Below are 57,671 nucleotides of genomic sequence, written 5' to 3'. Positions count from 1 at the left end.
ACGGCCTTCTCAAAGGCTGTGCACAGCGTCAGTCGCGAGGGGAGGGCGGCAGCATCGCGCCCTGGGAAATCGGATCGGTAGTGCGAGCCGCGGCTCTCCTCGCGCCGAAGTGCTGCGATCGCAATCAACAGCGCCACCAGCGCCGGGTCGGCCGCCGCCCTCTCGCTGACTGCGATCGGCAGCAGGGTCGCGACCGCGTCGCGTAGCCCCTTGCCATTGCGGACAATGCCGAGCGCATTGGAGACCACTTGGCGTACTGGCGAAGGGTCCGCGCGCGCGGACATCATTGCGGGAAGCCTGGGCCACTGCCAGCCCGCGCACGTGCCGGTGACGCTTTGCGCCACCCAGGCGGCTGTTGCGACCGCTTCGGCCAGCGAGTTGCTGGCGAGCCGGTTGGCGCCGTGCAGTCCGGTGCATGCAACCTCGCCGCAGGCCCACAGGCCGGAGACGGAACTGCGTCCCTCGGCGTCGACGGCGACGCCGCCCATGTGATAGTGAGCCGCGGGACGCACGGGGATCGGTTCCGCGGCCGGATCGATGCCGGCCTGCTTGCAAGCCGCATCGATCGCCGGGAACCGTTTTGCGAATCTCGGGCCGAGGCATTGCCGCGCATCGAGATAGACACGATGCCCGGCGGCGAACTGATCGGAGATCGCCCGCGCCACCACATCGCGTGATGCAAGCTCGGCACCAGGCGTGTCGGCGAGGAAGCGCTGACCATGTTCATCGACCAGCACCGCGCCTTCGCCACGCACCGCTTCGCTGACCAGCGGCATCGGCCGGTGCGGCCTATCGAGCGCCGTCGGATGGAATTGAACGAATTCCAGGTCGGCGAGCTCCGCGCCGGCACAGGCGGCCAGCGCCAGCCCGTGTCCGAACGAGGCAAGCGGGTTGGTTGTGTCGCAAAACAGACCGCCGATACCGCCGGTCGCCAGAACCACGCGGCGCGTCGGCAATGCGAAGACGCTGTTGTGCAGGACAACCAGCACGCCGACAATGCTGCCCTCGGCAACGACGAGGCGATGCGCTGTCATGCCTTCCATCAGGGTGATCGAATGTGTCCGCCGCGCCACGGCGAGCAACGCCCCGAACAGCTCGCGGCCGGTGGTGTCGCCGCAGGCGTGCACGATGCGGCGTCGTGAATGCGCCGCCTCCAGGCCAAGCCGCAGCTTCCCGTCCAAGTCACGGTCGAAGGGAGCACCCAGACGGACAAGGTGGTCGACGGCTGAGGGTAGGGCCTCGACCACTCGCCTTGCTATTGCTTCATTGCAAAGCCCATCGCCGGCGGCAAGCGTATCGGCAAGGTGCAGTGCCGTGCTGTCATCCTCGCCGAGGCTGGCTGCAAGCCCGCCCTGGGCCAGCGTGCTCGAAGAATCCGTTCCAAGCGGCGTCCTGGAGAGAAGGATGACCGGCTGCGGCGCCATATGCAGCGCCGTCATCAGGCCCGCAATGCCCGCGCCGATAATGACCGGCGCCCCGCGAATGTCGTGGATATCAGGCGTCATATGAAGAGCATGCGCTCGACAGCCCAGCGGGCCCGCTCGGCGACACGCGGATCGATCGTGACGATGTGACGGTTCTCCTCGAGCGCGGTCCGGATGTTGGCGAGCGTGATGCGCTTCATGTGGGGACAGAGATTGCAGGGGCGCAAGAACTCCACCTCAGGATGCTCCACCGCGACGTTGTCGCTCATCGAGCATTCCGTCATCAGCACAACTCGCGCCGGCTTCTGCCGCCCGATGTAGTCGGACATAGCCGCGGTCGAGCCGGCGAAGTCGGCTACGGCGACCACTTCCGGTGGACATTCGGGATGGGCAAGCACGGTGACGCCGGGATGCGCCTCGCGCAATTCGCGAATGTCGGCCGCCGTGAAGCGTTCATGCACTTCGCAGCGTCCCGTCCAGGCGATGATCTCGACCTTGGTTTGCGCTGAGATGTTCATTGCCAGATATTCGTCGGGCAGCATGATGACGCGCGGCACGCTGAGCGACTTCACCACTGCCAGTGCATTGCCGGAGGTGCAGCAGATGTCGGACTCTGCCTTTACGGACGCGGAGGTGTTGACGTAGGTGATGACCGGCACCCCGGGATAACGCTGGCGCAGGAGCCGCACGTCGGCGGGTGTGATCGAATCGGCCAGCGAACAGCCGGCGGCAAGATCCGGAATGAGCACCGTCTTGTCTGGGTTGAGAAGCTTGGCGGTCTCCGCCATGAAATGCACGCCGGCCAGCACGATCACATCAGCCTCGACCCTCATTGCCTTGCGGGCGAGCGCCAGGCTGTCGCCGACGATGTCGGCGACGCAGAGGAAGATTTCGGGGGTCTGGTAGTTGTGGGCCAGGATGACGGCGTTGCGCTCGCGCTTGAGCGCCAGGATGGCGTCGATGTCGTCGACAAAGGCCGGCCATTGTATCGGCGGGATCACGCGCCGCACGCGCTCATAGAGGGACGCGGCCGTGGGTATCGCGCCAGTCATCCGCGCCTCCGCTTGTACTCAGGCTGAAAATAAGCGGCATATATCTACGCCGACTATAACCCTGTCAAGCCCGCGCCAGCGGCAATTTTGTCCCGGCCATTGGGGTTTCATCGAGGACGGCATGACGGAAGCGATACAGTTTTGCCGGCCGACCGCCTGTATCGACTGACGTTTCGCCAGTCTCTTCCACCAGTTCTTGCTGCTCGATCAGCCGGCGGAAGTTCGGCTTGTTGATGAGCCTGCCTGCGAGGGCCTCCACCGTCCGTTGCAGTTGCAGCAGCGTGAAAACCGGCGGGATGAGCTCGAACACGACTGGCCGGTATTTGATCTTGGAGCGCAAGCGCGCAATGCCTGTCGCCAGGATGCGGCGATGATCAGCGACCATTGGGCGACCTGGAACCGAAGCGAGCGCGGTCGAATGGCCATCGCGCGTGGCCTCTTCCACGATGCGCGCTTCGAAGAGCAACTCATAGCGCTGCAGCGCCAGCTCTTCGTTCCATGCCCGGTCGTCGAAACCAAAGGCAACCGCTGCCCGTCGTCGGCGCTCGAGACGCCTCGCGCTGTCGGCCGCACCGTCGGCCCACTCGATCAGGCGCGGGCGCAAGACATCCCCTATGACCGGTGGAGTTCCGGAACGGTGGTCCTCCCACGGGAAATAGTCGTACCAGCTTCCCCAGCGACGCCTGCTCGAGCTGGTCGCAACCTCTTCCCGGGTGAGTGCCAGGTAGGTGATCGAGATCACGCGTTCGGTGCCGATTCGATCGCGATCAGCGAACGTATAGAGCTGCTCGACATACCCCAGCGGCTGACCGGTCTGTTGTTCCACCCACACGCGAAGGCCCGACTGCAGCGAACGATGAGCGAGTTCGAACGGTCCCGACGGTAGCGCGTCTTCCTGCCCAATGGTGAGAACGCAAGGGTCGCGATTGTTCACTGCAACGACGACCGCTGTCAGATCAGCCTTGACGTCGCTGGCCTTGCGTTCGGCTCTGCCTTTCCTGATCCCTTTTGGCTGCTCGCCCATATTCCCGGATTCTTTGGAGCCGCGCTAATTAAGCGGCTTATAATCGATTTAATAACAGCTTCTACCAGAGGCGTCGGTGCGTCAACACCGCAACTATTCGCCCTTTTTAGCTCTTCGCACCTGAACAAAAATATGCCATGCGCGACACGCGCGATGGGTAACGCAAGGGAAGCGTGGCCATGAGACGGACAAGGACCGCAACGGTGTGGTCTCCTCGATCTGGAGAACCTCCCGTGAAGCTCGATACGGTGGGCCCGCGCGCTGAAGCTGAATCCCGATCCGATGCCGCGACGCCCCAGGCCGACGCGCCTCTGCTTTCGACGATCAGGGCAGCCGGCATGGCTGCGCTCGTCGGCGTCAACGAAGTTTGGAACTACATAAGGTTTAATCTCAACGCGCACGGCTACGGTTCTCGCCGTGTGATCGCGGAAATCTTAAGCCGCGCTACCGGTTTTGGTACCGCATGACGGGACCCCTGCGAGATCAAAGAGGGTTTTGGCGACGGTCGAACCGTCAGGATGTCCTGCGTCGAAGGCAAGCGCGTCAGGCATGGGAAGCGCGGCCGAGAAGAGAAATCCCTGGCCGATCATGCAATCAAGTGACTGGAGGATGCGACGATCCGCATCCGTTTCGACCCCCTCTGCCATGACCTCTATTCCCAGCGTTTGCCCGAGATCAATGACAGCCTTGACGAGAGCCTGATCTTCCACGGACTTGGCTAGATCGCGAACGAAGTCCTTGTCGATCTTGATCTTGCGGATTCGACGGTCTTTCAGCGAAACCAGGGTCGAAAAGCCGGTGCCGAAATCATCGAGCACAATCGAAATGCCTGCATCCACCAAGCGTTCCAACTTTTCGTCAACCCGGTCGCGATCCACTGGCGCTTCTTCCGTGATCTCTATCTCAAGCATCGCGGCGGGGACATTCTTTCTCCTCAAGCTGTCCAGGATCATGTCGTCGACGTTGCCTGCTTCGATTTCGCGGGGAGAGAGGTTCATCGCGACCCGAACATCCTGGCGCCCGTCTTTTACCAGCTCTTCAATCATGGAGCAGCAGTTGAGGAATACCCTCTCGCTCAGCAAGGAAAGCAGACCGGTTTCACGCGCCGCGGTGACGATCTCAGGTGGGGGAACAGCCCCATGGATCGGGTGTTGCCACCGCAGGAGCGCTTCGAAGCCGACGGTTGCATGGGTGTCCAGTCGCACGATGGGCTGGAACCAAGAGCAAAGAGTGCCTGCTTCTATAGCTCCGCGCAGATCGCGTTCGATGCAGTGCCTCCTCTCGAGTCCGTGGTTGAGTTCGGCGTCGAAGAGATAGTATTCGTTCCTACCTCTGCGCTTGGCAGCATAAAGCGCGAAATCCGCCCGCAGCAGCATTTCCGTCAATTGCGGTTTCTCGGACACGTAGATGCCGATCGAGGCGCCGACGCGCACCGAATTCAACTCCGGATCCGGATCCGCGATGGCCGCGATGATGGAGGATGCAAGTTCATCCGTCGCATGCAGGGATCTGCTGGCCGCAAAGAGCAGCACGAACTCGTCTCCGCCGATGCGCGCAATTGTTGCTTCTGGCGGCGCACGCTTCTCTATCCTGCGTGCAACTCTGACCAGCAGGTCGTCTCCAACATTATGACCATAGGTGTCGTTGACCGATTTGAATCCATCCAGGTCGATCAGCATGGCCACGAACGGACCGTCGGCGAGTGCTAGCTGACAGATGTCATGCTCGAGCCCCGACCTGTTGAGCAAATTCGTCAGTGGATCCCGTCTGGAGTTTCGTTCCATCTCGACGGCGAACTCCCTCGCCTCGTATTTGAGGCGGCTCGTCTCTCGGAAGCGAGCTTGGCCGAGAAGCGAGCTTCTGATCATTCCACCGAGAAAGAGCAAGACCGTAAAGGCCAGGACGTGATTCTCGATATCGCCTTTCGCCAACACGCATCCGGCGGCGACCAAAAGCGGCAGCGTCATGAAGTTGATCGAAGCTGGCGCGTATGATGCTCCATAGGTGACCGAACCGGCTGACAGGCCTGCAAGAACGATCAGATACAGCGGCGCTTGGGGAGTGCTGTATCCGTCCGACAGCACGGCAAGAAAAGACCACGCCATGCCGGACGCCAAGGCCAACATCCCGTAAAGAGAAAGTCGGGCACCAACCGGCTTCGGCCCCCTATCGGGAATATCTGACTGGGCCAGGGCAAGTCCTATGCGTATGCCGTTTATCATGAGGACCGCCGCAAACCACGACACCACCAGAAGGCCACCGCCTGAAAGCATCTGCACAGCCAGGATCAGAGCCGAGAGGACGGTGCCGATGGGCATCGAAATGAAAAGCCCGGTCCGTAGATCACGGAACTGATCTCGGAGGATCCCAGCTTCCACGGATTCGCTTTGGCCCTGAAGGGCAGGTCCTGGAACAGGCTGCTTGTACTGCCTCATAATGACTTAGTTGTTAGGCGAGGGGGATAAAAATCACGTTAAGGATCTCAGCAGCGTACGGTATAATCCCTCGACTAAACAGCCACCGGCTGCTGGAGCGATACTGCTAATACGTTGCTGATGGGGAAAGCACCAAGACTCCAGCCAAGCCGTCCCGTTTGTCGGTCCTGAGTCCGGCGCCAGTTCAACGGCGGGCAACCTTCCTGATCACAGGCCCCGATACCCCATCTTCTCCGGCGCGACGATGTTTCTGGCGAACCGGCAACCCCGTGGGATATCCGGCGCGCAAGGCTGGTGGCGCAGAATTTGAGTTCAACACCGCCAAAACTGGAAATGACCATGAATGTCGCTGGCAACGTTGTGCGCTGCAAATTCCCTCTTCGCAGCTGCACAAAAATGTGGCAAACGCTTCCTTTTGTACCTGACGCCGGGGAAGGAGCAATTTGGTGAGCGCAGCCGGAGGACAAAGGGCATTGACCCCGCCGGACATTGCGGCGCGGAAGGGCAAGACGCCACTTGTTTGCCTAACGGCGTACACGACACCCGTCGCCAAGCTTGTCGATGAGCATTGCGATGTGGTGCTGGTCGGCGACAGTGTCGGCATGGTGTTGCACGGCATGCCCTCCACTGTTGGCGTTACGCTCGAAATGATGATCCTTCATGGCAAGGCGGTCCGGCGTGGGCTTCAAAGCGCCGTGATGGTGGTGGACATGCCTTTCGGATCCTACGAGGAAAGCCCCGCGCAGGCGTTCCGCAGTGCAGCCCTGGTTATGACCGAAACCGGGGCGGCGGCGGTCAAGCTCGAAGGCGGCGAAAGCGTCGCGGAGACGATCCGGTTTCTGACCGCGCGCGGCATACCCGTGATGGGCCACGTCGGACTGACGCCGCAGGCGGTCAATGCTTTTGGCGGTTATCACATTCAGGGACGAGGCGAGGATGCCGAACGGATCCTGCGCGATGCGATGACGGTGGCCGAGGCTGGCGCATTCGCCGTCGTACTCGAGAAGATACCCGAAGCTCTTGCTCGGCTGATTACACAGGAAATTGCGATCCCCACAATCGGTATCGGCGCATCGCCGGCCTGCGACGGTCAGGTCCTGGTTGTCGATGATATGCTGGGCCTGTTCGGCACCTTCCGGCCGAAGTTTGTCAAGCGCTATGCGGAGCTTGCGGATGCCGCCGACGCGGCGATTATGGCATATGCAAATGATGTACGCGAGCGCCGCTTCCCGACCGCCGATCACGTCTTTGGCGATGAGTCGGGCACAGTAAGTGGAGGAGAAGGCACATGAGCACCGCGATCGTCCGGATCGTCTCCGAACTGCGCAGCATCGTTGCCGCTTGGCGCCGCGAGGGCCTCAGGATCGCCGTCGTGCCAACCATGGGCGCCCTGCATGAGGGTCATCTTAGCCTCGTGCAAGCCGCGCAGGCCAAGGCTGATCGGGTGATCGTGACGCTGTTCGTCAACCCGAAACAATTCAACAATGCCGATGATCTGGCCGCCTATCCGCGCACGGAACACGATGACGCCGCCAAGCTCGCCTCAGTCGGCGCCCATATCCTTTATGCTCCCGATGCAGCCGACATGTATCCGCAAGGCTTCGCGACCACAGTTTCGGTCAGCGTTGTGAGCGAGGGGCTTTGCGGCACGTTTCGGCCCGGCCACTTCGATGGCGTGGCCACGGTGGTCACGAAACTTCTTCTGCAGACGGGGGCCGATCTGGCGTTTTTCGGCGAGAAGGACTTTCAGCAGCTGCAGGTCGTGCGCCGGCTCGTCCGTGACCTCGATATCGCGGTCGAGATTGTCGCTGGGCCGACGGTGCGCGAAGCAGACGGCTTGGCAATGTCGTCGCGCAATGCGCGACTGTCCTTGACCGAGCGCGACATTGCGCCTCGACTTGCAGAAATCCTGGGCCAAACCGCCAAGCAGCTGAATTCCGGACAATCCGTAGATCGTGCGCTGACCGACGGTCGAGAGGCGATCATCGAAGCCGGCTTCTCGAAGGTCGAGTACCTCGATCTGCGCGCGGATAGTGACCTTGCCTCGATCATCAGATTGGATCGGCCAGCGCGGCTACTCGTCGCTGCCTGGCTCGGCCAAACACGACTAATCGACAATCTCCAGGTGGCGTTGCCACCTTCTGAAGCGGTGCACCAAGCTGCTGCCTGAGGCTGATGCGATCGTGCTCGCCGGCGTCCATTTCATCGTAGACCCGCCAAGCTTCTGAACCGGATAAGACGGTGCTCATCCCGGACCTCGACGCGGGCTGTGCGCTCCTGCGTCGTACAGGGATCCGCTCGATGGCAACGCCGTAGTCATCGACATCTCCGATTATAACGAGATGAATATAAGGTGCATATTCTTGAATGGAGTATAAGGGGATTGTCATGCCCGCGTTAGCGGCAATTTTGTCCCGGCAATAGCTCTCTCGTCGAGAACCCCATGGCGGAAGCGATAAAGCTTGGCCGGTCGGCCGCCCGTATCGGCGGTGGTTTCGCCGGTTTGCTCGACCAACTCCTGCTGCTCGATCAGCCGACGGAAGTTCGGCTTGTGGAGGAGCCTGCCCGCCAAGGCTTCCACGGTTCGCTGCAACTGTAGAAGACTGAAGACCGGTGGCATAAGTTCGAAGACCACGGGCCGGTATTTGATTTTGGAGCGCAGCCGCGCGATTCCCGTGGCCAGAATCCGACGATGATCGGCGATCATCGATTCCCCTGCCGCCGAGGACAGTGCGGCCGAAGGCTGCCCGCCGGCCGCCTCTCCCACCATGTCTGCTTCGTAAAGGAGCTCATAACGCTGGAGCGTCAGTTCCTCATTCCATTGCCGCTCATCGAAGCCGAAGGCAACCGCCGCCCGCTGTCGGCGTTCTCGGCGCGCCTCGTTGTCGCCAGCACTGTCGGCCCACTTGAGCAGGCGCGGGCGCAAAACCCTCGCCAGCATCGATGGAGCCCCGGAGCGGTGGTCCTCCCAGGGGAAATAATCATACCATCTTTGCCAACGGCGCCTGGCCGACTGCATTGCCTCTTCTTCTCGAGTGAGCGCGAGATAGCTGATGGAGATCGCACGCTGCCCTGTGCCGACCCGGTCGCGATCAGCGAAGGTGTAGAGCTGCTCGATATAGCCCAGGGGCTGCCCGGTCTGTTCTTCCACCCATGACCTTAGGCCCGACTGAAGCGAACGATGGCCGAGTTCGAACGGACCTGAGGGCAGCGCGTTTGCCCGGCCAATCGTGAGAACGCGAGGCTCATGGCCGTTGACAGCGACAACAACAGCGATCAGGTCCGCTGTGATGTCGTTCGCGTTGCCCACCGGTCTGCCTTTCCTGATTTCCTTTGCGTGGTCGTTCATGATCCCTGTTTTGGCGGAGACAGCTGCGATGAACGAAGCCGTCTATAATCGATTTAATAGAGCCTGTACCACGCCGGTCGGCGCGTCAACAGCGCAGCCCGTGCCACCAGTTCTCCAATCAGCTCGGTCCAGCAAACCGGGACTGCCAGACACCGATTCCACCGCTCTCGCGCCCGCTCGCTCCTGCGCTGCTGAGGCGCCCTCGCGAGCGGCTTCGCCACCGCGAGGCTGCCCGAAGAAACTCCTCCATACGCCGAGCTCGGAAGACTCTGCCTATTTTCCGCGATGCACTTGTCTCGGCGGCTTGTCCGAGGGCCATGCGTGTTTGTCGCTGTCGCCAAAGATGTGGCTTGTCTCAAAATGATTTTCGGCGAAATCCTCAGCTGCCGCAGATCTCCTCGATCGACTCCCATGACCAGTGTGTCGTGGGAGTTCGCAATCGTCTGCACGACCGACATTCCAAAATAAAATGCGCCCTATCAGGGGAGGCCGGCCGCGGGGCGCCTTCAAACGCCGGTCAGGGCCCGACGCGGCCGTTTCCAATGCCAGGTCCCAACTGTTGTATGTGACGGTCTGGCTGAAAAGCTGCTACCCGAATTGCCTGGCGCCGGACAGCCATGACCCTGCGATCAGGCACCGTTGTCTTCGGCAGAAGACCCTCCGTCACGGTGGCTGCAGCCGACGAACTAATTCCAAGCCAAGAAAGGCCTGTCGACGCGGCGCAATTGGCAGCCGCAGCGGGTTCAAAACTCGCCACCGATAGATTTGGGCTGAATCGCCGCGCGGCACTCCGCAGCGTTGCAACCAACAGGGCGCTGGTGCATGGATAAACAGGCGGCAAACTGAGATCGTGGCTATGCCCTGCCTTCCGCACCGCGGACCAACTCTGGAGGGCACGGGCGAGCATGGTCGATGACAGCATAGCCGGCGACGCTATCGTGGGGCCGCTAGCGGTGCCCGTTGCGAGGCAACTTGCAAACGAGGCCTTTTTTGCCGAATGGCCCGGCAGAGGAGGGTGAGATGACCGGGTCGAGATTTGAGAGGCCAATTGTCATTCAGCTTGGCCGGCATGGCGCAGAGCGAATCGTGTTCGATGTCAATGAAGTCGCCGCAATCTTGCTGCGGGATTTCAGCCGCAAGACCGAGAAACGAAAGGCTGCGATGGATGCCTGTCTGCAGGTCTTGCGAGGCGAGGCTCATGCAGCTGTCGCGCGGCGTGCTTTCGTGGCCGCCGCGCTCGAAGCACAAATTCTGCGTTGCGATTGAGGGCTACCAGGGCTCAGTCACACCATCTGCCTGCCTGCACCGTAGGCCGAATCAACAAGCCACATTCAGCGAATGCCGGCGGCGCCACAACCAAGGCACTGCAGTTCGACGTCGCTGCCGTCGCCCGATAGAGAGCCGGGTTTATCCCGACCCTTTCTGCCGAGCCGTCATCACCCGGACAGAATAGCCTGCGATGATCTCGGGCGTCGAGGTGCCGGCCCCTCCACAAAATAATCGTACAGCAGTTGGGAGGAAAGAATGAACGCTGAATGTTTCAGCAGCTCCATTTTCGTGAAGCGTGCCACATACATTGTGCAAGAGATTGCCAGCCTTGCGGACGCAATCGAATTTCTCGATGAGTGGCCGGGAGATCGCAGAGACCTGATCCACGAAACCGCTCTTCGCGCATGCTATGATGCACATGACGCGCGCAAACCTGTAAGCGCCGCTCGCAATGCCTTTCTCGGCTTTTCGAAGCGTGCAGGCATACTAGTAGATCCAACGTCCGCGACGAAGTGGATCGCCGCCTGCAAATCGGGCGGCGGAAAGGTACAGGTCTAGGCTCATTCGGCTGCGTTCGAGCGCCATGTGACCCGCTCCTGGCTGCCCACCTTAAATGGCCTTGTTGCGTCACATGAACCGCTCAGGGGCGGGAGAAAAAGGGGGCGGTTGATGGCGTCTGCGAGCCGGGCCCGTAGGTCGCTCGATTGAAAGCTTGGTTTGAGGGGCAAGCCCGCTGGAATTCAATTCGACCAGACGCGCGTCCAGTTCCCTATCCGCGGTGGTGAGTCGATGATTCAGACGCAGGTAGTCCGTCCAGGTGGGAGTGCGATACGTTTCCGTCCACCGGCAAGGTTCTTGAAGGTCACGCTGCAGGGTCCAGTTCCGAGCACCGACCCGACTTTGCACCCGCCGCCGTTCGCGCATCTGCTCCAAGAAAGCCTCAATATTTTTCTCCGGTATCAGATAGTCGATCTTGACGACGATCGGGCCGCTTCTCGGCTTCAAATCGAGTGCGACAGCCGGCGCATCGAATCCCCTGGAATCTTGGTCTGATTCTCGCCATTCGCGGATAGGCAACAGGAACCCGATTGCAGCGACCAGCACGAGAGCTCCAGCGGCGCTTTCAAGTGCCCAGCTCAGGGAATAACTCTGAGCAACCGTGCCCCACAGCCAACTGCCGGCTGCGATGCCGCCCGACGAAAAGGCATAATAGATCGACAGGGTCCGGCCTACGACCCACCGCGGGCTCGACAATTGCACGCTGACGTCAAGTCCAGTCCAAGTGACAACCCAACCCGCGCCGCCGAGGGCGAGTGCCACAGTGGCCACTTCAAGCGAAGGGGCCAGAGCAAGAGAGAGTGAGCACGCCGCGCAGGCTATGCAAGCGAGCGTGATCAGCCGCTCCTGAGACAGCGTTCGCCGCAAGACGTTGTTGCAAAGGCCGGCGGCGAAGGCTCCGGTGCCAAAGCCGGCCATAAGGATGCCATACGCGATTGGCCCTGCGCTCAACTGATCGCGAGCAACCACAGGCAGCAACGCCAGCATCGCAATGCTACCCAGGCCAAAAAGGGCACCGCGTGCGATTGCCGCTTTGATTTCTGAAGACATCGCCGTAAAGCGCACCCCGTCATGGATGGCCGTCGACATCGACTCACGCGGGAGAGGTGAGGAGGGGACCTTCCAGGTGCAGCGCTGTATTGTCCACAGCAGGGCTAGATAGCTCAGCGTCGCCAGGGCGAAGGCGGTTAGAGGTCCAAACGACGCGACGACGAAACCGCCGAGCGCCGGGCCGATACTACGTACAGCGTTATATCCGACCGATATGAGCGTCACGGCAGCCGGGACATCCCGTTTGCGAAGAACATCGCCGACCGAGGCATGCCAAGCCGGGTCGGTGAACGCCACGCCGCATCCCGCTAAAAAGCTCAATGCCAGGACGATCCAAGGGTCGACAAGTCCCAGTGCCATGAGACTAGCCAGCATCGCTGATGCCAGCGCTATCACACACCAGCCAGCGAACATGACTTTGCGGCGGCTGAAATTGTCGGCGATGGCGCCGGCAAAGGCAGACAGAAAAAACGCGGGCAGCGTCGTTGACGCTTGCACCAGCGCCACCGTCAGATCGGACTTTGAGATCGTTGCCATCAGCCAACTGATGGCAACAGTCTGCATCAGCCAGCCGAGGCTGGAAACCTGCGTCACCAGCCAAATCGATCTAAATGTCTGATTTTTGAGCGGCGCAAACGTTGTTGGCGGTACTAGATCGGCATCTGCGCACGCCGGCTTGTTCATCTTGTCCGAACCTTCGACCGTTACTGGTCCTGTCGACCCGCGATTCCGCCACGCAATTGCCGTCGCCCATGAGCCGGATGAGGTACATTTCCTCCCCCAGTGCGCAAGAGGTTTTCGCTCGAACCGCTCTCGTGGTCGAAACGAATATTTCTTGTGGAGGAATGGTCCGATCAAGTCCTGCAAAAGTGGCGGCGATCTGCTGGCTTAGTAAGCGCTCGACGCTGATGGTCTTGTATAGCCGATTTTGCCCGGCTCCGCGCGGCTGTGGCTAAAATCCGTCGTATCAGCACGATAGGGACCGGAGCTTCGTTTGCCGCCACGTGCGCCGCGGTCGCGGCGAAATTGCCCCGAGAGCGCAACATTCGGCCCACGCGGGTTTCAACAAAGCGGTGCGGCGCCTTCGCCCGGTACCAAGGTCCCGGAATTGGCCTGCCCAGCGCATCGACATCGGTTCCAGTAACCGCCCCAGCGAACCGGCCAGGCGCTTGTCGGAGGGCTGCCACAGAACGTTCTTCCTCCTGGCAAGCGGCTTCGCTGCTGACGCTCTTGTCTCGCATCCGTCACCCCTCCGAGATTCGGCGTCACAGAACCACGGATCACACCAACAGGCTCGCCGACGACGTGGGTAATCGGAAGCGTCACCCGAGAGGATGATGCCGCTCGCGGCGAAAGGAGTCGCGTCAAGATGTTACGACTGCCTGCCGCGCAAAAGCGCTGTTCGGATTTTTGTACCTATGCCGCGCCTTGTGACCGGCGTCGGTGATCACATGACATTTTTGTTAAGAGATTTATCACTTCAGCAAATTTCATCCCGTCGTTGATCTAGATCAACCGAGCGTCTCGTCAGGGCTGACATGGCTCCCGCGCACCCGAATTTCGAATTTCAAGGAGAGCATGATGAGAAACTGGATACGGCCGGGACGTGGAATAACACTTGGAATTGCACTTGCCGTGCTGGGACTGCAGCAGGCGGTGGCTGCGGATGCACAAGTGGTGCATGCCAGGAAGGGCACGGCACATTTGGTTGAACCTAGCCCTTGGCAACTTCGCCTGCGTACGCTGGCGGTGATCACAGACGATAAGGGCAACGTCAACGAAATTCCCGGCTCCGGCCTTTCCTTTTCGGATACGGCAATTCCAGAATTGGACGTTACCTATTACTTCAGCGACAATCTCGCCGCTGAACTGATACTGGGCACCACCCACGCTAATATTTACGGCGAGGGAACGATCGGTGGGCTGGCAAAAATCGGGAAAACTTGGGTGCTGCCGCCTACCCTAACGCTACAATACCACTTCACCGATTCCGGCGCTTTCAAGCCCTACATCGGTGCAGGCGTAAACTACTCGATCTTTTATAATCAGGATACCGGCAGCGCCGACGCTCTCCACGTCAAGAACGCATTCGGCGGCGCTGTGCAGGTCGGATTCGACTACGCGCTGGATCAGCATTGGGGTGTCAATTTCGACGTCAAGAAGCTCTTTCTCGAGCCGAAATTTGATGCAGTGGTCGGGGGTGCGAACGTCACGGGCAAAGCCAAGCTCAATCCTTGGCTGATCGGCACAGGCGTCAGCTACCGCTTCTGACGATACAAATCCCAGGCGGCACCACGTCCAACTGGTGCCGCCAAGCTCGCGTGGTCGCCTGATGAGCGCGGATGAGCGACCAAGAGCAGTCCCTAAACTCTCTCTCGCCGCGATCCTCATTGCAATGGGCGCAAATCTCATCCGAAGAAACGTTGATCGTGGAATTTCAAAAAACGGGGCTCTCGGCGCAGCCGCACGATCGCGGAACAAGCAGGTTCTCGGAAGCGCCATCAATGTAAGCGCAAAAGGATCTTATTAACGTTCATCACCGACCTATGCTCTTCCTGAGAATGTCTGCAGAATCGGAGATCATGGCCAAGCGACCGACGATTGCTGATCTTGCCCGCGAAGCCGGGGTCAGCGTGGCAACCGTTGACCGGGTTCTGAACGCCCGCCAACCAGTGCGGAAGGAGACAGCGCTGCGGGTCTATAAGGCGGCCGAGTCTGTCGGCTATCACGCCGCTGGGCTCGGCAAGTGGCGCCCTGAGCCGGACCTACCGCGCTATCAGCTTGGCTTCATCCTCAGAAAACCGGCCCACCATTTTTACCAAGTTTGCGCGCGAAGTCGAAGCTGCAGTCAATGAGGCACAGGCGTTCCACGGCACCTCGCTCATCGAATTCGCGCCGTCGCATATGCCGGGCGATTTCATCCCACTTCTCCAAGAGCCTGGGCGCCGCTGCAATGCGATCGCCATGGTGGCGCCGGACCATCCGAGGATCACAGCAGCCGTCGAAGAACTCAAGGCGAAAGGCATCCCGGTTTTTTCGCTGCTTTCCGATTTCGCCGCCGGGGTACGCGAGGGCTATGTCGGCCTAAACAACCGCAAAGTCGGGCGGACAGCAGCCTGGATATTTTCCAAAGCCGCAAAACGGCCCGGCAAGGTGGCGGTCTTTGCCGTCAGTGAGCGTTACCAGGCTCACGAGCTTCGGGAAATCGGCTTTCGCTCCTATTTTCGTGAGAGCGCGCCGACGTTCGAGGTGCTTGACATCCCCATGAAACTCGGGACACGGCGCATCATATACGAGGCAACACTGGATGTGATTCAGCGGGAGCCCGAACTCGTCGGCTTTTACGTGACCGGTGGCCGCATGGAGGGCGCAATCTCGGCGCTTAGGAAACAGGGCGAAGACCGGGACATTGTCGCCATCGTAAACGAGATCACACCGGAGTCACGGGCCGCGCTCGCGGAGCCGCCCTGCTTCCGTCCGAGGTTGATCCTCCAGCCGATTTCCGCAGCCCAGAAGGGCATTTGCGAGGCTTCGGGCAAGGTCATCGTCGGCTGATCCCTCACGCGGGCGAGGGGCGACCTTGACGAGGGAATGTGGTCCAAGAGTGGAACCAGCCTTGAGAAGGCGCCCAGCACGGGCCATCGTTGTTGCAGTCGATGCGATCACAGTCCTTCGAAACTTTGCACCGCGACACCCAGGAGCCAGGGTCGGACGAATCGCCTCTCAAAACGAGCAAAATCCACACGCTCATTCCCGCCTGATCAACACCATCTTCGCTGTTAAACGCTCTTCGGCACCCTCCAGCCTCTCAATCGCCCACTGTCATCATCACCAGGAACTCGGCGTCGGCGCCGCTGCCTTCGCAGGTTTGCCCTCGGCAGCACGGTCGCCAGAAACTGCTGCGAAGCTATGGCGGAGGGGAGACGGCGGCCGGCTGTAATCGACGCAGCTTTCCACTAGCGCAATTCTCTTGTATGTCGCTTCTTAAACCGCAACGCATTTTAGGCGACCGGCTCGCGAACGATCGGTCGATTGCCGAGAGGGAGGTGGCTTGGACGAGCAGGATCCGAAGGACGAACTGATCGAAACAACATTCCGCAATGGCACCGTTACCGTCGTCAGCATCTTGCTCGCGTTCTCTTTGGGCTTCGTTACGCATTGGGCGGCGAACCCGGTGCCGTGGCGGCTTTATGACCTTTTCGCCGTCCTACCGATCCTGGGCGGCATCGCGTTGCAAACGTGGGCCTTATCCATATTGCTCGACATGAGCTCGCTCCGGCGCAAGCTTTTCAAACGTGCTAACCGCATCTTCATGTTCGGACTCATCCTCACCGCATGCGGGGTCGGACTGGCAATCCTGCTCGATGTCTTCGAGATGTCCGCAAGAAGCACACTGGCCGCACACTAAGTAAGGAACAGGCGGATCGCCAATCCGCCAGTTATTAAGCATTCCGGCGGAACCGCTGCGCTCTTTTCCCAGAATGGCTCTACCAGAGTCTCAGCTCTTCTTCTCGTCTCTGATACGTTCCGTATCAATCGCCCAGAGCCTTGGCAGATGTCACACCACCGGCGCGCCAGACCATGCGCTCGACGCTGACCTGAGCGCCGCGCTGGCCGCGCTGGCCGCGCCGTCACGACCTCGTCAAACGGCATAAGGCGAGTCCGCCCAATAGTTCGGCAGGGCGACGCGCGGCTGAAGGGCGGTGATTTCGGCTACCTTTGTTAGGCGTCCAACGTACCGGCTCGCTTAAGGGCGATCTTGGGGATCTGCCCGCCTCGACCTCACATCGGATTTAGGATGGCGGCCGCATGGCCTTGAAGATGCCTATGGCAAAGGGCGGGCCATGGGCCAAATGCTGTCGCGCGTGATCGTCCTTGCAAGCCAGGCCAAATGAATGCTTTGGCCGCCCGTCATGCTCTCCAGGCCCTCGGCCTTCATGATGGGGCGCATCGCTAGGGCGGTCTCGCTCATTTCTTTCCCTTCGATTCCCCTATCGAGGTGCAAGCCCCGTTTTAGTTCCGAATGAAATGCCCGCACGCTACAAATGAAACATGTTTTCCTTAGACAATCGCACCAACAAATGGCACATGTACCAGCGAATACAGAGTAGATACGTAATTTCGAAATATAAGACCAGAAAACAAGTTCGACATTTATCGAAGTGTCGTTGATACTTGTTCGATTTATCGCAATTTGTTGTTATGTCGGATATACGCGTTGGAAGAAAACGATCAAAAAGGGGGCTAGTCCCGTTCGCTATCCATAAGAATATGCGAATATAAGGATAAAAGAGGCAAACATGAAGAAAATAATCGCTAAAATCGACTGTGGTAAACTTTTCTCGATAGCCTGTACCACGGCTTTCCTGGCTCTAATTTTTGCCACTCCAAGCGCCGCTCAGGATTTCAACGGCGTGACATCATTCCTTGATGCGATCGTGGCAGCGATCACCGGCCCGATCGGGGTTGCAGTCTCCGCCTTGGCTGTCATCGCCGTAGGCTTCTCATTCATGACCGGCCGGATGGACTGGACCTTCGCGGTGTCCGTCATCGTTGGCATCGCGATCGTGTTTGGTGGCGCCAGCTTCGTCCATGGCTTGGCCGCAAAATGATCTCGATGCATCGCAGTCCCTGTTCATTTTAGGCTGCGGGCTGCCTCGCCGTTTCAAGGGAGTATTGGCCATCCAACGTACAACTCTTTTTGTAGGCTTGACGCGAGAGGTCGCCTTTGCCGGGTTGCCGATCACATATCTGGTCGTTCTCATATGTGCCGTGATGCTGGGCTTCCTGATCACCCAATCGTTCCTCTATCTTGCGGTCGTGGGAGGTAGTGGCTACTGCGCGTTGCGTGCACTAGCCGCGTATGATCCAAAAATCATCGATGTCTTCATCGCGACCGCGCAAAGCACGCGGATGAGCGCGGCACTGTTGAAAGGCGAAGGACAGGTGTACCGTGCCTGAGTCACCTCCCAATCGCGGGACGCGAGGAGGCGCTCCCAAAAGCGAGCAGCTTGCCAGCCAAATTCCATATCTCAGCAGCGTGGACGACGTCACCCTGATCTCGCGCGACGGCGATCTAATCGGCGCTTTTGTCGTCGAGGGCATCAATGCCGACACAATAGACAGCCGACAGACAGCGGAGCTGAGTAACGCGTTTTCTCGCTTCATTGCGCAGCAGCGCGGTAATGTCGGGTACTACGTTCACCGCATATCGGTTGCGGCTCCGCCCAACATGCTGCGGGCCCTCAAAGGAGACGCGTTCAACGAGGAGATTGACCGACGCTGGCAACATTATCTCGAAACCATTGGCCTGCGCGACCGTGTCACGATGATCACCATGGTGATCCGACCACCGAAAAAACTGACCAAGCTCATCAACATGTTTGGCAAAAAGGATACCCACAGTCGCGATGAGGTCGCCGCGCGCGCGATCCGCCTCGATCAGATGATCGCAACCTGCATGGTCAGTCTAAGTGAGGCAAAGCCTCGTCGTCTCACGGTCTCGGACGGCCAATGGCTCGGTATGTTGCGCACGCTGATCGACGGATCAAGTGGACGACTTATCGCGGGCAAAAAGTTTGTCCCGCTCGCTGATCTCCTGGCAAGCTCGATGATCAGGTTCCGCGGCAGGGTCTTCGAATGCGACAATCCGAATCCCGGTCTCAAACGCTACGGCACCGTCATATCCGTAAAGGACTATCCGACCGAGACCTATCCCGGAATCCTCGACAGGCTCAACCTACCATACGATACCGTGGTCTCGCAGAGCTTTACACCAATCGACAACCTCACCGCCCAAGGTAAAATCGCTCGCGTGCGTAAGCAGATGAGTGCGGCAGAGGACGCGGCCGTCTCCCTCATGGCACAACTCGAAGTGGCTGAGGACGATGTTGCATCCGGTCGCGTCGTCTTTGGCGACCATCATTGCAGCATCGCTGTATTCTGCGAAACCAGGGAAGAGCTTGAGGAGGCCATGGCGTATATCACGCGCGCCATGCAGGACGCTGGTGCTGCAATCGTGCGCGAGAGCTTCTCTGCCCGCGCGGTCTATTTCGCCCAGCATCCTGGCAACTTCAGCTACCGCACACGAGCCGCAATGATCTCCTCTCAGAATTTCGCAGAGCTTTGCGCCATGCACGGCTTGCCCAAGGGTCACCCACCGGAGCGATGTCCGTGGGGCGACTGCGTGACCATCTTTCCAACAGCGACCGGCGAAACGTTCCGTTTTAACTTCCACTTACCAGGCAAGCCCGGTCAGCGCACGGTGGCGCACACTCTGGTGCTTGGCCAAACCGGATCTGGTAAGACCCTCGGTGTTGCCTTTCTGCTTAGCCAGGCCCAACGGCTCGGCGCTCGCACCATAATCTTCGACAAGGACAATGGCTTCGAGATGGCCGTCCGCGCCATGGAGGGAACCTATTCCTCTGTGCGTATGGGGCAGGAAACCGGCTTCAATCCAATGCGGGCGGAAGCGGATAAGCGCGGCGCAGCCTGGCTATCGGATTGGCTAATGGCATTGGCCAGCAATGAGGGCAGCCCCCTAAATCCGGTGCAGGTTCAGGCCATCAATGATGCTGTTCAGGCCAATGCGATGGCCGACCCACGCCTCCAGAATTTCGAACAGTTCCGCAGTCAGCTGCGCGCGACGGACGATGATGGCGACCTCCATAACCGACTTGGCCGGTGGGACGATACTGGCCAATTCGGATGGCTTTTCGGCGGCAAGGAGGTCGATCCCCTCGCTTTCGACAGTCGGATCACCGCATTTGACCTCACAGAAATTTTCGACAACAACGCCGTCCGCACAGCGTGGCTGAGCTATGTCTTCCGGCGCGTGGAACGGCTCGTAGAAGACGAGGTTCCAACTCTGCTCGTCCTTGATGAAGCGTGGAAACTGCTCGACGATTCGTACTTCGAATTGCGTCTCAAGGACTGGATGCTGACGATGCGCAAGAAGAACGTTGCGGTCGTCCTCTTGACCCAGCGCGTGTCGCACATCCTCAACAGCGCCGCCGGCGACGCCATCTTGGAGAGCGCCGTCACGCGTCTGATCTACCCCAGCTCCTACAACACCGAAACCGAACTTGCACCGCTCAATCTGACGCCGACGGAGAGCGCATTCCTTCAGTCAAGTAACGTCGACAATCATCTCGTTCTGTTGAAATCGGGCGGGGACAGCGTGGTTCTTGATTTCGCCTTGGGGGCGATTGGCAAGGGGATCGACGTTCTGGGGGGCGGGCGCGGGCAAAGGCCTGCAGAATGGCATAATGCGCCGAACTTTGAAATGGAGATGCTGCAATGACGAGGGCTCTGGTTTTTCTCACATTCATCCTGGTCTCCCTTACTGCCTGCCAATCCGTCCCTGCGACGCGGGAGAACAATTGTGTCTGCAACTGGGAAACCCTTGACCATCAAGCTGAAGGAGCCGTCACATGAAAGTCTTTTTCCAGGCTGTCGCTGGCCTATTGCTTGGGACCGGTCTGCTGCTTCCGGAGGCTTACGCCCAACAAACCAGCATCGCGCCTGTACCCCTGCCTGCTATTGCAGCACTGCCCGCAGCGCCGGATGGCGCGCAGGCAAGCTACGACCGGAATGCCGTCGAGTTGCTGACGTATATGGTTGAATTGTCCCGGCTGATGGCCGGCGGCACCACACAACTGCTTGCGTCGGCGCACGTAGCTGAAAATCTGCTGAACCGGATCCAGGAGGCGGCTCAAGCGCAGCTTGCTGCCATATCTGGCCCAAAGCCGTTCCCGCAGAACAACGCCGAGGCAGACGTCGCGGCGCGCAAAGGCGGCCCAGGTCTGTGGGAGATGGCCAATAACGCCTTGACCGGGCAGATGGTTGGGTCCGATCGCGTTCAGGCAGCGCTTGACAAAATTCGCAAGCTCTACCGCTTGGACGATGCATTTGCGTTGCGCAGCGACAAGCTCCCCGGCAACGTCATGATCGCTCATGAAGCGGCTCAAGGCGCCATCACTGCGTCTACCGCAGAGGACTCCTATAGGCGCGCCAATGACAGCATGGGCAGGATAAATGGTTATATCGCAGCACTTGCGACCAGTGGTGACTTGAAGACCAGCGTCGACATCAACACACGCGTGATGATCGAAGTCGCGCAGCAGCTAAACGAAACGCTTCGCACCCAAGCGGCCATCGCATCGGTGGCAGGAACCTACCTCATGTCGTTAGGCGCTGAAACCGCCGAGCCGGATAATGTCCGAGATCTTTTCGATAATTTTGACAAGTAATCACCATGGGCCTGATTTCAACACTTGCCGCAACCATCGACGGTGCCCTCGTCGATTACGTGCAGGCAGTTTTTGGAGAAGTCGCTCACCCGATCAGAATACTTCTTAACTCGACTGCTCTGATTGCACTGTTGTTCATCGCAGTGAATCACATAATGGAATTTCGACCCATAAATTATTCAATATACCTGCTGTGGGGGGTGCGATATATACTCATATATTCGTTCGCCACTCTGTGGGTGAATTTCCATGGCATTTATACAATTCTCGTAGACGTCCCCGGCGAATACACCGCGCTTATGATGCGCGCTGCGGCATCGCCGTCGGATGTTGGTGGCGGCCCCAATTCTTCGAAGCTGATAAATACATATTCTGCTATGGATCAGTTCTCTAAAGCGATTTTGCAGACCGGCGAAGATCGTATTTCAAACACATCAGTCTGGAATATCGGTAAGTCAGTGCGGAATGTTGCCTTAGGCGCTTTAATAATGGTCGTTGGTGCGGTTTTTACCGCCGCGTCCGCTCTTTGTGTTTTAATATCGAAAGTTGGATTTGCAGTGGCGATCAGCTTGGCGCCTCTCGCCATCACGATGCTGATGATGCCTCAAACCAGACAATACTTCGAAAGTTGGACCCGCTTTACGATCGGCTTTGCGCTTATCCCGTTGCTTACGACCGCACTTATGGCGCTTGTACTGCGCGTTTTCGCCAACATGCCTAAAACAGTGGGAGGTGAATTTGGATTTATCTTTATCATGATCGGTGTGTCGGCTCTCATGACCATGATCCCCACGATGGCAAGCACCTTAGCCTCTGCATCGGTTGCCGCTGTCGGATCTGAGGCACTAGGTAAAATCAAAAGAGAGCCAAATGGAGGAAAGCGACGGTCGACAGATCGGATGGAGGCAAACACCGCTCGTGGCGCGGGCGCTTTGTCGGGTGGGGGAGCATCGTCGGCGGTCAGATCAATGCATCAAAGCGCCCATTTCCGGAAGCAGCGTTTGAATGATCGTCTTGCTCGCGGGAACGATAGTTCTTCCGGTGGGGAATCTCTACCGCTGACACGCAACCCATCATCAGGCGCACCAGAATAGGAGAGACGCGTGGCTGAACAAGCAACGCAGCACGCATTCGAAGACGAGCTTTTTTTCAGCCTTCGCGAGCAGCGCAACAACTGGGCAAGAATTGCTGTTGGTGCCATCGCTGCGAGTTTTTTGTCGCTGGTAGCTTTGGTCATCGTACTGCCGCTCAAGGAAACCAAGCCCTATGTGGTGATGGTCGATAAAACCACCGGCGAGGCTGAAAAGATCGTCCAGGTTCGCCCTGCCACGCTCGAACAGCAGGAGGCAGTGCTTCAGGCGGAGCTCGTTTCCTATGTCACCGACCGCGAGACTTACGATCCAGCCGATAACAGCACCCGAATTCCTGATGTCATGGCGCGCTCATTGGACAACGCAGCGCAAACTCTGACCCAAATCTGGCGCTCGGATTCGGCGCAATATCCACCCACGGTCTACGGCAATGAGGTGCGAGTGCGTGTTGTGGTCAAGTCTATCTCCTTGACCCCTTCGGACCGGCGCAACGCGGCGGATCTCGCTCGTGTACGCATCGTCAAGCATCGTGAAGAAAAGGGGCGCGACACTGTCGAGCGCAGTTATGTCGTCACCGTTGGTTATCAGTTCAGACCGCAAGAAAAAGCGACTTTGGAGTCGGTGTGGAAAAATCCCCTTGGCTTCAATGTTGTGGCCTACCGGATCGATGCGGAAACCGCCAATTAGAGACTTGGCTAAATATCGGGCTATAAATGCTAAAGATTTGTTTGCTATCAGCAATAGTTGCCACAACATCGATAACATCCGTCATGGCCGAGCAGTCACCTGTCGGGTTTGCATCTGACGCACGGATAAAGCGCTATGTATACGATGAACACAACGTCTACAAGCTTGGATTATATCTGAAATCAGTCACGGCGATTCAGTTCGGAGCCGGAGAGAATGTGGAATCAGTTCTCATAGGAGACAGCGCATCCTGGCAAGTGATCAAGCTTAAGATGGGCAATGTGGTCAGCTTGAAACCCATTATCGACCAAGCCCTGACAAATATGACAATCTACACTGACCAGCACGTCTATACATTTGAACTGCGCTCAGTCGGCGAGATCAAGGCGGGCATGAAGGCGGGAGCCGCGCAAGCGTTCCGGGTCGTCTTCACCTATCCGGACCAGTCCAAGCCGTCGGACAAGAGCCTTGCCCGAGGCGGACCCATAGATCGCCAGTATATGGTCTCGGGTCATGCCCAGTTCCGGCCGCTCGCGGTTACAGACAATACACTGCAGACGACATTCGCGCTGCCCAAGGGCGCACCCCGACCAGCAATCTTCAGGGTCGGCCATGACAGCGAGGAAAAGCTCGTCAATTCGCGCACTGACGGCGGGCGTATCATCGTTGACGGGACCAGCGATTATTGGGTGATGAGAATCGGCAATGATACTGTGTGCGTCGGCAAGACAAACGCCGTGCAAGGGCAAGAAAAGTGAGGAAAGGATCGGGGCGTGCCGGACAGGTCGAGCAATATTGACCAGCGACACGATCGCAACGCCGAACAAACGGTGGCGGATGCCTCTGTCGATGCAGATCGCGAAAAGCTTCTGGAAGAACGGCGAGCCCGGCACACTGGCACATCTCGGCGTCGAAGTGTCGGCTGGGCTGGTCTTGCCGGCATGTTGCTGGCCGGCGTCGCCACTGCATTGGCCCTGTTGGTCGGCCCAACTCAGGCGCTGAAGACGCTCGGCTTTGGCGGCGAGGACCAGCAGAAAACGTCACAGGTTGATCTGCAAGTCGATCGCGTGACTACGAACGATCAGCGACTTGATTTTGCGGTTCCCGAGCCGCCTGCAGCTGCTGGGCCGAGTCCCAATCCCAACGCTGAAACGAACAAGCAGCTTGAAGAACTGCGCAAGGAAATCGATGCCATAGCCCAGGCCAACAAAGGTTCTGACGTCTCGCTTGCTGGCGTCCAGAACCTGCTGGACGAATACAACAAAGAAATGACGCAGAAGCTCAAGGAGGAGCGAGACAGGGCAAAGACCGAAGACGCACGTGTGCGTGCCGAGGCGTCGCGTTTGGAAGAAGAACGCGTACGGTCCAGTGAGGTCGCCAAGCTTGACGTAGAGAGGCGTCGTCAACTGGAAGAGGTCGCCACCAAACAACGGGAATCGACAGGCGTAGTCCTGGATGAATCAGAGGCGCCCGCCGCGTCAGCCGCGGGTGCGGGACAGCGGCCGGAAGATCTGAGCGGAAACGATCGTTTCTTGGCCTCTGCAGCGAGTTCAGAGGTAAAAACTTCAATTTCTCGTGCTCTTCCCGATCCATCGCATACGGTCGTGCAAGGCACGATAGTCTCCGCAGTGCTCGAAACGGCTATCAATACTGAGCTGCCCGGAAATATCCGTGCCCAGGTCATCGAACCGGTGTTCTCCTTTGACGGTTCTCGCATTCTGCTGCCGGCGGGAACGAGCCTGATCGGCACCTTCAGCAACAGAGTGGATGTTGAGCAAAAACGCGTGCTGATTGCCTGGAACCGGGCTATCACGCCCGACGGCCAATCAATCGCGCTCGGCTCCACAGGGGCGGACCTGCTTGGTCGAGCGGGCACAGAAGGTAACGTGGATAACCGCTACGTTAACAAGATAGGTGCAGCTGTCCTCATTAGCGCCATCACTGCTCTGCCCTCGAGCATTCCAGGACTGACCGGCGGCAACAAATCCTCCAGCGGAGGGGGCGCGACCATTAATATTGGAGGTGCCGGATCAGGAAACAGCAATGCTGGTGGCCAGACTGCGTCTAAAATCGCTGGGGCACTGAGCGATCAAGGGGAAACTATTCTTGACAAATATCTCTCTCTTCCTCCCATCATTCGTGTCCCGCAGGGCGAGGAAATCCGAGTCTTTGTCAATCAGGATCTTGTGATCCGATGAATGACCTCCAGCCCCGCCGCGACATTTCATATGTGGAGCAGTACCTGGCGCCACTCCGGGACTACCTGGTCGACGACAACGTCAACGAATTGGCGATCAACCCTAACGGCTCCATTTTCGTCGAGGCGGCCGGAGCGCTACATATGCATGAGGTCGAAATGGCCTTGCCGCTTCATGCCATCAAGCGCCTTGGAGCGCAAATGGCCGGAGAGACCCGCAACGCCCTTGGGCCGCTTCGTCCGATCGTCTCAGGCCGCGTTGTGGTTTGGGACAATCCGCTGCGTGTGCAGGTCCTTGTCGAACCCGCGATCGCGGTGGGCGTGTCGCTGACCATCCGCAAATATCTGAAGCGTACTTTGGACAGTGCCAAGATAGACTTCATCGGCGGCGGGCAGATCACGGTAGACGCGAACCGCCGCGAGCGCCATCGGGCACTCATGGATATGGTCCACGTCGGCAATTTGCAGGGTTTGTTTCGACAGGCCGTTGACGAGAGGTTCAACATTCTCGTTTCGGGCGGCACCTCCTCCGGCAAGACCACGGTCGCGCGTGCGTTGCTGGCGATGTCAGATCCTGCCGAGCGGATCATTACCATCGAGGATGCGCAGGAGCTAAACCCACCACACAAGAACCAGGTGGGGCTAATCGCCGACCGCGACGAGACTTCCGCTCGCCGCCCATCAAAACTCTTGGAAAGCTGTTTACGAATGCGCCCCGATCGCATCATCCTCGGCGAAATCCGCGGCATCGAGGCCTATGACTTTCTGGAGGCGATCAACACCGGCCACCCAGGTTCAATATCAACTATCCACGCAGATAGTCCCGAACTTGCTTTCGATAGGCTGGCGCTGATGGTGATGCGCTCTGGAGTGCAGATGTCGCATCGCGAGATTGTCAATTATGCGAAAAAGACGATCGACATGGTGATCCAGGTAGGCCGCCGGGAGGGCAAGCGGGGCGTGCTGGAAATCCACTTGCCCTCCCAGAGCATGGACTAGAGGCTAGGGACAACGCAGCAGCTTCAAGAGAAGGATAGAGGCTCCGTCTTTATCCGTCTGGACACTTGCCTAGTCGGGGCGAGAGGCAATCTGATTTCCGTCGGACCACGGCACCGGGTCCACCTCGCCTGGACGGCAGGAGGCCAGCACCTTGTCGCTCAAGAACGGAATGTGCGAAGCCTTGAAGGGCCGCGGCGGGACGAGCGATTGCACGAGATACTCTCAGTATGACCTCGATCACGCGCGATCAGTGATCGCTAGATGGGTCGCCGGATGCGCGAACGGCGCCAGCATTCGGCGCTCGGATCACACCTGCGGCCCTATGCAGCCACGCTAATAGCAACACATGGCTGCGCAACTCGACCGGCCCGGCGATCGCCTGTTGCTCAATCCCGCGCTCTCGACGCGCAATTCTCAACCGAGAACTCTGGCGTCAGCCGGTGCCTGGTCACAGCATTTTGTCCGCGTCCGATTGAGGACAAGCTGTGTTCAGATCCAGACGTCCTAGGGGTTAGGATCAAGCCGGCCAGGGGCGACTCCTCCGATTTGGAGGCCGCTGCTCACAACGCTTTTGGTGGCATGCCAATTGCATATTCATAGCTATGATACGTGTTCCGACACGGCCCGTCGCCCAGGAGTTCACATGACCTTCGTCCGAACGCAATACAGGCTGCGCATCCCGTGGGACGCCCCAGCTCGGTTGGATCTCGCGGCGATCAGACAGCATCGTCATCCCGCAGACTGCTTTCAGGCTGTCAGCTAGGGCTGCCATAAGACTTCTTGTAAACCAAACCTTCAGGAGAACTTATGACACGACCACATGAATATCGGCTGCTTCGCCGGCCAGATCCTCTTCAAATCCGGGATGATCCAAAAGGAAAACGAAAAATGCCTACCTCAGAAAAAGACGCTGTGGGGCGCTCAAGGCTCCTGAAATTGCGGTTTTACTGGCCACGAACGATAGTTGCTGCCACGGCGTTGGCCCTTGTAATGACCGCTCCAGCTCCAGCCGTCACCCAAGGCGCTGACAAGCACTACTCCGACCAACCCTTATTGGTTGGCTGGGCAAGTTGTATACTTGCGGCATTTTGCATTCGCCTTCCAGACGACTAGCTAGTTTCCGCCCATAGGGCTTGGAGCGTCGTGATGGCTTCGGCAGTGGCAGGGATTTGCATCGGTAGCATGATCCAAAACTACCTGAAACCGCCGGGCCTTGCTCGCGCAAAGCTACATTCGCTGAACAAAATCGACACTTTGCCGTTTATGTACGGAAACTGGACTAAGCGCCAGCGACCGATCGGCAGAACCTGACTGGGAGCCGCGCGCCGCCAACTGAACTGTGGTGTCCAGGTGCCGATCAAAGCAGTTGGCCGGCAGCCCTTGCCGTAGTGGTCCGCGCTTTTCGGCGCGCTCAACACGGCGGGCTGATCGAACATTCGTTTCTGCCTGTCTGTGGGTCTAAGCTCGTCCAAATTGCAAATGCAACGTCAAATTAGTTCGGCATGGCTCCGTCGGGTGGTACCCTTGGAGGGAGTAGAAACTCTTGAGGACACTGCAATGGACCGCGATGGACCTGGAAATAGACCCGAAGGGTCAAACCGCGATGGCCGCGGTACGACAGGATTGAGTCGAATACCGACTGAGCTACTTGGCGAACTGGCTAAACATCTGATTTCCGACGATCCGGCTGCAACGGCGAGAAACCTTACGAACTTCAAGGCAACGAGTCGTTCAGTTCAGCACGAGTTCGAGAATGGTGGGGCAGTGGGGGAGTTTCACACGCGGCTGAACCGGCTCGGCACTTCAGCTCAGGCCTTGTATACCGCTTCAATGCCCGCTCAAGACGACTTGCCGGACCTTGTGAAGTCGCGCTATCTAACGCGCACGGTCGGGCCAATACTTAAGTTTCAAAATGCTACGAGGAAATCTGCCGTAGCTGATAAAATTCTAGCCCTGACTCCCCAAGGGGCCGAAGCTCGCGCGCTGTCCAAAATTGCGGACAATCTAGGTGATTTCAGCCAGGTAGATCGGACTCGCCTTCTTGATCGGTCGGTAGAATTATTTACCGCTACAGCGGCACAAGGTGCTCACGGACAATGGAGTGTTCTTATCAGCACAGCCAGAGCCCTCAAAAAGGGACATGAGCATTTGAATGACGGTCAAAGAGAGCGACTGGACGGATCGTTTGCACAGGATCCGTACGCGGGTGCGTTGTATAGGGCGATCCAGGTGAGGTCCACCGGCCGTGCGGTCCCGCAGCCCAATCCAGATTTGGACAGGAACATCGACGCAATTGGGAATCGAGCCAATGGACTGCCACCAGAGCGGTCGTATGGGCAGGCCAATGAGATTGCGCAGATCGGGACTTCAATCAACGAAAGCTACGACAGCGCGCGAGCGGAACTCATGCATTCCGAAAGAGGCAGGGGCTTGACACGATGAGATTTCATGGCCCCGGCGAAGCTCGTCCCTAACCGCTCGCGCAGCGCCAGCAGGCTTTTCAACCAGGGTAGTCGAGCTGCATTTGTAGACTTCGTCGGAGATGCGCCAGCAAGGCGCGAACGTCAGCTCTTCTATGTTTGGCTCCGTACCGGGTTTGTGCGCCTCGATCAACGTCGAGCAAGTCGGGCTTGGCCGCGGAGGTGAGGCTGCACACGTCTGTGCCGCGACTGTTCTGCAATCGTTCGGCGACCAGGGCCGGGAGTGCCGCCGTCGTGTTCGCCGAGATCGACAGCCCGGCCGCCTTTGTTTTGCAGCCTTGACAGGAATGTCTGCCTCTCTGTTTGGAGGCGAAATACGGCCACAGGCTGCACACGCAGTGGTCGCTTGAAAGCTCAGTTTCCCGGGTCTGCAGGGTTGCAAATGTAACCCGAAATCAGTTCGGCTGGTCGCTGGTGACTGGTAGCCTGGGGCAGTAGAAATGAGCCTAAGGATTCTGAGCAATGGATCGCAATACACGTAGAAATAGGCCGGAAAATTCGGCCCGCGATAGCGGCCGCTCCACACAGTTCACCGACGTGCCTCGTGAACTAATGAACAACGTGGCGAGAGGCGTAGCTTCCGACGATCCGGTTGAAGCGGCAAACAACCTTACCAACCTCAGGCTGGCGAGCCGTTCAGTACAGTCCGACTTGGCGGAAGGCAGTGCAGGACAATTTCACAGCCGGCTCAATCGGCTCGGCGAATCAGCTCAGCGCGTGTATTCCGCAGCAATGCCGCCCCCTGGCAATGCTTTGATAAGCGACCCATTCAACTCGCGCTATTGTCCTGTCGGGCCAGTCCTGAAGTTTCAAACTGCCGCGATGAAATCTGCCGCAGTCGACAGAATCCTCGGAATGACTGACCGGACGTCACAATCTCTCGCCTTGTCCAATATCGCCGACAACATAGGTGATCTCAGCTCGGCCGACAGAACCCGCATTCTTGATCGAACAGTCGATTTGCTTACACAAGGTCCGAACGCCGCCGAACATAATGTCAACTATGTAACAGCCCTCAAAAAAGGGCAGGATTATTTGAGTGAAGGCCAAAGAGAGCGATTAGACGCATTTCCATTGTATGGGATGCTCCACGATGCGCTTGGCGAGCCTGCCGCGCGTGCGGGACAGCCGCAAAATTCCGATTTGGACAGGCGCATCGACGCTATTGAGGCTCGAGCCCAGCAGTTGCCAGGAGAATGGTCGTATTACCAGCAGAATACAGTTGCAGAGACCGGGGAAGACATCCACGACGCCTACAATAGCGCGCGAGCGGAACTCATGGATTCTGACAGAAGCAGGGACTGGACACGATGAAATCGTCTGCGCGCGGTAAGCTAACCGGCTAACCGGGGCACGGACCGAGGTCTTCGCGCTTGACCTCGGTCCTTAAGCCTTGCCGGCAGGCATCTTCGGTGTGAACGGACTACCTTGCTCAGTTAGCAGGTCAAGCCCATCAGCGAAACGGCGAGATGGATGTCCCGCAGCACTTGCCGGTTTGCGGGAATCATGTGCGGAGGTGACAAAAGCGATCAGGTGAATTCCAGGCCCAGGTCAGCGGCCTCGCTGTCTGCTTTCGCCGCCCATTGCCAATTCACATTGATCTCCGAAAATCGGGCGACTGCTACGTCCATCGAGTGGCGACTAGCACAGGAAATGGGGCTCGGCCGGCAAATGCCGGAAACCGACGCAAGCGTAACGAAGAATCAATTCGACTGAGTGTTTCGGAATGCTAGCGTCGAGTTGTAAAAACGGCCTAAGGACATCTTGCAATGGACCGCGACACAAGTAGAGATAGACCTGGAAGTTCAAGCCGCACCGGCGGTGGCGCCACACGATTTACTGATATGCCAAATGAGTTATTGGGCAAAGTGGCGGCAAGTGTAGTCTCCGAGGATCCGGTTGAGACGGCAAACCACCTTACCAATCTTCGGCTGGCAAGCCGCTCAGTCCGGACCGAGTTCGAGCGAAGCAGTGCAGGGCAATTTCACGAGCGGCTCAATCGGCTCGGAGATTCAGCGCACCGCCTTTATACAGCAGAAATGCCGCCTGAGAACGTCGTGCCGCAGGACGACCTTTTCTTTGCGCGCTATCAAACCCGCGCTATCAGGCCAATACTCAAGTTTCAAACTGCCCCAATGAAGACTGCTGTAGTGGACAGAACCCTCGCTATCGATGAACCAAGGCGACAATCTCTCGCCCTGTCCAAACTAGGGCAAAGCATAGGTGATCTCAGCCAACTGGATAGGACGCGCCTGCTGGATCGATCCGTTGAACTTTTTACGCAGGAGGGCGGCGGTCCAGCACACTTCGTCATCCGCAACAACACGGCCAAGGCCCTGAAAATGGGACGCGACTATCTGAATGAAAATCAACGGGAACAGCTAAACACCGCGTTTGCGCAGAATCCGGAACTGGCTTCCTTCTATGCGGCGGTTGAGGTGCAGCCGGCCGGGCATGCGGCGGCGCCGCAAAACCTGGATTTAGACGCGCGCGTCAACGCAATTCAGCATCGTGCCCATCAGCTGCCAGGGGACTTCGCTTCGTATCAGCAGCAGGATGCGATGGCGGACCTCGGGGATTCCATTAGCGAAACCTACAATAGCGCTCGAGCGGAACTCATGCGTTCCAACAGAAGCAGGGACCTGACACGATGAGGTTGTGGCCGCGGGCCAAGATAACCATGTAATCCCTAGCGGACCGAGGTCGTCTTCGCGGTCGACCTCGGTCGCGCCGATATAGGAGGCGCGCAACGAGCCTCCTACATGCAGAACATACTTTGCCGAGCCAGCGCTGCAACCCGTCAGCGCTGTAGGGACACGGTAACAGGATCAGGTCAGATTCTGGCAGCGGTCGGCGCCAAAAACACGTCTCGGCCAGCGCTCCGGCGATGGCTCACCGGACTGCTCCTCCGCTTCGAGCCGTCCGCCTGCCACGCTCCATATCACCTCCCGGTCGGTTACTAGCCATCATGTTCAAGGGCGATCAGGATCTGATTGTCGGCGTCGACTCGACCGTATACGCCATCGCCAATTCGCCAGTGGCGGACCGTTGGGGCTCAAGCCCGACAGGTCGCATTGCCTGATTTTTCATCATCCTTGGAAGACGCGGTTTTTGCCGGCATACTCCCGTATATGCCAGGCAAGAACAGTCAACACCCTTCCATCTTCGACCTCGACGCGCTGCGCGAGGCGTTCATGGAGTCTGTCCGCGAAAACAATGTCTCGCCTGCCGAATGGGGCGAGCACGCCGAACAGTTCATACAAAAGCTAGCGGGTCACAAACTTACCGAAGCGGCAGTTAGCCAGATCACTGGAGCGCCGGACGGTAGCCAGCCAGCTCGAAATCCATAGGTACGGAATCAGACGCAGAATCTCCCTTGATCTGGTGTTTTTGGTGGTCTTATAAACCGACGTTACCCTTGCTTTCCACGGAGGCGCGCAATGGATAACGTGGTTCCATTCCGCAATGCGGCGGCTCGTGTTGAAGTGGCGGAAGCCTGTGGCGAGTGGTTCGTCCGCGTCACCGAAGACGGCCAAGAACTTACCCGATCATTTGAACTTGAATCGTTTGCGCTGTCCTATGCGGAAGGCCAGCGGCTACGGCTAGGATTGCATACGATCACCCGGATATAGGAACGAACAAAGCCCCGACGCTTGGGTCTGCGCCGGGGCTTTTGACATGTACGAGCTACACCAGCATGTCCGCTTATGACCATCTGCTGATATGGTAAAGGAATGGTGAATAGGACGGTAGCCGGGTAGGTCTGGCCACCTTTCACGTCCAAAGCAGGTGTCGCCAGTCAGCATGTGGCCGAAACGAATATTACTTTGGTGGCGCGAAAGGTCCGGTGTGCGGTAGCGTGGATCGCCACTACGCGTTGAAGGGCGTTCGCGCCAAGCCCTCCAAAAGACACATGCTCGAAAGTGAACTCGGGGCGGGGCAGAGCGGACATGGAATTGTCCTATGTCCTTGCCGAACGTAACCAGGTTGGGGTTGTCAATCAGACACCATTCGATCACCGATGTCGAGGACGGCGACTGTGCGGTCGTGCTGAAAGACGGGGCAATGTGGAGCAGTCGAGGCAAGCTATCCGGAGCTCCCTTTCACTGCGCCGACGTTCAGGCACGTGACGCCTGAACAGATCCTTTTGATCGCTCTCAACTCGCTTCAGGGCCGGCCGCCACGCGAGTTCGGGCAAGGGGCTTGAGAGCTCAATCGGATGATCAGTCCGCCCCATCAAATCCCCGAATTGAACGGTCAGATTCAGAGTTCATGCTCTTGTGCTCTGAAATGCCAAGTTCCTGAAGTGAAATTATTTGCGCCAGGAGCTCGCGCTGAGCAGGGGTCCCCCGCGGCTGCTTGGAAGTGTTCTGCATAGTGGACGGACCGGCGGCGATAGGCGCCCCCTTCGACTCTGCAATGGCGGGGTTAGAAGTTAGCTGTGCGGCATCGCTCGGCGCAGTCTCTGCTGCTGGATGCGGTCCTCTGTCGACTGCGGGGAAGGTCGTTATCTCCGCAATGAGCGGGATCGGCGCTGGTTCGGGCAATGCACCTGTCTGCCTGGCAAAAATCGACTTCAGGTGACGATCACAATAGTACTTCACCTTGTCCAGCTGCAGCGGTGGCTGTCCTTTGATCAGCACGATTTGTTTGTTGTCATCGAGCAAACGCACCTGCTCGGGCCGCAAGAGCGGCGCTCCTTGATCCGACGTGTGGATATTAGGACTTAGCCATTCCCGAGGGCTGAAAGACTTTGACTTTTGGTGAAAGGTATATTCGCCAATGGCTTTGGAGATGTATTGGGGCGTTTCGTCGTCGGCTGTCGCCATGAACACCTGCACACCAGTGTTGGAGAGGAAGTTTTCCTTGCCAGGCTGCTCATAGGCGCCGGTCAGGGCCGAGAGGCTCTGGATGATGAACATGAAGCGGCCTTTGTAACCCGCAATCGTGGTGATTGCGGTTTCAATCGCTTCGAGCCTGCCGAGATGCTTGAACTCGTCGAGGAGGAACAGGACCTCAAAAATCTCGTCCTTTCCCGGCAGAGTGCGTTGCAATATCGAGACGGTTTGCTGGAAAAACAGCCGCACGAGAGGTGCAATCACCTCCAAATCATTGGGGCTGACGCAGAGATAAATTGTCGTGGGGTCCCGGCGCAAGTTGCCAATGGAGAAGTCCGATCTCGATGTGGCGTTCTTAATCAGCGGGTCAGCCCAAAGGTTCAGCCCGCCATCGCCCAAAACGGATGTGTATGAGGTGAGAAGTTTGGTGTCGTTGCCGGCCATGTTGTCAAAAATGCGCCTCGCCTCGGGAATTTTGCTTTGTTCTGCAAGTTGCGCAAATAGCTTGTATTTCTCGCCCGGCTGCGAAAACAAATCATAGACGGCGCCAATGGTTGGCGTGCCACGCTCGATGCAGGCCAGAACACCGGCGACAAACAGATCCCGCGCGCCCTCGATGAACCCTTCCGCGCCCTTACCCTTGGCCACGATCAGATTAACCGCCAATCGCCGGGTTTCTGAAAAGCGGCGCTCCTGCGGTGTAGCAACGATGTCGAGCACTGGATTGTAACAATGAGTGCGTCCTTGCCTGTCGAGCGGCGAGAATTTGATGATCCGGTCGCCGCGCTTCAACCTTGCCCTCGACGTCAGTTCAAAGAGTTCGCCCTTGACGTCGAGCGCAAGCACCGAGCCATCGAAGGTCAGAAGCGTCGGAATGACAACGCCGACGCCCTTGCCTGCGCGGGTGGGCGCAACCACCAAACTGTGTGGTTGCTCGCCATTGGTGAGATACTGTCCAAACCCGCGCGGGCCGGACGTTTTGCCGAATATGGGGCCAGTGATGCGGCGGTAGGGCTTGATGAAACCTTTTTGGCGCATTTCGCCAAATCGCGCCCATCGTGCCGTTCCGAAGTGTTTGGCGCGACCCAGGAATACGGTGAGGATGACCATGACGATCACCGATGTCATGCCAACAATGATCAAACAGGTGTAAAACGTCGCACTGACATAGCCGAGATAGAAGGGTGTTTCATACCAGAACGCCAGGAGATCGAAGTCGCGGAGCCCCCGGACGCTGAGCCCACCCCTTAGGCTAACATAGAGGCTGGCGAAGATCAGCCCAAGGGGCAAAGACAGCGCAAGGCCAAACAAGAATGTGGTGAGCTTGAAATTCGTGCGTGCCATTGTCCTGTGCTCTGGCAATGTTCAGCGTTGCTAGCCCCGGGGCAGGGACCTTACCAGCTGGTCCTACGGGCCGCAGTCGGTTCGACCTGCTGCAGCCCTCTTTCAGTTTCAAAATGTATCGCCTTGCAGATTCAGCTGAGCGCAAGCGCGGTTACTCTTGTAACAGCGCAGACGCAGCGCGCCGCCATTCACTTAAAACCTGAACAAGGGAATACATAACGGTGCGTCATCCGGAAGCGAACAAAATAAGGATTACAAAGGTAACCAAGCGCCGCAGAACACATCTATCTCATCGAAGCCGCTGATATGCTCTGAAAACAGTTTGCACAGAGCGCTTTCGCGCGGATGGATTGCGGCATGAAGCTTATCACTTGCTATTCTTTCAAAGGTGGGGCGGGCAAAACCACGGCGTTAATGGGTCTGTGCGCCTCGCTTTCCTCCAAGCAAAAGAAGATTGCGTTGTTCGAATCTGACCAAAACCGCCCGCTCACCAGGTGGAAACAAAAGGCCCTTCGCAACGACGCTTGGGACCGGCAATGCGAGGTATTCGTGGCCGACGAGCTGCCCGCAATGGTGGATGCATATGGACAGGCGGATCTTGGCGGCTTCGACTATGGGTTGGTCGATGCCCACGGCGGTCCCAGCGACTTGAACAACTCTATAATCGGCAGTTCCGATTGCCTGCTGGTACCCGCTATGCTGTCACCTCTTGACATCGATGAAGCGCTTGCAACGTGCCGCTACATCATCGAACTGTTAATGGCAGAGGGACTGGAAGCACATACGGCCATTCTCCGCCAGCGAGTGCCAATCGGCAGACTGACAGCGTCCCAACGAGCCGCGTACGAGATGCTGGACCTTCTGCCGCTGTGCGAAACCCCTATGCATGAGCGGGACGCCTTCGCGGCGATGAAAGAGCGAGGCATGTTACACATGACGGTCGCTAATATGGCCAACGATCCGGCAACGCGACTGATGCTGCATCACAGCCAGAGAGCATTGGATGAACTAGCTATGATCAGTGCATTCATCGAGAAGGCGTTGCAGGGCTGACAGAGGAATGCGCACGCCGATAGCTTCGGCAGCCAGCCAAACATGGCCGCTGGCCAGCATGCAACGACACCCGCCGAGACTTTGCCGCAAAAGGACTTTGATGCTTGCAATGACCTTGATCCATCGCAGGCCTATGCAGTTGCTGGTGACATCGAGCCAGAGAGGTTCATGACTGCTCCCCGTAACGATCTGGACGGAGTCCATCGGCCTGAGGAACTCCTTCTTGCGCGATACCTAATGCTCGCTTGGTTCAGCAATCCACTGCAAGCGCTCAGTGTTGCATTCAATGATTCCGTTATTGCGCCGGATGGCGCCGGCCTCCTCCAGCGCCAATATGGCCCGATTTACTTTCGGCCGGCTTGCGCCCAAAATCCCTGCTATATCGGACTGAGTGAGCTGCAGTTTCAGATCCGCTCTTACCGGCAGCTCATTGCCATGGATCTGCCTCAGGGTTACGAGCAGAAAACGGGCCGCCCGGGAATTCAGGTGATACAGAGCGATGGTTTCCAACTGCTCGGTGATACCCCGCATTCGTGAGCAGAGATAGCGGATTGTGGCTCTGGCCGCCCCCGGCGAAAGTTTGATGAGGTCCATAAATGGCCTCTTAGCAATGACGAAACCTTCGGAGGCGACCTGCGCCGTGGCGTCGGCCGATCGAGGCTGATCATCTAGCATGGCCATCTCGCCGAACAGATCCCCGGCTTCGAGTTGCCGGAGCACCAATTCACGCCCTTGTGGGGTGATCAGCGACACTTTGATCCGTCCAGAGATCACTCCAACCATGTAATTGCCCTCATCGCCTCTCTGGAAGATTACCGTCTCTGGAAGCCATCTGCGAAAGGTTGAAATTCCGGCGAGTGCCGCGATGGTCTTGTCATCGAAGTCCCGAAAAATCGGAAAGGACCGCCAGAAGGCAGCGCTTCTATCAAACTCGGCCATGTAGTTTCCTCGTTGGAAATGATTGGTCCTGTGACGCTCGCTTCTGGGTCATCACGTCGATTGAGCATCGTTGGCGTTCCCTCTCGCCCGGAAAAAGCGACTCTCGCACCGATGCGTTGTCACGCATCATCGATCTTCTGAGGCGGCGACGGCGAAACCGGACGAGAATAACCTTGGCTGCGGCTTGGACCGTTCGGGGCGCGCTCTTGTCTGTGACCTGGTAGATGATTGCGCCTCGGCGCTTCTGTCATAGGCTTCTAACGCCAGGTCCCTAACGACGCCGGCAAGTGTCGCAACCGGCAATGACCTGCAGCACGTCGACGCGCCGCCTCAGTCTATTGTTCGGTCGCTCGAAGGCCGATCCGAGCCGTGGGCTTCGAGCTCGATCCAGGATCTGGCCCGCTCTGCGAACCGGCCTGCCCTGAGAGCGGGCATCCACAGGTCTCGCTCTGCCGCTGCCGTCCGCTCGGGGCAAGATGCGCCATGGCCTTCATTGACTTCAATGGAAACGGGAACTGGTTATCGGGGAGGCTGGCCAACTGGGTCATGCCGGGCGCATGGAAATAAGCCGCGAGAGCGTGGCCGGCTTTGGCGTTGGCTGAGAATAAATGACGTGGTGATCGCGGCAACATGGAGCTGCTGGCAGTTGCGGGTGCCCTTTCTAGCTTCGGTGGGATCGCCAACCCGGCCAAACACCGAGGCCCGGCGGTGTTGTGTCCTTCATTTCCCATCTTAAAGAAAATCGATTGTTTCGATTTATCCCATCCACGTGACGGATGAATATGGGGCGCCCACGCTCCTCCCAGCACCTTCGGCTCTGCTGTAAAAGAGATGGCGCATTCACTGGCTTTGGCCGGTGTCAAATCTCCAGCAGCTTCGCAGTGATACTGAACACGTAACCGACGCCACGTTTGGTTTTTATCAGCTTCGGGGCGCGGATATCGGTCTCGAGCTTTCGACGCAGGCGCAATATCTGGACATCGATGCTGCGGTCTGAGATCTCGCCGTGAATGCGCGTGGCCCGTTGCAGGTATTCTCGCGAGACGGGCCGTTCTGCCACCTCGAGGAAGGCAATCAGGAGCGCATACTCGCCCTGGGTTAGAGGGACCAGTGCACCTGCAGGATCGCGCAGCTGTCGCGTCTTGAGGCGTAGCTCCCATCCGCCGAAAAGCCACTTTCCCGATTGTGACTTTCTCTGTGTTTCTACAGGGCCGGCAAAACGCCCCTTGGCCAGTGAGTTCACGCGCACCAAAAGCTCACGCACCCTGGTCAGACACTCGCCGGCCCCGGAATCAAGCCGGACCATGTCGTTCTCTCCTCGGCGGTTCTCAACGACAATAACGGAGACGTCCCCAAGGTTGCGCAGATCACGCACAAGGCGAGGGTCCAGATCCAAACTGGCAATGACAAGGTCGGGCTTTAGCTTCTGGGAAATCTTCAATGCTTCCCCATGCGCACCCCCCGCCCCAGTGGTCGACAATTCGCAGCGCAGCACGTGTTCCTCAACGGTCAGAAGAAGCGCGAGAACATCGTCGACTAAAAGGACGCTCCCGATTTTGCTGGCCTCGCTCATATATTGCCTCCATCCCCAACCCACCTTGTCGCTTCAAAAACAACCGCTGCTGACTACGCCCATTTGAGTGAGCAGCAGCCTCGGATTGCACGACCGGGGAATTGCTGCTGTAACCGATGGAACTTCACCTTGGTCACGACAGCTCGCCCCGGCGATTGCCGGCGGACGAGGCGCTGCGAGCGCCGGCGGGTATTGGAGCGGAGGACAAGGGGAGGAGCGGTTAACAGTGGAAACTCGGCCAAAACAGCTTGTTTTCGGATCGTTGCCGAAAGACAAAAATCGTGATGCGTTGTCGCGCTCGTAAAGATCTGAGCAGCGCCGTGTAGCTGCGGTACGCTCGCGATCGCAGTCCTGCCGGCTAAGGGCGCCAAGCCAGGAAATGCCGCTCAATGCAGCCGATGAAGCAATTGACCGCCAGGCCCATGAGTGAAAGCATCGTCACCCCGGCAAACAGGTGCTCCAGGTTGTAGAGTGATCCTGCGTCCAGGATGTAGGCGCCCACGCCATGCTCGGCACCGAGCATCTCGGCTGCGACCAGCAGAGTTATGCCGATCGAGATGGAGACGCGCAGGCCTGACAGGATGCCCGGAAACGCTCCGGGCAGAATGATTTTGCGCACAATCGAGAGCCGAGCGAGGCCAAAGCTCTGGCCCATCCGGATCAGGCTGCGGTCGACATTGTCAACCGCCGCATAGGTGGCGACCACCGTGGGGGTGAAGGTACCCAGCGCTATCAGCGCATATTTCGATGTCTCATCGATACCGAACCAAATAATAAAGAGCGGTAGCAATGCAATCTTGGGGACAGGAAGGAGCGCCGCGACCAAGGGCAGGAGACCGGCGCGTGTGAAGCTGCACAAGCCAATCAGAACACCGAGCCCTACGCCAAACACGACGCCGATGGAAACGCCAACAGCGAGGCGCCGCAGCGATGGCAGCAAGTGCTCCCAAAGCAGCCCGGTCTGGTAAAGCTGGACGAAAGACTCGAGGACCGCCGAGGGGCGAGGCAGCGTCAGGCCCGAGATGAAGCCCGTTCGGGTGCCGACCTCTGCCAGCCCGATCAGGAGGATGGCAACCAAGAAACCGACAAGGGGGGCGCGTGTGGGCGCGAAGCCGCCGCCGCGGAACTTTACGAGTTGCGACACTACGATGATATCAGCCATCGAGCAGTTCCTGATCGGCGGCCATTGCTTCGTCTCTCATCAGGGCCCAGAGCTGCAGCTGCATCTTCTCCAGAACCGGAGCGCCGGCGTATCTCTCGGCCAGCGGCTGCTCGATTGTGAGCATATCGCGGATCCTTCCGGGGCGACGGGAAAGCACGACAATGCGATGTCCTAGCCGCACGGCTTCGCTCAAATCATGCGTGACATAGACGGCGGTAAAGGGCTGACGCGTCCACAGCGAGACGAGATCATCCATCAGAAGCTCGCGCGTCTGGCTGTCGAGGGCCGACGTCGGTTCGTCCATGAGCATCACCGCGGGACTGACCGCCAACGCGCGCGCAATTGCAACGCGCTGGCGCATGCCCCCCGACAACTGCTTCGGCAAAGTGGCGCGGAACTCGGAGAGCCCCGTGCGGGCAAGTACATCGGCGACGATCCGCTCGACGTCTTTCGCGGCGAGTTTGTGATCCTCAAGCACCAGCTTCACATTGCCTTCCACGCTCCGCCACGGCAGCAGAGCGAGATGCTGGAAGACGTAGGTAAGAGGATTGAGCGATTCAGCGGGCGGCGCGCCGACCTGCAGCACCATGCCTTCTGTCGGACGCTCCAACCCGCCCAGGAGGCGCAACAGGGCGGATTTACCGCATCCCGACGGGCCGATGATGCACATGATCTCGCCCCTTGGGATCCTAAGCGAGACGTCGCTCAGAACCTCCACGGAGCCATAGCGGTGGCTAACATTCTTTAGCAGCAGTTCCATGTCTTCTGTCCCGCCTCCTGAGCCGGCCGGCGGAGGAGGGTCAGATCGTCTCGACGTAAGAAATATCGAAGAGCATCTGTGCCCTGATCGTCTCGCTCACCATTTTCTCCTCCTTGAGCCAGACAAGCTGATTCATCGCGGACTCGAGTGTAAGCGCACATCCCGTGTTGATGCGCATGGCGCTGCCGACGAAGATTTTCTTCGCGGCCGGGAACGGATGGTCGGAGTCGACATATTTGTGAATGATCTTGGCCACCTCATCCACTTCCTCCGGTGTGGCGGTCTTGTCTACGACGGCAGCGTTGTAGTCGTCGATCGCCCTCGAATGGGCGGTGATAAAGGCTTCGGTCTTCTCCCGCTCGTTGGCGGCGTTATTCGTGGAGGTCAACACCGTCGTCACCTGATAGTCGGGCGCATAGTCGGACACGAGACCGATCTGCTTGGCACTGCCTTCGGCCAGCATCTCATTGGCGATGCTGCCCTGGATCGCCCAGGCGTCGATCTGGCCCGTGCCCAGCGCACCAACGATTGCATCGACCTTGTGGAGTCGGCGCAGGCTGATTTCCGACATCGGGATGCCGTTCGCTTCCGCGATCTTGTGGCACATATAATGAAAGGAGGAGCCGGCCGTCGTGATACCGAAGCTCTTGCCGTTCAGGTCCTTCGCCGTGGTAAGGCCGGCCTGGTACGCTTTTTCCGAGGCCAGGATAATAGCGCCGGCGACACCCTTCTCCTCTGACACCGCGCCGCCGATCACCTTGATTGCGCCCTTTCCGGCGAGGTTCACGAGTCCGCCGCTCATCGCGGTAACCGCATAATCGGCGTCGCCTGAGGCAATCGCCATGGCCATCGGCTGAGCTGCCTCGAAGAACTCGAGTTCGACGTCCAGCCCTTCGTCCTTATAGTAGCCTCGCTCGCAGGCGATGTAGCTGGGCGCATGGCTGGCGAGACGCATCACACCAAGCTTCACCTTACTCGCAGCAAAGGCCGGCCGGCCGAGCAGGGTCAAAGCCCCCGCTGTGCCGAGACCGACAATTGCCTGGCGGCGGTTAATCGCGAGATTGGTCACGTTGCATGTCCTTTCAAGAGCGGTTCTTATGTGTTTGGCTGGTGGGCTGGCATTGTTACGCCTGCCGGTATGCTGCCTCGCTCAAATCGCCGCTTGGTCCGTTGGATCCATGCGGCGTGATGTTCCGCTCGAACCATTGCTTCCAAACGTTCTACATCTCCGTTGGACGCAGGCTCGCAGATCGCAGCAGCTCGCTGCGAACTTCAACTGCTCGCTTTTAGGAGGTCAACCTTACGAGCTGCTGACGAAACTCAAGCAGGGATGTTTGATCTGCAACTTTGTCGTACGAGGCTCGCGACAAGATTTTCCCACGCAGTGCGATACTTCGTCAGCTCGAAGGCGCGAGCAAGGAACGGAAACGTCTGCTAGCATCTGCAGCAATTCCAGCGGCTGGGGAGTCTCTGGTTCACGCCGTCCGGCCAGCGCGAGCCAACCGCCCGCCCATCCGCCTGAAATGCAATCCGAAACTCGATCATCCGTCGGTCACCTGCCTCGCTGCCAACTCCACCGTGAGCCGAACGCGGCGGAGAGATGGTCTTGTCCATCTCTCCCCCGCGGATGCGCCAGGGCAGAGCGGGGCCGCCCACTCGCAAGGGGGTGGTGATTCCTCTAACGGATCCGTCCCGCTCGAAGCGCAGCCCAACTCCGCTCGCCGGCACTCGCCCCCTCGCTGCCGCGCGCTCAGACAACAGGCTGAAGCCAGCGGATGCCCAGGTTAGCCAGTGTGTAATTGTTGTCATGCCATGACCACGGAAATTCAGGGCGAGTTTCGCGGCGCGCTCTCTAGCAATTTATCCTGGTACTCCTCGGGGATTGGGAAACCATGGATTTAACGTCGGCCATTGATCAGCCGCTGGAGAGAGGTGGTTCTTGGGCACGTAATCCCGCACGCTCGGCGGCAGAAGCTGTGCCTCATCAATCTTCCAGGGGCGACATTCCTTGCTCATAAGTCGGCAAGGAATCAGACCCGTCCGAACTTGACCAGTGACTACTCGGACAGGCTCCTAGCTTAATCGCAACGAATTCAACTCCACGCGTAAGCCTATGGTCAGCTAACCGGTCTAGCGTGCTCTTCAGTGCTTGGGAGCAATCAGCCCGGGTGCCATTCAAACCTACCGACAGGAGAGCGAATCTGATGTACGGCCGAATCAATGCCTCGTCCAGCCGGTCCCCAAGTCCTAACCATGCCGAGGGATCAAATCGGGCAGCAGATACTGACCGCTTTGCGGAGAATGTTGCAGGCGTGGCGTCCGATCTTCCAAGTTCATCCTCGGGAGAGCCGCGACCATATTTCCTGACTTCGCAACCTCCGATCGAGGAGATCGACAGGTCCACCTTCAGGAGAGAAGTGAGGGGTTTCTTTGGAGATGATATCAAGCACATTGCCGATAATCCGCAAGAGTACTCGGGTTTCGTATCGCTAAAGGCCTTGAGCGCGGCAAACGTTGCTAGAGGCTACGCCAGCACCGGCAACGATTCGGCCGAGGCACGGTATTTCAGCTATAAGCTAGGCGACAAAAGTGTTGGCCTTCTGAAGACTGAAGGCAGCGTGAGGGTACCCGCGCGTGCTCACGCCCAGTTTCCCGGGCGAACTGATATCACCTCCCAAGTAGCTCTTCGGGTTACTCACCCCCTTGTCGAGAATGCCGGTGATATCCTGCTTGAGCATCAACTTCGGCTTGACGGCGAACGCCCATTGGTCCTGTCACGCCCTGCTGCTAGGGGGGCAGAGGGCCGTCTCAGGCAGATGGGTTTTGCTCCTGTGGGAAGAGATAAATGGATCCTTGATCCTGCACAGCATCCGGACAAATGGAATAATGATGACGGTGAATGGCGGCGGACAGACAAGCCTACGCTATATCTTTCCAAGAGCGGTGACGACGATAGGGAAGCAAGCGTCGAGACAGACTCGTCCGTTGAGACAGACTCGTCCGATGATGATCCGTCCTGGTATTTCGACCGCCTTAATATCGAGCCGGACGGTAATATCGAGCGGGACCGTAATATCGAGTGGGACCGCGCGCCGCGGACGCGAGATGACTATACAAGGTGAGCGCGACGCAGCAGAGCTGAGGACAGAAGTGGATCCGAACCGATTTCCGGCTCTCAGCAAAGAGCGCGGCAGGCGTATTTCGGCCGGCGCAGGACGACCATGCGAAGCTTCGCCGACGCGATGTCGAGCCGCCCTCCCGATGTGACGGACCTGACCGCAGCCGATAGCGGCAGCGTGACCGAAGAGGACGGACCTTTCCACATCGCGGCCAAGTGATACGTGAAACCGGAGCCGCTTCGGCGGCTCAGGTTAGTGAGAGGCAGCAGAATTTTCCGGCTGCGCGCAAGCACGGCCGGGGACCTCGACACCATGAGGTCAAACGAAGCAACGAGAAGGGAGGCCGCAAAACTCGCCGACCTTGACCGTTTACCGACCGAAGAAAACCACAACTCGATGCGGCTCGCCCTCGCAGCGAGGCGCATCGTCGTGACCGGAAATGTCAGCCGTTCAAGGTGTCCTTGAGCGCCTTGGCGGGCTGGAACACCAGCTTCTTCGATGCTGCGATCTTGATGGTGGCGCCTGTCGAGGGGTTGCGACCATTGCGCGCCGGCTTGTTCTGCACCTTGAACTTGCCAAATCCATTCAGAGATATTTCCTCGCCCTTCGCTGCCGCTTCCGCAATGCCTTTTAGCACGTCATCGACTACGGCCTTTGCGTGGGTCCTCGATAGGCCGTGCGCGTCAGCGAGACGCTCTGCCAGATCATTCGTGTTTACAGCCATCGTTTCCCGTCCTTCTTCAGCTGATAATGAACATTCGCTTTATTGCACAGGCACTGCGAGATCAGGAATACCGTTCTCAAGCGTGATCTGTTGGTTTCGTTTTGGGACGCCGCCTGACGGGTCAGGCTTTTGGCTAGGCTGATGTAGTCTTTCGCGACTCCGACCCTCGGGTTTCAATTCGCGACGCGAAGGACGGCGGCGGACTTGCGCGGGCCAAGCGCTTCATACCGCCATAATCCGAAGAGGGGCTCGGCATAGTTTGTCGGCATAAACAATGCTTATGCCGCGCGCGGCATACGATTAGGGAGGCGATGACAGTCCATTGCTCGGCGCCGCCATCGGAACCTGCAAAGAGTGCCTTCTTGCGGTTGAGCGCGATCGGCCTGATCGAACGCTCGACGGTGTTGGAGTCGATCTCGATGCAGCCGTCATCGAGGAATAGCGTGAGCCCTCCCCAACGCGAGAGCGCGTATCGGATCGCCTCGGCGAGCTTGGTCTTCTGGCTGATCAGGCCGAGCTTCTCGCGTAACCAAGCTCGAACTCGGCGATGATCGGCCGGCTTCTCTCCTGGCGCGCGACGCGGCGCCCCTCCGCAGTCTGGCCGCGGATATCCCTCGACGCAATAGAGCTCGCCGATGCGCCTCAGCGCCTCGCTGCGATCGGCGCTGGACTGGCAACTGCCAGTTCATAAAAGCGCCGGCGGACGTGATGGCATGGACGCCCCTTCCGCTTCCGCCCTGTGGCGAGGAGTATGGAGCGTGGTCAAACAGAAGGAGATTGCCATGCGAGATGAAGTTCACGTGGTCGGCCTCGACATTGCCAAATCAGTCTTTCAGGTTCACGGGGCTGACCAGCATGGGAGAGCAATTGTCCGACGGAAGCTCAGGCGTGATGACGTGGAGCAATTCTTTCGCGTCCTTCCGAGCTGCTTGGTTGGGCTGGAAGCTTGCCCGGGTGCACATTTCTGGGGTCGGCTGCTGCGCAGTATGGGACACGAGGTCCGCTTGATCCCTGCGCAATACGTTCGGCCCTACGTAAAGACCAACAAGAATGATGCCGCCGATGCCGAGGCGATCTGCGAAGCAGTCACGCGACCGACGATGCGCTTCGTTCCCATCAAGGAAGAGATGCAGCAGGAGATCCTGGTCATCCACCGAGTTCGGGAGATGTTGATCCGCCAGAGAACCCAGTTGATCAACGCGATCCGCGGTCACTTGGCGGAATTCGGGGTAATTGGTCCGAACCGGGCACACAACATCGGCCTTCTCACCGTTCTGATCGAAGATGAATCGGAAGCGCGTATTCCGCCTGTGGCGCGGCATGCGCTGCGTTATCTCGTCGAACAGCTAAGAGAGGTGAAGACCAAACTCGCCCGGATCGACAGCAACTTGGTTGCCGTCGCGAGAGGTTCCAGCGCCTGCCGGCGATTGATGACCATACCCGGGGTTGGCGTTGTCACCGCGAGTGCCTTGGTTTCGTCCATGCGTGATCCGGCCGACTTCAAATCCGGCCGTCATTTTTCCGCGTGGCTCGGACTGGTGCCCAAGCAGCATTCCACGGGCGGCAAGGAGCAGCTCGGCTCGATCAGCAAACGAGGGAACGGCTATTTGCGCAAGTTGCTGATTCACGGCAGCCGTTCGCTCATGCGCTGGCGAGGGCGCACCTGGATTTGGCTCGCTAAATTGAGAGACCGGCGGCCTGCCAATGTTGCGGTCGTGGCGATCGCGAACAAGACGGCACGAGTTGTGTGGGCATTGCTGCGATACGGTGGAACGTACGGCGCACTGACGCGTGAAGCGGCATGATCTTTGCCGTCATTCTGATCAGCCCGACTTGGGGCCGATGCGCTTGTGAGGATAAGTAAGGCAGGTGATGGCAAGACCGGGCGTACCGGGACCGGGTGAACCCGTTGGGCGCATCGAGCCTCGAGCTCGCGCAACGTGATTGGGTGCCGGTTCGCGGATATTCCATCAAGGCCCGTGGTGCAGGGTGCTCCACATCGTAGAGGCCGAATAGATGACTGCAGCCGCAGGCATTGCCGAAGCCGCGCATAAAGTCCTTGCAAAGTCGGGGGCGTCCATAGATGTGCCCAGCAGAAGGCGAGCGTGACGCCACTTTTCTCGGCCAGGGTGCGATAGCCGCCATAACCCATTGACCTGCAGGGTCCCGCTAAGGCCGGGGAGATGGGCAATCGGCCGCTCGGCTTTGCGGTCCGGCGCATAGACATATGCCACACCCGGCGAGTCGCTGCCCTGCCATGGCCGGTCATCGCGGACATAGGTCCATAACTGCCCGACAAAGAGCTTGGGCGAGGCCTTCAGCTTCTCCAGCGGCCGCTCGTGAATGGGACGCATATGCCAGGTGACGAGAGTCGTTCGGTGACGGTTGCATGACTGTTCATGTACCGCTTCGGCATGATCAAAGCCCAGCTTGGCGCACCTGACGAGTTTCGAAATGCGTTGCAGAAATGATCAGTGTGAAGCAGTTAGAATATTCACTTCGTCCCACCAGCCACCGCCCGCTCCTGTGGGAATTGCCTAAAAACTCGATCGTCGGTCGGTCAGCCATATATCTCCTCTATCTATGAGCCGAAAGGCGAAGGGAGAGATGGTCTTGGCCATCTCTCCCCCGCGATTTCCGCCTGCGCAGAGCGGGGCCGCCCGCTCGCAAGGCGGCGCTGATCCACATCGTCTGAGCTGACACGATCCGCCCCGCTCGACGCGCAGCCCAGCTCCGCTCGCCGGCATTCGCCCCCCACTCTGCCGCGCGCTCACGCGCCCCCGGAAGGCATGCCGAGGGGCATGCCTTCGGCATGTAACGGGAAAGGACCAGAACCATGACCATCCATGCAAAGAACGTTGAAACCGCCAATGTCAGCGCAAGCGGCACTGAGGTTTTCATTCCGCTGAACAAGTTGAAGAAGTCGCCGCGCAATGCGCGCAAGACGCCGCACAGCGAGGCGATCATAGAAGCCTATGCGGCGAGCATCGCCGCCAAGGGCATACTGCAGAACCTTGTGGTCGAGCCGGAGCTTGACGGCGAGGGCGCTGAAACCGGCTTCTATTTCGTCAGCATCGGTGAAGGCCGCAGGCTGGCGCAGCTTTTGCGCGTCAAACGCAAGCAGATCAAGAAAACCGAACCTGTCCGCTGCGTCATCGACACAGTGAACGATGCGCACGAAATCAGCCTGGACGAGAACGTCACGCGCGAGGCGATGCACCCAGCGGACCAGTTCGAGGCGTTCCGACGCCTCAACGAGGAGCGCGGCTGCGGGGCGGAAGAAATCGCCGCCCGCTTCGGTGTCACCGCACACGTGGTGCGGCAGCGTCTGCGACTTGGTTCTGTCAGCCCCAGGCTGATGCAGGTCTACCGCGATGGTGATCTCACCCTCGACCAGTTGATGGCCTTCGCCATCACAGAGGATCATGCAAGGCAGGAGCAGGTTTTTGACAACCTCACCTACAATCGCGATCCCTACATGATCCGCCGCCAGCTTACACAGACCCATGTTGCGGCAGCCGACCGCCGCGCCGTCTTCATCGGCGCGGACGCCTATATCGATGCCGGTGGCACGATCATCCGCGACCTGTTCACGGATGATCGCGGCGGCTTTTACGATGACGCGGCTTTGCTCGACCGAATGGTCATCGAAAAGCTGCAAGGCGTAGCGGAAACCGTCAGGCAGGCCGAAGGCTGGAAATGGGCTGATGTCCATATCGACTATCCGCATGCGCATGGCCTGCGACGCACCTATCCGCAGCCGGTGGTTCTGTCGGAGGAAGACGAAGGCGCCTATGCGACGGCGTCCAACGAGCTCAACCGGCTGACGGAAGAATGGAGCAGCGCCGAGGAACTTCCCGATGATGTCGACAAGCGTTTTGGCAAGCTTGAGGCTGAGATGGAGCGCATCGACGCACTGCGCCACGCCTACGACCCGGATGTCATCACGCACGGTGGTGTGTTCGTCGTGCTTTCCCATGACGGGACGGCGCGCATTGAACGCGGTTTCATCCGCGCCGAAGACGATCAGCCGGAAAGGCAAGTGCAAGAGGATAGCGATGGCTACACCATCAACGGCGATGGTGAGATCATCGAGGACGGTATCGATCCGGACCGCGATGCCGATAGCGACGACGAAACGCAGGACGCTGGCAAGCCGCTTTCCGATCTTCTCGTCCGCGACCTCACCGCGCATCGGACACTCGGCCTTCGCCTTGCACTTGGCGAGCAACCGGACATTGCGCTGATCGCCGTCACGCATACGCTCGCCGCACAGGCTTTCTATCAGGGCGCAGAATCTCACTGCTTGGAAATCCGGCCAACCAGCACCTACCTTGCCGGCCACGCGAATGGTATCGAGGACACGGCAGCGGCCAAGGCTCTGGCGGATCGCCACGCAGGATGGGCAGCGGATATGCCCGGCGATGTGGCGAACCTATGGGGCTTCATCGCTTCGCTCGACCACCCCAGCGTCATGGCGCTGTTTGCGCATTGCGCCTCACTCACGGTCAACGCCGTGAAGCAACCTTGGGAGCGCAAGCCGTGCGCTCATGAAACGGCCGACAGGCTGGCAACGGCGCTTAGCCTCGACATGACCGCCCACTGGGCGCCGACGGTACGTACCTACCTCGGGCGCATAACCAAGGCACATATCCTCGCCGCCATATGCGAGGCAGTGAGCGACGAGTCGGCGGAAAGGCTCGCTGCCTTGAAGAAGCAGCCGATGGCCGAAGCCGCCGAGCAGTTGCTCGCCGGAACCGGTTGGCTGCCGGCGCTGATGCGAACGGTGGAGCCCACTGTGCTTGCCGAGACAGGTAACGATCGCGGCGAGGAGGCGAACGAACCGCCAGCGGGAGACCTTGCGCCTCTGGATGCAACGGATTTGAGCGCAGGCAACAGCGGCAGCATGGCCGAGGAAGGCCAACCCTTACACATTGCAGCCGTCTGATAGGCAAAAGCCGGAGCCGCATCAGTGGCTCCGGTTAGCATCTTTGACAGGTAGGAGAATTTTCCGGCCGCGCGGAAGCGCGGCCGGGGACCTCGACAGCACGACAACATCGGTCGCTGCAACGAAAAGGCCACTCCGACAACGCGCAATGCGCGTCAATCCACGACGGCGACCGACGGTGGCGGACTCTCCCGCCGAAGCGCCTGCGAGGCACGCAGACTTCCCAGGTGGCGGATCACGCGGCAACGCTGCGCGGAATCAGGGGCAAATGCATGGTGCCGCGCTGTGGTCTCGACCGGGCTCGCTTAGATCGGAGCGCAAAAACTCGGATCTTCTGCTGATGGGGCGTTAGTCGCTGCCTCGGCGCGCGTATTCCGTGTCGCATCGAATGCAGTGGGCGCAGGGCAAGGACGGCGACAAGTCTGGACCTTCCATCGTCACCGTCATATTTCCGCGATGAAGTCACCCCTGCCTTGCCGTGAATAGGCTTCTGCACGATCCAACAGCCTGTTGCGGTGTGAATCCAGTCGACCGCCATTGCGGCGGTTCCTCTTCGTCTGCTGGCAAGCCACACCACGGCGTCCTCGGATGGGTTGGTCTGACCGAAGACCGGCTTCGCCTCGATCGTCTTCCCGCAACGCCCGCCGCTGGCTTTTTTCCGCCGCCGGCCCAAGCGGCCGGCTTTGCATCGCGAAACAAAAAAGCCAGCGTCAGCCGCCTTCCACTTCGTTCCAGCCCTGAGGACCACCCCATTGCGTAAGCACAACGGGGACCCCGGTGGGTGCGGAGCCGATCGTCCCCGGTCTCACGACCCCCATCGAGGTCGCGATGGGCGCGGCTCGATCAACAGAAGGAACCACCGCAATGGCTACGATTGGCATCTTCACCAGCACCGGAAAAGGCTTCAAGGGCTCCGTCAAGACCCTCAACCTCAACGTCAAGACCGTGGATTTCGTCCCCGCCGAAGGCGACAACGAGAAGGGCCCGGACTTCCGCATCTTCGCCGGCGCCACCGAGTTCGGCGCGGCATGGAAAAAGACCTCACGGGAGGGCCGCGATTATCACTCGGTCAAGCTCGATGACCCGAGCTTCCCCGCTCCGATCTATGCGAGCCTGGTCGAGACCGAAACACAGGGCGAGTTCTCGCTCATCTGGTCCCGCCGCACCGCCGAGTGAAATCGGCCTAACCAAAAAGAAGCCCCGGCGCGCCGCGCCGGGGCTCACCATGCTCAGTCCGCCAGCGCCGGGACAATAGCCAATTGGCCGCAGCAGGCTAGCCGCTGGCAGCAACTTTGCGCGTTTTCTTGGCAGGCGATTTTGCAGCCGGCGCCGTTACCGTCGCAGGCGCGGCGCGCGGCGTCCGTTTCGGTTTCTCCACCTTGGCTGCTTCTGGTGCCGCCGGCTTGCGTCCGAGCCCGGCTGCCTTCGCCAGCGCCGAGCGGGCGGCAGCGTAGTTCGGCGCCACCATCGGATAGTCGGCAGGCAGGCCCCACTTTTCCCGATATTCCCCAGGAGTCAGATTGTACCGCGTAGCGAGGTGCCGCTTCAGTGATTTGAACTTCTTTCCGTCGTCCAGACAGACGATGTAGTCGGGCGTTACCGACTTTCTGATCGATACGGCCGGCTCCAGTTTAACCGCAGGTTCGGCAACGGGCGTGCCGACGTTTCGCAAAGCAAAATGGATATCGCCGATCAGCTTCGGCAATTCCGCGACAGGCACTGGATTGTTCGACACATAAGCGGAGACGATATCAGCAGCAATCGCCATGAGATCGGTTTTGTCCTGTTGCTCATCGGAAACGGTCATGGAGGTTCCTTCTTTGTCATCAATCACATCCCATGGTATTTGTGCATTTGTACAATAGATCAAGCGAAATATCATTTGTTCGCTCCGAAATCGCCAAATGCGCGAAATTCCGGCCAAACGTCGTTGCGATCTATTGTGATCACTGCGGAACAATCTGCCAACTGCCCTAAGGGAAGCGAGGAGACTTTCCCCTCGCTTCCCCGCCATTGCCGCCTGTGCAGAGCAGGGCCGCCGGCTCGCAAAGCGGCCCACCAATCACCAACCATCGCGATCAATCCCCTCCGCTTCGCTCGACCGTGCAGCCCGGCTCCGCGCGCCGGCAATGGCCCCCATCACTCCCGCGCGCTCACGCGCCCCCGGAAGGCATGCCGCGGGACATGCCTTCGGCATCGACAAAAAACAGGAGTGACCCCTATGAACGTGACCACGACCATCGGCACCGCCGACAACCACCACCACCAGCAAGCTGTTTCCAGCGCCTTTGGCGTCGACATCGCGCGCGGCGAGCGCATCGGGCGCGTTTCGTCGGAATGGTTCTCGCGCCCCGACGATCAGCGCTATCTCTCGCTGACCGAGCTATACCAGGCGGTGCGCATGCGGGCGGATCGTGCCACGGCCCGCACCGTTGAGAGCCGCGCGGTTCGCGTCGAGGCAAGCCGGGACAATGCCGAGCGGCTTTCACTGATCGTTCCTGGTCAGGAGCAGATGATCGCCCCCACCCATTGGAGCTTCGGCCAGCTGTGCAGCCTTGTCGGTGCGCCCGCAACCTACATGCGCCAGCTTCCCGCACCGCTGGCTGGCATCAACCTGCAGCACGGCCTGCTCTCCCATCGCGCCGAGCTTGTCAAAACTTTGGAGGCGGAGAACGGACGGTTCGAGCTTCGTGCCGTCACCGGCCCTGACTATGGCCGCATCTGGGATCATGAATTGGTCGCAGCCGTCATGAAGATCGCCGGCAACGGCACCGGCGACACCATGTGGAAGGTACCGGGTATGCTGGACTGGGCTACCATGACCCACAATCCCTTCGTGGACATCACCAAGGACACCACCACGCTTTACGCCAGCGATCGCGACGTGTTCCTGTTCCTGGTCGACGACACCCATCCGATCGAGGCTGGACGCCTGCCGAACGGAGAGCCGGATTTGTATTTCCGGGGATTTTATTGCTGGAATTCGGAAGTCGGCAGCAAGACGCTTGGCATCGCATCGTTCTATCTTCGCGCTGTCTGCATGAACCGCAACATTTGGGGCGTCGAAGGTTTCGAGGAAATTAGCATCCGGCATTCGAAATTCGCGGCGCAACGGTTTGCCCATGAGGCGGCACCAGCTTTGACCAGCTTCGCCAACTCCTCGCCGGCGCCGTTCATCGCCGGCATCAAGGCGGCGCGCGAGAAGATTGTCGCCCGCAGCGATGATGATCGCGAAAGCTTCCTGCGCAAGCGCGGCTTCTCCAAAGCCGAAACGGGCAAGGTCATCGAGGCGGTTTTGCACGAGGAGGGTAGGCCACCCGAAAGCATTTTTGATTTCGTGCAAGGGATGACCGCGCACGCCCGTACCAAGTCCCATCAGGACAGCCGCCTCGAGCTTGAAGGAAAGGCGAAGGCATTGCTGGAAAAGGCAGCTTGATCGTTCCGACACTGCGCGGCCGGACATCCGGCCGCGCGGATATCCGCACAATTCGCCGCCGATCCGCGACCTGGGTCGTTGCGGCCGGGCCTGGTAGGCGGCCGCCGCTCGCCGGGCTATGCCCGGCTCGCGATGCGACTGCAGTCAGATTGCGATGCGTGGCTGGTCATCAAACACGAGAAATCGTCAGCGACGCTTTGACGTGGCGTTTTGAACGGATACGACCTCACGCAAGACCTCGTGCGGATCGAAGCCGATCGTTTCGGCCAGATCGATAAATTCGACAACGTCGATTCGTCGGCCTCCGGATTCGATGGCCGCGACCACCGATTGGTATCTGTCCAACGCCTTCGCCAGATCAGCCTGACTGAGGCCGGCTTTCCTACGCTTTTCAACGATCAGTTGGACAAGACGCAAATGTCTTGGCGATCGAAGCGTCTTTTGCATTTTGCCGGTCCTTGACGAAGCCGGCAGATCAATTAAATGGAAAATCGGATAACCAGAAAATCTGATAATCTGGTCAGTTCATCGATCAGCCATGAACGCATCGAGGTGAAAGCTGTGTTCCATGCAGGCATCCAAATCAGGATTTGGCCTCACATCGACGAAGGTGTCGGCGCACGAGATTGCCATGCTTAAACCTCTCCTCGATCCTGATGTCGCCGACGTCGCGCCAGACGCCCCCATCCTGACCGGCTACGATGAGGAGCGGCTGCTCACCTACATCCGCCTTCTCGATGCTGCGGCCGAAGACGCAGACTGGCGCGAGGTCGCCAGGATCGTTCTGCATATCGATCCCGCGAAGGAGCCGGAACGGGCATTCCGGGCATGGGAAACGCATCTTGCTCGCGCTCGGTGGATGACCACCAATGGCTATCGCTACCTCCTGGCCGGCGGCGCACCACACTGAAACCGGTCGGCTCGAGGGGGTTTGCTGATTCAGCACAGCGGTTTGCTGGCTCTCCGACTACTCAAAGGAACTGTTGCCTCGGAAGCTGATTGCGAAGCTCGCGGCGGACCGCGGGCGTCCGAGTGAGGCCCGTTGCCATGTCGCACAGCGATTGGACCGATCCGGCCGGATACGAGCACATGCGCGGCTACGAAGCCGACGCATTTGCCGCCGAGTATCTGATCCGGAACGCTGATTTTCTCGCCGAGTTTGAGCGGCTGGCGTCAGGTCCGCTGGCGAAAGGAGAAATCGCCGGCTCGCCCGACTTCGCCGCTCGTTGGGGCGCGCGATTTCGCGATCCCTGGTGACGAGCCCCTCTCATCAAAACACATTGTCTGGACAGAACAGGCCTCGCCCCGGGTTCTTCGCGCAACGCGGTTGAGGACTGGCGCTTCATCGTCGCTGCCGGCCGTTCGACTTAGCCAACTCAGGACGGCTCGCGGGTGGACCGAAGCCGGGCGAGTTCATGCTCTCTGGCCGTCAGCATCGGTGACGCATCACATCGTCTCTGGCGAACCTGACGGCCTGCGCGGCATCAACGCCATCGTCCTGCCGCTCGATGCGAATTTTGAAATACGGCTCGACGCCGCGCGCGGCTTCTGGCGCGCATTGAATGGTCGACAGGCCGACGTCCGCCACGGTTCCCTACCTCTGCAAAGCAAGTTGAGGCACATCCTCAATCTGCGCGCTGTCGATGGAAGGCGCGCGCGGGTTCCCTACCGACAGCTCGCGGAGGAGCTGCTGGCGCGCGAGCCCATCGCACCGCGTGACTGGCGCGATCATCACCTTCGCCACAAGATACGGGCGATCCTGCGACGGGCCGACCGCCTGATCGCCGGCGGCTATCGCGGCCTTATCGTCTATCCTCAAAGCCGCCGCCGCAACACCGGGTTATGAGGCTGGGCTCTCATCAGCAATAGCCTTCGCCAGGAACCCAAGGAAGCAATCCAACGCCTGGCGATGAAGAGGATTGCGCGGCGTCCACGCCAGAAAATCCTCAACTGACATCCACCCTTTGGACACGGGAGTAGAGCCGAAGCGAATGAACTCCACTCGAAGGTGGAGCGCTTCGCGATCGAAAGCGAGTTGCCATTTTCCGGCTTTATCTTCGGCCAGGCAGAAGCTGACGAGTGGCATGACGTGCCCCCTTTGCCGGTAAGAGGCCACAGCAAGATCCGAGGTCGATCATCAGATCTTGGTATTGATCATTGCTCGCCTGCAGCCCCAAAAACGTATCGGCCGGGCTCACCCAGATGAGGTCTGCGGCAACGTGAGCGCGGACGCCGTGCAGCCGGAGGGCGCAAAAACACCCACTCGCATCTTTGCCCTCCCTCGCTTTTTCTCATTTCGGCCATCGTCCGTTTTGCGCGTCCCGGCAGGCCAGGACGACAGCAGAACCGGATGGAGATCGAGCGATGTCGAAGGGTCCCGCGGACGCGCCCCAAAAATATCTTAGGACCAAGGAGGCCGCGCCTATCCTTGGCCTCTGCGCCAGGACACTGGAAAAACACCGGACCTATGGCACAGGTCCCAAATACCGAAAGATCGGTGGCCGCGTGCTGTACGACATCGATGACCTGCGAGCCTGGATCGATCTCGGCGCGCGCACGTCCACCAGCGACACAAACGCCACCGACATTCCGCCGGCCAAGCCACATGCGGCCCGCGCGCCGGCCTATGCCGGCAAGTCGCGCTGAGACGCCGGTCGAGGATCGGACATGCGCTTACCGCCAGCAGATCAGGAGCCGGTTTCCATATTTCATGCGCGCCCTGGCAAGATGGCGCTGCGCGATGCGCAGGACCTGATGGCCTGGCCATTCTTCTCGCTTGCCAAATCGCGCCGCATCAGACCGATCGATTTCCGCATGGGTGAAATTGCCATCCGTGTCGAGGCGACCATCGACCACGGCATGGCGACCATCTGGGATGCCGACATCCTGATCTGGGCCGCCTCGCAGATTGTCGATGCCCGTGACAAAGGGCTTCGAACCTCACGCATGATGGCGGCAACACCGCACGAGATCCTCACCTTTATTGGACGAGGCACGTCCGCCCGGGAATATCTGCTGCTCAAGGCGGCGCTCGACCGTCTCCAGGCGACCACCGTCGCCACCTCGATTCGCCAGCCCACCGAGAGGCGCATGCACCGCTTCTCGTGGATCAATGAATGGAAGGAACGGGCCGACCATCGCGCTCGACCGCTTGGCATCGAGCTTGTCCTGCCCGACTGGTTCTATGCCGGCATCATGGTCGACGCCTTCATGCTCACCATCGACCATGCCTATTTCGACCTGACCGGCGGCATCGAGCGTTGGCTCTATCGTCTCGTGCGAAAACATGGCGGCAAACAGGCGCATGGCTGGTCGTTCGACCTGCGTCATCTCCACGCAAAGTCCGGCAGCCTGTCTGCCTATAAGCGGTTCGCATTCGAGGTTCGCGGCATCGTTCGCCGGCAATCCTTGCCGGGGTATCGACTCGCGCTGGGTGTGACACAGGCCGGCGAACCTCTGCTCACTTTCAAGGCCTGCCACTCCGACCCCTTCGACCGTTTCGGCAAAGCCAAGGCGGAGGAGGACAAGCTGTGAATCAACTCGTCATTTCAGGAACCCGACGGCACGGGATTTCAGGAACCCGATCCTCGTCATTTCGGGAACCCAAATCGCAATCAACCCACGGAGCCGAAAGGCGAATTCGCGCCTCTAACTTATCTAACTTCGAATCCTTCGGATTCTTTCTAACGGAATGCCCGGTTGCGGAAGACTGTGGACGACCTTCGCGATGCCGGCCGCGGTTCGCCCTCAGAGGGATCAAAAATCACGCGGACGCCGGTGAGCGAGCCGCTCCTTCAACCGCGTCGCATGGCGTCGCGACTGCGCACCACCCGCAGGGGAGGGCCGGATGAGCGAATACACACATCTCGAGTTGCTCTGGCTGAAGAAGCGGATCGAGAACTACATCCGCTTCGGCAAAACCGTCGAGAACAGGATTGTCGACAAAAGCCGCCGCGTCGTCGCTTTCGCGCCTGGCAGTATCTTTGCCTTTGTTAGATGGACCGCCAACGATTTCGGCACCATCGCGTCGCGCATCGACATTCTGCGCGCCGTCGGCTCGGGCAAGCGCTGCTCAACGATCGCCTATGTGCGGCCCGGCGCCGACATCCTGCTGACGACCATTGGTTGGCCAAACGTCGAGAAGGTGCTGCAGATCATCGACGCCGTTGAGGCGCTCGGCGTCGATGCCGTCGAGGTTTCGCCGGAATATTGGCGTCACGTCCACAGTCGCCTGGTCGCGCGCGAACGCCCCAGGCCCTACACACGGCAGCGTCATGAAGCGTGGCTGCTGCGCCGCCGGATCGAGCCATGAGCACGCGCAGCATTGTCGTCGCGGCAACGTTCGCCGGCGTGACGCTTGCCATGGCACCGACCTTGAGCGGCCATGCTCCGTGGTTGATCTGGAACGCGTCGGCGAGCGCTCCGGTCGGGCTCTATCGCGTCGAGCCAGCTTATCGGGTTGGTATCGGCGATCTGGCCGTCGTCATGGCGCCCGAAGCGCTGGCCGGCTTTCTGGACCAGCGCGGCTATCTGCCGCGAAGCGTGCCGCTCTTGAAGCATGTCCTGGCGCTCGGCGGACAAGCTGTTTGCCGCCGTGGGGCGGCCATCATTGCGCACGGCAAGATCTACGGCAACGCGCTTGAGCGCGACAGTCGCGGTCGACCGCTGCCTGCCTGGCAAGGCTGCCATCTGCTGGCCGACGGCGAAGTGTTCCTCATGAACTGGGATGTCGCCGATAGTTTCGACGGCCGTTATTTCGGTCCACTCCCGATCACCAGCATGGTTGGTCGCGCCGTCCCGTTCTGGACCACCGACCACACTTTTCCGGCGCCGGATGCATCCGGCGAACCGGCTCGCGGCGAGCCATGACGGCTCGTTTCTCTCCCCACGAAAGGACAACATATGACTC

General features: G+C 59.1%; 52 protein-coding genes and 2 pseudogenes (2 of these 54 only partly in view). 36 read left to right on the top strand and 18 right to left on the bottom strand.

The window, feature by feature from the left end; genetic code table 11:
• The 3 genes from O7A05_RS07825 to O7A05_RS07815 all read right to left on the bottom strand — a co-directional run.
• A protein-coding gene (locus O7A05_RS07825; protein WP_337092388.1) for an L-aspartate oxidase crosses the window boundary here: on the bottom strand, positions 1–1,505 show its 5' portion. 40 nt of this gene lie to the left of the window's left edge; 1,505 of the gene's 1,545 nt are visible here — the first part of the coding sequence; it begins with the start codon at positions 1,503–1,505; its stop codon lies beyond the left edge, outside the window.
• Positions 1,502–2,476, bottom strand: a complete 975-nt coding sequence (gene nadA, locus O7A05_RS07820; protein ID WP_337092387.1) for a quinolinate synthase NadA — start codon at positions 2,474–2,476, stop codon at positions 1,502–1,504. The genes O7A05_RS07825 and nadA overlap by 4 nt, the downstream gene beginning before the upstream one ends.
• Before the next feature lie 64 nt (positions 2,477–2,540).
• Positions 2,541–3,500 carry an NUDIX hydrolase gene (locus O7A05_RS07815; RefSeq protein WP_337092386.1) on the bottom strand — a complete coding sequence of 320 codons (960 nt, stop codon included), beginning with the start codon at positions 3,498–3,500 and terminating at the stop codon, positions 2,541–2,543.
• Positions 3,501–3,733: 233 nt separating this feature from the next.
• Between O7A05_RS07815 and O7A05_RS07810 the strand changes: the two genes are divergently transcribed.
• Positions 3,734–3,967 (top strand): hypothetical protein, encoded by a 234-nt coding sequence (locus tag O7A05_RS07810; RefSeq protein WP_337092385.1) that lies wholly within the window; start codon positions 3,734–3,736, stop codon positions 3,965–3,967.
• Here the strand turns inward: O7A05_RS07810 and O7A05_RS07805 are convergent.
• Positions 3,935–5,818 (bottom strand): putative bifunctional diguanylate cyclase/phosphodiesterase, encoded by a 1,884-nt coding sequence (locus tag O7A05_RS07805; protein ID WP_337092384.1) that lies wholly within the window; start codon positions 5,816–5,818, stop codon positions 3,935–3,937. The genes O7A05_RS07810 and O7A05_RS07805 overlap by 33 nt on opposite strands.
• 563 nt (positions 5,819–6,381) lie before the next feature.
• On the opposite strand from O7A05_RS07805, the gene panB reads away from it, so the two are divergent.
• The gene (panB, locus tag O7A05_RS07800; RefSeq protein ID WP_337092383.1) at positions 6,382–7,227 is read left to right on the top strand and encodes a 3-methyl-2-oxobutanoate hydroxymethyltransferase; all 846 of its coding nucleotides are present in this window, start codon (positions 6,382–6,384) and stop codon (positions 7,225–7,227) included.
• Positions 7,224–8,105 (top strand): pantoate--beta-alanine ligase, encoded by an 882-nt coding sequence (panC, locus tag O7A05_RS07795; RefSeq protein WP_337092382.1) that lies wholly within the window; start codon positions 7,224–7,226, stop codon positions 8,103–8,105. The genes panB and panC overlap by 4 nt, the downstream gene beginning before the upstream one ends.
• A 216-nt stretch (positions 8,106–8,321) precedes the next feature.
• Here panC and O7A05_RS07790 read toward each other — a convergent pair whose 3' ends face one another.
• On the bottom strand, positions 8,322–9,284 hold the full coding sequence (locus tag O7A05_RS07790; protein ID WP_337092381.1) for an NUDIX hydrolase: 963 nt from the start codon (positions 9,282–9,284) through the stop codon (positions 8,322–8,324).
• A gap of 1,020 nt (positions 9,285–10,304) precedes the next feature.
• Here O7A05_RS07790 and O7A05_RS07785 point away from each other — a divergent pair.
• Both O7A05_RS07785 and O7A05_RS07780 read left to right on the top strand, forming a co-directional pair.
• Entirely contained in the window at positions 10,305–10,550 is a 246-nt protein-coding gene (locus tag O7A05_RS07785; RefSeq protein ID WP_337092379.1) for a DUF982 domain-containing protein, read from the top strand.
• Positions 10,551–10,808: 258 nt separating this feature from the next.
• Complete coding sequence (locus O7A05_RS07780) at positions 10,809–11,111, top strand: DUF982 domain-containing protein (RefSeq protein WP_337092378.1); 303 nt, start codon at positions 10,809–10,811, stop codon at positions 11,109–11,111.
• Between the two features lie 69 nt (positions 11,112–11,180).
• Here O7A05_RS07780 and O7A05_RS07775 read toward each other — a convergent pair whose 3' ends face one another.
• Complete coding sequence (locus tag O7A05_RS07775) at positions 11,181–12,845, bottom strand: MFS transporter (protein WP_337092377.1); 1,665 nt, start codon at positions 12,843–12,845, stop codon at positions 11,181–11,183.
• An 894-nt stretch (positions 12,846–13,739) separates the two neighbouring features.
• Between O7A05_RS07775 and O7A05_RS07770 the strand changes: the two genes are divergently transcribed.
• The 17 genes and pseudogenes from O7A05_RS07770 to O7A05_RS07690 all read left to right on the top strand — a co-directional run bounded on the left by O7A05_RS07770 (position 13,740) and on the right by O7A05_RS07690 (position 32,498).
• A complete protein-coding gene (locus O7A05_RS07770) occupies positions 13,740–14,432 on the top strand; it encodes an OmpW/AlkL family protein (protein ID WP_415926972.1) in 693 nt (230 codons plus the stop codon).
• A gap of 311 nt (positions 14,433–14,743) precedes the next feature.
• Positions 14,744–15,623, top strand: a pseudogene (locus tag O7A05_RS07765) (LacI family DNA-binding transcriptional regulator); the annotation flags it as partial.
• Between the two features lie 589 nt (positions 15,624–16,212).
• On the top strand, positions 16,213–16,569 hold the full coding sequence (locus tag O7A05_RS07760) for a hypothetical protein (protein ID WP_337092375.1): 357 nt from the start codon (positions 16,213–16,215) through the stop codon (positions 16,567–16,569).
• An 892-nt stretch (positions 16,570–17,461) separates the two neighbouring features.
• The gene (locus O7A05_RS07755; protein ID WP_337092374.1) at positions 17,462–17,773 is read left to right on the top strand and encodes a TrbC/VirB2 family protein; all 312 of its coding nucleotides are present in this window, start codon (positions 17,462–17,464) and stop codon (positions 17,771–17,773) included.
• A complete protein-coding gene (locus O7A05_RS07750) occupies positions 17,754–18,122 on the top strand; it encodes a VirB3 family type IV secretion system protein (protein WP_337092373.1) in 369 nt (122 codons plus the stop codon). Before O7A05_RS07755 ends, O7A05_RS07750 begins: the two co-directional genes overlap by 20 nt.
• Before the next feature lie 79 nt (positions 18,123–18,201).
• A complete protein-coding gene (locus O7A05_RS07745; RefSeq protein ID WP_337092372.1) occupies positions 18,202–20,463 on the top strand; it encodes a VirB4 family type IV secretion system protein in 2,262 nt (753 codons plus the stop codon).
• 130 nt (positions 20,464–20,593) lie between these two features.
• The gene (locus tag O7A05_RS07740; protein WP_337092371.1) at positions 20,594–21,412 is read left to right on the top strand and encodes a type IV secretion system protein; all 819 of its coding nucleotides are present in this window, start codon (positions 20,594–20,596) and stop codon (positions 21,410–21,412) included.
• A gap of 5 nt (positions 21,413–21,417) precedes the next feature.
• Positions 21,418–22,506 (top strand): TrbL/VirB6 family protein, encoded by a 1,089-nt coding sequence (locus O7A05_RS07735; RefSeq protein ID WP_337092370.1) that lies wholly within the window; start codon positions 21,418–21,420, stop codon positions 22,504–22,506.
• Between the two features lie 9 nt (positions 22,507–22,515).
• Positions 22,516–23,190: a VirB8 family type IV secretion system protein gene (locus O7A05_RS07730; RefSeq protein ID WP_337092369.1), complete on the top strand. Its 675-nt coding sequence runs from the start codon at positions 22,516–22,518 to the stop codon at positions 23,188–23,190.
• 83 nt (positions 23,191–23,273) lie between these two features.
• Positions 23,274–23,948 (top strand): TrbG/VirB9 family P-type conjugative transfer protein, encoded by a 675-nt coding sequence (locus O7A05_RS07725; protein ID WP_337092368.1) that lies wholly within the window; start codon positions 23,274–23,276, stop codon positions 23,946–23,948.
• 15 nt (positions 23,949–23,963) lie between these two features.
• Entirely contained in the window at positions 23,964–25,388 is a 1,425-nt protein-coding gene (locus O7A05_RS07720) for a TraB/TrbI/VirB10 family type IV secretion system protein (RefSeq protein ID WP_337092367.1), read from the top strand.
• On the top strand, positions 25,385–26,386 hold the full coding sequence (gene virB11, locus O7A05_RS07715) for a P-type DNA transfer ATPase VirB11 (RefSeq protein ID WP_337092366.1): 1,002 nt from the start codon (positions 25,385–25,387) through the stop codon (positions 26,384–26,386). The genes O7A05_RS07720 and virB11 overlap by 4 nt, the downstream gene beginning before the upstream one ends.
• 1,557 nt (positions 26,387–27,943) lie before the next feature.
• Positions 27,944–28,828: a hypothetical protein gene (locus O7A05_RS07710; RefSeq protein ID WP_337092365.1), complete on the top strand. Its 885-nt coding sequence runs from the start codon at positions 27,944–27,946 to the stop codon at positions 28,826–28,828.
• A 500-nt stretch (positions 28,829–29,328) separates the two neighbouring features.
• The gene (locus O7A05_RS07705; RefSeq protein WP_337092364.1) at positions 29,329–30,180 is read left to right on the top strand and encodes a hypothetical protein; all 852 of its coding nucleotides are present in this window, start codon (positions 29,329–29,331) and stop codon (positions 30,178–30,180) included.
• A 455-nt stretch (positions 30,181–30,635) separates the two neighbouring features.
• Positions 30,636–31,520: a hypothetical protein gene (locus O7A05_RS07700; RefSeq protein ID WP_337092363.1), complete on the top strand. Its 885-nt coding sequence runs from the start codon at positions 30,636–30,638 to the stop codon at positions 31,518–31,520.
• Positions 31,521–31,940: 420 nt separating this feature from the next.
• Positions 31,941–32,216: a hypothetical protein gene (locus O7A05_RS07695; RefSeq protein WP_337092362.1), complete on the top strand. Its 276-nt coding sequence runs from the start codon at positions 31,941–31,943 to the stop codon at positions 32,214–32,216.
• 90 nt (positions 32,217–32,306) lie between these two features.
• A complete protein-coding gene (locus tag O7A05_RS07690) occupies positions 32,307–32,498 on the top strand; it encodes a hypothetical protein (RefSeq protein ID WP_337092361.1) in 192 nt (63 codons plus the stop codon).
• A gap of 591 nt (positions 32,499–33,089) precedes the next feature.
• On the opposite strand, the gene virD4 is transcribed toward O7A05_RS07690, so the two are convergent.
• A complete protein-coding gene (virD4, locus tag O7A05_RS07685; protein ID WP_337092360.1) occupies positions 33,090–35,048 on the bottom strand; it encodes a type IV secretion system ATPase VirD4 in 1,959 nt (652 codons plus the stop codon).
• A 357-nt stretch (positions 35,049–35,405) separates the two neighbouring features.
• Between virD4 and O7A05_RS07680 the strand changes: the two genes are divergently transcribed.
• Entirely contained in the window at positions 35,406–36,101 is a 696-nt protein-coding gene (locus O7A05_RS07680; RefSeq protein WP_337092359.1) for a conjugal transfer ATPase VirC1, read from the top strand.
• A gap of 234 nt (positions 36,102–36,335) precedes the next feature.
• On the opposite strand, the gene O7A05_RS07675 is transcribed toward O7A05_RS07680, so the two are convergent.
• The 5 genes from O7A05_RS07675 to O7A05_RS07655 all read right to left on the bottom strand — a co-directional run bounded on the left by O7A05_RS07675 (position 36,336) and on the right by O7A05_RS07655 (position 41,604).
• Positions 36,336–37,040, bottom strand: a complete 705-nt coding sequence (locus O7A05_RS07675; RefSeq protein ID WP_337092358.1) for a Crp/Fnr family transcriptional regulator — start codon at positions 37,038–37,040, stop codon at positions 36,336–36,338.
• Between the two features lie 859 nt (positions 37,041–37,899).
• On the bottom strand, positions 37,900–38,613 hold the full coding sequence (locus O7A05_RS07670) for a winged helix-turn-helix domain-containing protein (RefSeq protein WP_337092357.1): 714 nt from the start codon (positions 38,611–38,613) through the stop codon (positions 37,900–37,902).
• 358 nt (positions 38,614–38,971) lie between these two features.
• Positions 38,972–39,775: an ABC transporter permease gene (locus tag O7A05_RS07665; protein ID WP_337092356.1), complete on the bottom strand. Its 804-nt coding sequence runs from the start codon at positions 39,773–39,775 to the stop codon at positions 38,972–38,974.
• Positions 39,768–40,535, bottom strand: coding sequence for an ABC transporter ATP-binding protein (locus tag O7A05_RS07660; protein ID WP_337092355.1), 768 nt, complete (start codon positions 40,533–40,535; stop codon positions 39,768–39,770). The genes O7A05_RS07665 and O7A05_RS07660 overlap by 8 nt, the downstream gene beginning before the upstream one ends.
• Before the next feature lie 40 nt (positions 40,536–40,575).
• On the bottom strand, positions 40,576–41,604 hold the full coding sequence (locus O7A05_RS07655; protein WP_337092354.1) for an ABC transporter substrate-binding protein: 1,029 nt from the start codon (positions 41,602–41,604) through the stop codon (positions 40,576–40,578).
• A 1,243-nt stretch (positions 41,605–42,847) separates the two neighbouring features.
• Between O7A05_RS07655 and O7A05_RS07650 the strand changes: the two genes are divergently transcribed.
• Positions 42,848–43,657 (top strand): host specificity protein, encoded by an 810-nt coding sequence (locus O7A05_RS07650; RefSeq protein WP_337092353.1) that lies wholly within the window; start codon positions 42,848–42,850, stop codon positions 43,655–43,657.
• A 439-nt stretch (positions 43,658–44,096) separates the two neighbouring features.
• On the opposite strand, the gene O7A05_RS07645 is transcribed toward O7A05_RS07650, so the two are convergent.
• On the bottom strand, positions 44,097–44,378 hold the full coding sequence (locus tag O7A05_RS07645; RefSeq protein WP_337092352.1) for an HU family DNA-binding protein: 282 nt from the start codon (positions 44,376–44,378) through the stop codon (positions 44,097–44,099).
• A 133-nt stretch (positions 44,379–44,511) separates the two neighbouring features.
• Positions 44,512–45,015: an IS66 family transposase gene (locus tag O7A05_RS07640; RefSeq protein ID WP_415926977.1), complete on the bottom strand. Its 504-nt coding sequence runs from the start codon at positions 45,013–45,015 to the stop codon at positions 44,512–44,514.
• Positions 45,016–45,160: 145 nt separating this feature from the next.
• On the opposite strand from O7A05_RS07640, the gene O7A05_RS07635 reads away from it, so the two are divergent.
• Complete coding sequence (locus tag O7A05_RS07635) at positions 45,161–46,183, top strand: IS110 family RNA-guided transposase (protein WP_032936374.1); 1,023 nt, start codon at positions 45,161–45,163, stop codon at positions 46,181–46,183.
• Between the two features lie 275 nt (positions 46,184–46,458).
• Here the strand turns inward: O7A05_RS07635 and O7A05_RS07630 are convergent.
• Positions 46,459–46,756, bottom strand: a pseudogene (locus O7A05_RS07630) (IS66 family transposase); the annotation flags it as partial.
• A gap of 458 nt (positions 46,757–47,214) precedes the next feature.
• Here O7A05_RS07630 and O7A05_RS07625 point away from each other — a divergent pair.
• Together O7A05_RS07625 and O7A05_RS07620 are read left to right on the top strand one after the other, a co-directional pair.
• Positions 47,215–49,326 (top strand): ParB/RepB/Spo0J family partition protein, encoded by a 2,112-nt coding sequence (locus O7A05_RS07625; RefSeq protein ID WP_337092351.1) that lies wholly within the window; start codon positions 47,215–47,217, stop codon positions 49,324–49,326.
• 864 nt (positions 49,327–50,190) lie between these two features.
• Positions 50,191–50,502, top strand: a complete 312-nt coding sequence (locus O7A05_RS07620) for a DUF736 domain-containing protein (RefSeq protein ID WP_337092350.1) — start codon at positions 50,191–50,193, stop codon at positions 50,500–50,502.
• Positions 50,503–50,599: 97 nt separating this feature from the next.
• Here the strand turns inward: O7A05_RS07620 and O7A05_RS07615 are convergent, their stop codons facing one another.
• The gene (locus O7A05_RS07615; RefSeq protein ID WP_337092349.1) at positions 50,600–51,133 is read right to left on the bottom strand and encodes a Ros/MucR family transcriptional regulator; all 534 of its coding nucleotides are present in this window, start codon (positions 51,131–51,133) and stop codon (positions 50,600–50,602) included.
• A 414-nt stretch (positions 51,134–51,547) separates the two neighbouring features.
• Between O7A05_RS07615 and O7A05_RS07610 the strand changes: the two genes are divergently transcribed.
• The gene (locus O7A05_RS07610; RefSeq protein WP_337092455.1) at positions 51,548–52,762 is read left to right on the top strand and encodes a DUF932 domain-containing protein; all 1,215 of its coding nucleotides are present in this window, start codon (positions 51,548–51,550) and stop codon (positions 52,760–52,762) included.
• A 186-nt stretch (positions 52,763–52,948) separates the two neighbouring features.
• On the opposite strand, the gene O7A05_RS07605 is transcribed toward O7A05_RS07610, so the two are convergent.
• Positions 52,949–53,209, bottom strand: coding sequence for a helix-turn-helix domain-containing protein (locus O7A05_RS07605; protein ID WP_337092348.1), 261 nt, complete (start codon positions 53,207–53,209; stop codon positions 52,949–52,951).
• 184 nt (positions 53,210–53,393) lie between these two features.
• Here O7A05_RS07605 and O7A05_RS07600 point away from each other — a divergent pair, with 184 nt between their 5' ends.
• The 3 genes from O7A05_RS07600 (at position 53,394) to O7A05_RS07590 (ending at position 54,608) form a co-directional block, all read left to right on the top strand.
• Complete coding sequence (locus O7A05_RS07600; RefSeq protein WP_149906625.1) at positions 53,394–53,672, top strand: DNA -binding domain-containing protein; 279 nt, start codon at positions 53,394–53,396, stop codon at positions 53,670–53,672.
• 137 nt (positions 53,673–53,809) lie between these two features.
• Positions 53,810–54,019, top strand: a complete 210-nt coding sequence (locus O7A05_RS07595) for a transcriptional regulator domain-containing protein (RefSeq protein ID WP_337092347.1) — start codon at positions 53,810–53,812, stop codon at positions 54,017–54,019.
• Between the two features lie 181 nt (positions 54,020–54,200).
• Positions 54,201–54,608 carry a DUF2285 domain-containing protein gene (locus tag O7A05_RS07590; RefSeq protein WP_337092346.1) on the top strand — a complete coding sequence of 136 codons (408 nt, stop codon included), beginning with the start codon at positions 54,201–54,203 and terminating at the stop codon, positions 54,606–54,608.
• Here the strand turns inward: O7A05_RS07590 and O7A05_RS07585 are convergent.
• Positions 54,603–54,848 carry a hypothetical protein gene (locus O7A05_RS07585; RefSeq protein WP_337092345.1) on the bottom strand — a complete coding sequence of 82 codons (246 nt, stop codon included), beginning with the start codon at positions 54,846–54,848 and terminating at the stop codon, positions 54,603–54,605. The genes O7A05_RS07590 and O7A05_RS07585 overlap by 6 nt on opposite strands.
• A 278-nt stretch (positions 54,849–55,126) precedes the next feature.
• Between O7A05_RS07585 and O7A05_RS07580 the strand changes: the two genes are divergently transcribed.
• The 5 genes from O7A05_RS07580 to O7A05_RS07560 form a co-directional block, all read left to right on the top strand.
• On the top strand, positions 55,127–55,408 hold the full coding sequence (locus O7A05_RS07580) for a helix-turn-helix transcriptional regulator (protein ID WP_337092344.1): 282 nt from the start codon (positions 55,127–55,129) through the stop codon (positions 55,406–55,408).
• A 21-nt stretch (positions 55,409–55,429) separates the two neighbouring features.
• The gene (locus tag O7A05_RS07575; protein ID WP_337092343.1) at positions 55,430–56,296 is read left to right on the top strand and encodes a replication initiator protein A; all 867 of its coding nucleotides are present in this window, start codon (positions 55,430–55,432) and stop codon (positions 56,294–56,296) included.
• 313 nt (positions 56,297–56,609) lie between these two features.
• The gene (locus O7A05_RS07570) at positions 56,610–57,074 is read left to right on the top strand and encodes a DUF2840 domain-containing protein (RefSeq protein WP_337092342.1); all 465 of its coding nucleotides are present in this window, start codon (positions 56,610–56,612) and stop codon (positions 57,072–57,074) included.
• Positions 57,071–57,631, top strand: coding sequence for a S26 family signal peptidase (locus O7A05_RS07565; RefSeq protein ID WP_337092341.1), 561 nt, complete (start codon positions 57,071–57,073; stop codon positions 57,629–57,631). Before O7A05_RS07570 ends, O7A05_RS07565 begins: the two co-directional genes overlap by 4 nt.
• 33 nt (positions 57,632–57,664) lie before the next feature.
• Positions 57,665–57,671: the start of a DUF736 domain-containing protein gene (locus O7A05_RS07560; protein WP_337092340.1), read on the top strand. It continues 320 nt past the right edge of the window; only the first 7 of its 327 coding nucleotides appear in the window; it begins with the start codon at positions 57,665–57,667; its stop codon lies beyond the right edge, outside the window.

Source organism: Mesorhizobium argentiipisi (SeqCode) (assembly GCF_037179585.1).
Lineage (GTDB): Bacteria > Pseudomonadota > Alphaproteobacteria > Rhizobiales > Rhizobiaceae > Mesorhizobium > Mesorhizobium argentiipisi.
This window is presented reverse-complemented; position numbering and strand designations above follow the sequence as displayed.

Excerpts from the sequence above, each read along its gene's own strand:
- nadA (WP_337092387.1), bottom strand. The coding sequence starts at position 2,476 with ATGACTGGCGCGATACCCACGGCCGCGTCCCTCTATGAGCGCGTGCGG.
- O7A05_RS07815 (WP_337092386.1), bottom strand. The coding sequence starts at position 3,500 with ATGGGCGAGCAGCCAAAAGGGATCAGGAAAGGCAGAGCCGAACGCAAG.
- O7A05_RS07805 (WP_337092384.1), bottom strand. The coding sequence starts at position 5,818 with ATGCCCATCGGCACCGTCCTCTCGGCTCTGATCCTGGCTGTGCAGATG.
- panC (WP_337092382.1), top strand. The coding sequence starts at position 7,224 with ATGAGCACCGCGATCGTCCGGATCGTCTCCGAACTGCGCAGCATCGTT.
- O7A05_RS07790 (WP_337092381.1), bottom strand. The coding sequence starts at position 9,284 with ATGAACGACCACGCAAAGGAAATCAGGAAAGGCAGACCGGTGGGCAAC.
- O7A05_RS07785 (WP_337092379.1), top strand. The coding sequence starts at position 10,305 with ATGACCGGGTCGAGATTTGAGAGGCCAATTGTCATTCAGCTTGGCCGG.
- O7A05_RS07780 (WP_337092378.1), top strand. The coding sequence starts at position 10,809 with ATGAACGCTGAATGTTTCAGCAGCTCCATTTTCGTGAAGCGTGCCACA.
- O7A05_RS07775 (WP_337092377.1), bottom strand. The coding sequence starts at position 12,845 with ATGAACAAGCCGGCGTGCGCAGATGCCGATCTAGTACCGCCAACAACG.
- O7A05_RS07770 (WP_415926972.1), top strand. The coding sequence starts at position 13,740 with ATGATGAGAAACTGGATACGGCCGGGACGTGGAATAACACTTGGAATT.
- O7A05_RS07755 (WP_337092374.1), top strand. The coding sequence starts at position 17,462 with ATGAAGAAAATAATCGCTAAAATCGACTGTGGTAAACTTTTCTCGATA.
- O7A05_RS07750 (WP_337092373.1), top strand. The coding sequence starts at position 17,754 with ATGGCTTGGCCGCAAAATGATCTCGATGCATCGCAGTCCCTGTTCATT.
- O7A05_RS07740 (WP_337092371.1), top strand. The coding sequence starts at position 20,594 with ATGAAAGTCTTTTTCCAGGCTGTCGCTGGCCTATTGCTTGGGACCGGT.
- O7A05_RS07735 (WP_337092370.1), top strand. The coding sequence starts at position 21,418 with ATGGGCCTGATTTCAACACTTGCCGCAACCATCGACGGTGCCCTCGTC.
- O7A05_RS07725 (WP_337092368.1), top strand. The coding sequence starts at position 23,274 with ATGGCCGAGCAGTCACCTGTCGGGTTTGCATCTGACGCACGGATAAAG.
- virB11 (WP_337092366.1), top strand. The coding sequence starts at position 25,385 with ATGAATGACCTCCAGCCCCGCCGCGACATTTCATATGTGGAGCAGTAC.
- O7A05_RS07710 (WP_337092365.1), top strand. The coding sequence starts at position 27,944 with ATGGACCGCGATGGACCTGGAAATAGACCCGAAGGGTCAAACCGCGAT.
- O7A05_RS07705 (WP_337092364.1), top strand. The coding sequence starts at position 29,329 with ATGGATCGCAATACACGTAGAAATAGGCCGGAAAATTCGGCCCGCGAT.
- O7A05_RS07700 (WP_337092363.1), top strand. The coding sequence starts at position 30,636 with ATGGACCGCGACACAAGTAGAGATAGACCTGGAAGTTCAAGCCGCACC.
- O7A05_RS07690 (WP_337092361.1), top strand. The coding sequence starts at position 32,307 with ATGGATAACGTGGTTCCATTCCGCAATGCGGCGGCTCGTGTTGAAGTG.
- virD4 (WP_337092360.1), bottom strand. The coding sequence starts at position 35,048 with ATGGCACGCACGAATTTCAAGCTCACCACATTCTTGTTTGGCCTTGCG.
- O7A05_RS07680 (WP_337092359.1), top strand. The coding sequence starts at position 35,406 with ATGAAGCTTATCACTTGCTATTCTTTCAAAGGTGGGGCGGGCAAAACC.
- O7A05_RS07675 (WP_337092358.1), bottom strand. The coding sequence starts at position 37,040 with ATGGCCGAGTTTGATAGAAGCGCTGCCTTCTGGCGGTCCTTTCCGATT.
- O7A05_RS07670 (WP_337092357.1), bottom strand. The coding sequence starts at position 38,613 with ATGAGCGAGGCCAGCAAAATCGGGAGCGTCCTTTTAGTCGACGATGTT.
- O7A05_RS07665 (WP_337092356.1), bottom strand. The coding sequence starts at position 39,775 with ATGGCTGATATCATCGTAGTGTCGCAACTCGTAAAGTTCCGCGGCGGC.
- O7A05_RS07660 (WP_337092355.1), bottom strand. The coding sequence starts at position 40,535 with ATGGAACTGCTGCTAAAGAATGTTAGCCACCGCTATGGCTCCGTGGAG.
- O7A05_RS07645 (WP_337092352.1), bottom strand. The coding sequence starts at position 44,378 with ATGGCTGTAAACACGAATGATCTGGCAGAGCGTCTCGCTGACGCGCAC.
- O7A05_RS07635 (WP_032936374.1), top strand. The coding sequence starts at position 45,161 with ATGCGAGATGAAGTTCACGTGGTCGGCCTCGACATTGCCAAATCAGTC.
- O7A05_RS07625 (WP_337092351.1), top strand. The coding sequence starts at position 47,215 with ATGACCATCCATGCAAAGAACGTTGAAACCGCCAATGTCAGCGCAAGC.
- O7A05_RS07620 (WP_337092350.1), top strand. The coding sequence starts at position 50,191 with ATGGCTACGATTGGCATCTTCACCAGCACCGGAAAAGGCTTCAAGGGC.
- O7A05_RS07615 (WP_337092349.1), bottom strand. The coding sequence starts at position 51,133 with ATGACCGTTTCCGATGAGCAACAGGACAAAACCGATCTCATGGCGATT.
- O7A05_RS07610 (WP_337092455.1), top strand. The coding sequence starts at position 51,548 with ATGAACGTGACCACGACCATCGGCACCGCCGACAACCACCACCACCAG.
- O7A05_RS07605 (WP_337092348.1), bottom strand. The coding sequence starts at position 53,209 with ATGCAAAAGACGCTTCGATCGCCAAGACATTTGCGTCTTGTCCAACTG.
- O7A05_RS07600 (WP_149906625.1), top strand. The coding sequence starts at position 53,394 with ATGCTTAAACCTCTCCTCGATCCTGATGTCGCCGACGTCGCGCCAGAC.
- O7A05_RS07595 (WP_337092347.1), top strand. The coding sequence starts at position 53,810 with ATGTCGCACAGCGATTGGACCGATCCGGCCGGATACGAGCACATGCGC.
- O7A05_RS07585 (WP_337092345.1), bottom strand. The coding sequence starts at position 54,848 with ATGCCACTCGTCAGCTTCTGCCTGGCCGAAGATAAAGCCGGAAAATGG.
- O7A05_RS07580 (WP_337092344.1), top strand. The coding sequence starts at position 55,127 with ATGTCGAAGGGTCCCGCGGACGCGCCCCAAAAATATCTTAGGACCAAG.
- O7A05_RS07575 (WP_337092343.1), top strand. The coding sequence starts at position 55,430 with ATGCGCTTACCGCCAGCAGATCAGGAGCCGGTTTCCATATTTCATGCG.
- O7A05_RS07570 (WP_337092342.1), top strand. The coding sequence starts at position 56,610 with ATGAGCGAATACACACATCTCGAGTTGCTCTGGCTGAAGAAGCGGATC.
- O7A05_RS07565 (WP_337092341.1), top strand. The coding sequence starts at position 57,071 with ATGAGCACGCGCAGCATTGTCGTCGCGGCAACGTTCGCCGGCGTGACG.